The 54,232-nt window shown below is 59.6% G+C and carries 38 protein-coding genes and 1 pseudogene; 16 read left to right on the top strand and 23 right to left on the bottom strand.

Going from position 1 to position 54,232, the window contains the following annotated elements:
- From KGB23_RS24285 to cbiE, 7 genes are all read right to left on the bottom strand, one after another.
- Nucleotides 1-411, bottom strand: a 411-nt coding sequence (locus KGB23_RS24285; RefSeq protein WP_223432870.1) for a DUF2946 domain-containing protein, incomplete at its 3' end; no start/stop codon positions are given.
- A 20-nt stretch (nucleotides 412-431) separates the two neighbouring features.
- Nucleotides 432-911 (bottom strand): copper chaperone PCu(A)C, encoded by a 480-nt coding sequence (locus tag KGB23_RS24280; protein WP_223432869.1) that lies wholly within the window; start codon nucleotides 909-911, stop codon nucleotides 432-434.
- Nucleotides 912-959: 48 nt separating this feature from the next.
- Nucleotides 960-1,358, bottom strand: coding sequence for a DUF2946 domain-containing protein (locus tag KGB23_RS24275; protein WP_223432868.1), 399 nt, complete (start codon nucleotides 1,356-1,358; stop codon nucleotides 960-962).
- Between the two features lie 48 nt (nucleotides 1,359-1,406).
- Entirely contained in the window at nucleotides 1,407-1,718 is a 312-nt protein-coding gene (locus KGB23_RS24270) for a DNA-binding protein (RefSeq protein ID WP_223432867.1), read from the bottom strand.
- Between the two features lie 263 nt (nucleotides 1,719-1,981).
- On the bottom strand, nucleotides 1,982-2,710 hold the full coding sequence (locus KGB23_RS24265; protein WP_223432866.1) for a cobalt-precorrin-6A reductase: 729 nt from the start codon (nucleotides 2,708-2,710) through the stop codon (nucleotides 1,982-1,984).
- Nucleotides 2,707-3,804: a cobalt-precorrin-5B (C(1))-methyltransferase gene (locus tag KGB23_RS24260; RefSeq protein ID WP_223432865.1), complete on the bottom strand. Its 1,098-nt coding sequence runs from the start codon at nucleotides 3,802-3,804 to the stop codon at nucleotides 2,707-2,709. The genes KGB23_RS24265 and KGB23_RS24260 overlap by 4 nt, the downstream gene beginning before the upstream one ends.
- Complete coding sequence (gene cbiE, locus KGB23_RS24255; protein ID WP_223432864.1) at nucleotides 3,797-5,008, bottom strand: precorrin-6y C5,15-methyltransferase (decarboxylating) subunit CbiE; 1,212 nt, start codon at nucleotides 5,006-5,008, stop codon at nucleotides 3,797-3,799. Before cbiE ends, KGB23_RS24260 begins: the two co-directional genes overlap by 8 nt.
- A gap of 144 nt (nucleotides 5,009-5,152) precedes the next feature.
- Here cbiE and cobG point away from each other — a divergent pair, with 144 nt between their 5' ends.
- From cobG to KGB23_RS24225, 6 genes are all read left to right on the top strand, one after another.
- Nucleotides 5,153-6,460, top strand: a complete 1,308-nt coding sequence (cobG, locus tag KGB23_RS24250; RefSeq protein ID WP_317851631.1) for a precorrin-3B synthase — start codon at nucleotides 5,153-5,155, stop codon at nucleotides 6,458-6,460.
- A complete protein-coding gene (locus tag KGB23_RS24245) occupies nucleotides 6,453-7,079 on the top strand; it encodes a precorrin-8X methylmutase (RefSeq protein WP_123367583.1) in 627 nt (208 codons plus the stop codon). The genes cobG and KGB23_RS24245 overlap by 8 nt, the downstream gene beginning before the upstream one ends.
- Nucleotides 7,079-7,810, top strand: coding sequence for a precorrin-2 C(20)-methyltransferase (locus KGB23_RS24240; protein ID WP_223432872.1), 732 nt, complete (start codon nucleotides 7,079-7,081; stop codon nucleotides 7,808-7,810). Before KGB23_RS24245 ends, KGB23_RS24240 begins: the two co-directional genes overlap by 1 nt.
- The gene (gene cobJ, locus KGB23_RS24235) at nucleotides 7,810-9,513 is read left to right on the top strand and encodes a precorrin-3B C(17)-methyltransferase (protein ID WP_223432862.1); all 1,704 of its coding nucleotides are present in this window, start codon (nucleotides 7,810-7,812) and stop codon (nucleotides 9,511-9,513) included. The genes KGB23_RS24240 and cobJ overlap by 1 nt, the downstream gene beginning before the upstream one ends.
- 679 nt (nucleotides 9,514-10,192) lie before the next feature.
- The gene (locus KGB23_RS24230) at nucleotides 10,193-17,101 is read left to right on the top strand and encodes a TcdA/TcdB pore-forming domain-containing protein (RefSeq protein WP_223432871.1); all 6,909 of its coding nucleotides are present in this window, start codon (nucleotides 10,193-10,195) and stop codon (nucleotides 17,099-17,101) included.
- A 76-nt stretch (nucleotides 17,102-17,177) separates the two neighbouring features.
- On the top strand, nucleotides 17,178-24,263 hold the full coding sequence (locus tag KGB23_RS24225; protein WP_223432861.1) for a TcdA/TcdB pore-forming domain-containing protein: 7,086 nt from the start codon (nucleotides 17,178-17,180) through the stop codon (nucleotides 24,261-24,263).
- Here the strand turns inward: KGB23_RS24225 and KGB23_RS24220 are convergent.
- From KGB23_RS24220 to gcbA, 14 genes and pseudogenes are all read right to left on the bottom strand, one after another.
- Nucleotides 24,232-24,828, bottom strand: a complete 597-nt coding sequence (locus KGB23_RS24220; RefSeq protein ID WP_223432860.1) for a MarC family protein — start codon at nucleotides 24,826-24,828, stop codon at nucleotides 24,232-24,234. The genes KGB23_RS24225 and KGB23_RS24220 overlap by 32 nt on opposite strands.
- Before the next feature lie 64 nt (nucleotides 24,829-24,892).
- Nucleotides 24,893-27,670 (bottom strand): hybrid sensor histidine kinase/response regulator, encoded by a 2,778-nt coding sequence (locus KGB23_RS24215; RefSeq protein WP_223432859.1) that lies wholly within the window; start codon nucleotides 27,668-27,670, stop codon nucleotides 24,893-24,895.
- Nucleotides 27,671-27,769: 99 nt separating this feature from the next.
- Entirely contained in the window at nucleotides 27,770-29,065 is a 1,296-nt protein-coding gene (gene purD, locus KGB23_RS24210; protein WP_223432858.1) for a phosphoribosylamine--glycine ligase, read from the bottom strand.
- A gap of 189 nt (nucleotides 29,066-29,254) precedes the next feature.
- Nucleotides 29,255-30,862, bottom strand: coding sequence for a bifunctional phosphoribosylaminoimidazolecarboxamide formyltransferase/IMP cyclohydrolase (gene purH / locus KGB23_RS24205; RefSeq protein ID WP_223432857.1), 1,608 nt, complete (start codon nucleotides 30,860-30,862; stop codon nucleotides 29,255-29,257).
- A gap of 81 nt (nucleotides 30,863-30,943) precedes the next feature.
- Entirely contained in the window at nucleotides 30,944-31,264 is a 321-nt protein-coding gene (gene fis, locus KGB23_RS24200) for a DNA-binding transcriptional regulator Fis (RefSeq protein ID WP_007907419.1), read from the bottom strand.
- Entirely contained in the window at nucleotides 31,261-32,271 is a 1,011-nt protein-coding gene (gene dusB, locus KGB23_RS24195) for a tRNA dihydrouridine synthase DusB (protein ID WP_223432856.1), read from the bottom strand. Before dusB ends, fis begins: the two co-directional genes overlap by 4 nt.
- A gap of 185 nt (nucleotides 32,272-32,456) precedes the next feature.
- On the bottom strand, nucleotides 32,457-33,665 hold the full coding sequence (locus tag KGB23_RS24190) for a DUF3426 domain-containing protein (protein WP_223432855.1): 1,209 nt from the start codon (nucleotides 33,663-33,665) through the stop codon (nucleotides 32,457-32,459).
- 30 nt (nucleotides 33,666-33,695) lie between these two features.
- Nucleotides 33,696-34,574: a 50S ribosomal protein L11 methyltransferase gene (gene prmA, locus KGB23_RS24185; RefSeq protein WP_140683146.1), complete on the bottom strand. Its 879-nt coding sequence runs from the start codon at nucleotides 34,572-34,574 to the stop codon at nucleotides 33,696-33,698.
- Between the two features lie 169 nt (nucleotides 34,575-34,743).
- Nucleotides 34,744-36,102, bottom strand: coding sequence for an acetyl-CoA carboxylase biotin carboxylase subunit (accC, locus tag KGB23_RS24180; RefSeq protein WP_223432854.1), 1,359 nt, complete (start codon nucleotides 36,100-36,102; stop codon nucleotides 34,744-34,746).
- 17 nt (nucleotides 36,103-36,119) lie between these two features.
- Complete coding sequence (accB, locus tag KGB23_RS24175; RefSeq protein WP_046044753.1) at nucleotides 36,120-36,581, bottom strand: acetyl-CoA carboxylase biotin carboxyl carrier protein; 462 nt, start codon at nucleotides 36,579-36,581, stop codon at nucleotides 36,120-36,122.
- A 46-nt stretch (nucleotides 36,582-36,627) separates the two neighbouring features.
- Nucleotides 36,628-37,080 (bottom strand): type II 3-dehydroquinate dehydratase, encoded by a 453-nt coding sequence (gene aroQ, locus KGB23_RS24170; RefSeq protein WP_033059577.1) that lies wholly within the window; start codon nucleotides 37,078-37,080, stop codon nucleotides 36,628-36,630.
- Between the two features lie 131 nt (nucleotides 37,081-37,211).
- Nucleotides 37,212-38,951: a protein-disulfide reductase DsbD gene (locus tag KGB23_RS24165; RefSeq protein WP_223432853.1), complete on the bottom strand. Its 1,740-nt coding sequence runs from the start codon at nucleotides 38,949-38,951 to the stop codon at nucleotides 37,212-37,214.
- 181 nt (nucleotides 38,952-39,132) lie between these two features.
- Nucleotides 39,133-39,639: pseudogene (locus tag KGB23_RS30510) on the bottom strand (methyl-accepting chemotaxis protein); the annotation flags it as partial.
- A 1,492-nt stretch (nucleotides 39,640-41,131) separates the two neighbouring features.
- Entirely contained in the window at nucleotides 41,132-42,802 is a 1,671-nt protein-coding gene (gene gcbA, locus KGB23_RS24155; RefSeq protein WP_223432851.1) for a diguanylate cyclase GcbA, read from the bottom strand.
- A 286-nt stretch (nucleotides 42,803-43,088) separates the two neighbouring features.
- On the opposite strand from gcbA, the gene KGB23_RS24150 reads away from it, so the two are divergent.
- The 6 genes from KGB23_RS24150 to KGB23_RS24125 all read left to right on the top strand — a co-directional run bounded on the left by KGB23_RS24150 (nucleotide 43,089) and on the right by KGB23_RS24125 (nucleotide 49,756).
- Nucleotides 43,089-44,156 carry a DUF2333 family protein gene (locus KGB23_RS24150; RefSeq protein WP_111449180.1) on the top strand — a complete coding sequence of 356 codons (1,068 nt, stop codon included), beginning with the start codon at nucleotides 43,089-43,091 and terminating at the stop codon, nucleotides 44,154-44,156.
- Between the two features lie 3 nt (nucleotides 44,157-44,159).
- Entirely contained in the window at nucleotides 44,160-44,717 is a 558-nt protein-coding gene (locus KGB23_RS24145) for an NUDIX hydrolase (RefSeq protein ID WP_223432850.1), read from the top strand.
- A gap of 194 nt (nucleotides 44,718-44,911) precedes the next feature.
- Entirely contained in the window at nucleotides 44,912-45,283 is a 372-nt protein-coding gene (locus KGB23_RS24140) for a translation initiation factor Sui1 (RefSeq protein ID WP_223432849.1), read from the top strand.
- Nucleotides 45,284-45,501: 218 nt separating this feature from the next.
- A complete protein-coding gene (speA, locus tag KGB23_RS24135) occupies nucleotides 45,502-47,415 on the top strand; it encodes an arginine decarboxylase (protein WP_150656556.1) in 1,914 nt (637 codons plus the stop codon).
- A gap of 233 nt (nucleotides 47,416-47,648) precedes the next feature.
- On the top strand, nucleotides 47,649-48,977 hold the full coding sequence (locus tag KGB23_RS24130; protein WP_223432848.1) for a contractile injection system protein, VgrG/Pvc8 family: 1,329 nt from the start codon (nucleotides 47,649-47,651) through the stop codon (nucleotides 48,975-48,977).
- On the top strand, nucleotides 48,974-49,756 hold the full coding sequence (locus tag KGB23_RS24125; RefSeq protein ID WP_223432847.1) for a DUF4123 domain-containing protein: 783 nt from the start codon (nucleotides 48,974-48,976) through the stop codon (nucleotides 49,754-49,756). The genes KGB23_RS24130 and KGB23_RS24125 overlap by 4 nt, the downstream gene beginning before the upstream one ends.
- Before the next feature lie 39 nt (nucleotides 49,757-49,795).
- On the opposite strand, the gene KGB23_RS24120 is transcribed toward KGB23_RS24125, so the two are convergent.
- Together KGB23_RS24120 and KGB23_RS24115 are read right to left on the bottom strand one after the other, a co-directional pair.
- Complete coding sequence (locus KGB23_RS24120) at nucleotides 49,796-51,145, bottom strand: MATE family efflux transporter (RefSeq protein ID WP_223432846.1); 1,350 nt, start codon at nucleotides 51,143-51,145, stop codon at nucleotides 49,796-49,798.
- Between the two features lie 256 nt (nucleotides 51,146-51,401).
- Complete coding sequence (locus KGB23_RS24115; protein ID WP_150656924.1) at nucleotides 51,402-51,695, bottom strand: hypothetical protein; 294 nt, start codon at nucleotides 51,693-51,695, stop codon at nucleotides 51,402-51,404.
- 195 nt (nucleotides 51,696-51,890) lie between these two features.
- Here KGB23_RS24115 and KGB23_RS24110 point away from each other — a divergent pair, with 195 nt between their 5' ends.
- Genes KGB23_RS24110 through KGB23_RS24095 form a run of 4 tightly spaced genes read left to right on the top strand, consistent with a single transcriptional unit; the run spans nucleotide 51,891 to nucleotide 54,181 of the window.
- On the top strand, nucleotides 51,891-52,196 hold the full coding sequence (locus tag KGB23_RS24110) for a MazG-like family protein (protein WP_223432845.1): 306 nt from the start codon (nucleotides 51,891-51,893) through the stop codon (nucleotides 52,194-52,196).
- Nucleotides 52,193-52,942: a methyltransferase gene (locus KGB23_RS24105; protein ID WP_008153735.1), complete on the top strand. Its 750-nt coding sequence runs from the start codon at nucleotides 52,193-52,195 to the stop codon at nucleotides 52,940-52,942. The genes KGB23_RS24110 and KGB23_RS24105 overlap by 4 nt, the downstream gene beginning before the upstream one ends.
- Nucleotides 52,943-52,954: 12 nt before the next feature.
- Nucleotides 52,955-53,569 carry a DUF4136 domain-containing protein gene (locus KGB23_RS24100; protein WP_223432844.1) on the top strand — a complete coding sequence of 205 codons (615 nt, stop codon included), beginning with the start codon at nucleotides 52,955-52,957 and terminating at the stop codon, nucleotides 53,567-53,569.
- Between the two features lie 54 nt (nucleotides 53,570-53,623).
- Nucleotides 53,624-54,181 (top strand): DUF4136 domain-containing protein, encoded by a 558-nt coding sequence (locus KGB23_RS24095; RefSeq protein WP_223432843.1) that lies wholly within the window; start codon nucleotides 53,624-53,626, stop codon nucleotides 54,179-54,181.
- Nucleotides 54,182-54,232: the final 51 nt, after the last annotated feature.

The raw sequence follows: 54,232 nt of genomic DNA, 5'->3' as shown, positions 1-54,232 counted from the left end.
GGGGAAGAAGGTTTGCCGGGCGTGGCCCAGGCGAGGGGAGGGTGTGGTAAAGGTGTTGGCTGTTGGCGTATCGAAAGCGACGAAGGACTGGCCGCCGGTCAGCGCCGGGCAATTGAACAGCAGGCTGCAATAGCCGCATTTTTCCCAGAGTGCGTGATGTGAGGCTTTTGGCGGGCAGTGTTCGGCAGCGGGTTGTGCGTCGTGGTCGGCGTGATCCATCGCCGACATGTCCATGCTCATGTCCATCGACATAGTCATGGACATCGAGGCGCGTTGATCCATCGGCATCGACTGAGAAATCAGCGGGCCGATAAAGATCATCAACATGGCGAACAGGCTGATCCAGCTCCCGCGCGTCAGGCTTAACGGCTGACGACGGTGTGCGGATGACCTGGCGCTAAACGGGCGCATGGGCGTTTTTGCTCAGTCGCTTACTGGGCGTGGGCGTGCGTCTGCATGCCTTCCGGCGGCTTCTTCTGCACCGAGACGTCGACCGTCACGTCGCCGGATTTTTCGAAGTGCATCGTCAGCGGGAAGCGTTTTCCGTCGCTCAACAGACTGCGGTCTTTCAGTTCCAGCAGCATCACGTGGTAGGCCATTGGCGCAAAAGTGACTTCGCCACCGGCCGGGATTTCGACACTCGGCACGTGCTGCATCTTCATCAGATCGTTCTGCATTACATGCTCGTGCAGTTGGGCAACGCCTGCAATCGGCGAATCGACGCTGAGCAAGCGGTCGGCAGTGTTGCCCTTGTTGTCAATCACGAAGTAAGCCGCAACGGTCGGCGCGTTTGGCGGCAACTCTTGCGACCACGGATGAGCGATCTCCAGCTCCCCGGCTTTGTATTCGTGAGCATTGGCAAAACAGGCAGGCAGCAGCAACACAGCCAGGACGATGAGTTTGTTCAACATGGCAGTTCTCCAGAACGATTCAAAACGCAGGTCAATTGCGAGAAGGAATCACACCAGAGGGGAAGCGCGGGGATTGAGACTTGGCCATTGCTGGCGCGGTGTCGGTGTATCGAGAGAGGCGTGAGGCAGGCTTCGATTGGCTTCGAACTGCGCGAAGTACAGTTGCGGCATGTGCCCGGGCAACGCCACCAATGGCGCGGAACCTGAACAGCACCAGCAATGTTGCATGTTGGAGTGATCGTCACTCTGCGGAGTTTTCTGTTCGATATCGCCCAGGGAAATCGCCACCATCTTCGTGCCGCCGGACGAACAAAAACTTCCCCACAACAACTGCTCGGCGGGTGATTTCGCCGTCTGTGCCATCACTCCCGTCATCGGCATGGCGAGCATGTTGAACAGCACTGCGAAGCAGGCGATCCAGGCAAATGCGAGCCGTTGTCGGGACATGGGACAAATCCGGTTGGGAGGGGGATCAGGCGCGGCTATTTAGCCTGATCAGGGCCGATAAGTAAAAAAGCGGCGTGCGGTGTGGTGTCGCAGTCCCTGAGTTAATAGGTGCAACATCCTGTGAGCCATTTCTGGCTCGCCATTATGAAAGAGTGTAGCGACTTCGATTCGCAGTGCCTGCGCAAATTGTGGGTCACTCTGGATTCGTGCGCGGATGGTGTGTTTGACGTCCCTGAGCGCCACACGATTGAAACGACCGTCTCCCGAATCTTCCTCCTCACAAGCCTTTAGGTAATTCCACATGTCGGCAGGTGTCAGGAGAAACTCGGCGATATCGAAACGAGTGAATTTTTCGGTCATTCGGTACTCCGAGCGCTACATTCGTGGGACTCGGAAATATAAGGGTGGGGTTGCGACCCGACTAGTCAGCCGCGTTGGATGATGTTGTGTGTGAGGTCCGATAGATAGGTAGGGCGTTGCGCATTTCCTGTAGCAGCTGGCGAAGCCTGCGTTCGGCTGCGAAGCAGTCGTAAAATCGAACACCTCGATCTTTCAGGTTAATCGTGGATGCAGGATTGACGACTGCTACGCAGCCGAACGCAGGCTTCGCCAGCTGCTACAAGTTATGTGGTGGATTCTGCGGTTAGGGCTGCCAGCACGTCATTCACCGATCCAAACTCCCTATCAACCCCTGGCAACACTGGCCGCTGCAAAACAATCACCGGCACCCCGCGCTCCCGTGCCACTTCCAGCTTCGGCTCGGTCGCGGTGCTGCCGCTGTTCTTGCTGATCAGCACATCTATCTGCCGACGTTCAAACAGTTCACGTTCATCCTCGATCAGAAACGGTCCACGCGCGCCGATGACTTCGCAGCGTTCATTACCGGGGTAAACGTCCAGGGCACGCAGGGTCCAGAATTGCTCTGACGGTATTTCGTGCAGATGCTGCAACGGTTCACGGCCAAGGGTGAACAGCGGTCGCCGGAACGGTTCCAACGCCTCGATCAACTCGGCCCAGTCGCTGACATCTCGCCAGTCATCCCCGGCCTGTGGTTGCCAGGCCGGGCGCCTTAACGCCCAGCAGGCAATACCGCTCAACCGCGCAGCAGTGGCGGCGTTCTGACTGATTTGTGCGGCGTAGGGGTGGGTGGCGTCCAGCAGCAGGTCGATCCCTTCATCGCGAATGAACTGCGCCAGCCCTTCGGCACCGCCGTAACCGCCAACGCGAACGTGACAGGTCAGATCAGTCGGCACACGCCCGACGCCGGCCAGGCTATAGATGTGTTCCGGCCCGAGGGTCCGGGCGATGGCCAAGGCTTCCGTCACGCCACCGAGCAATAACACGCGCTTCATTGAAAAGCTCCCGCATGGCCAACAATCCCGCCCTGGCGATCGATGGCAAACACTTCGACCTGAACCTGCGCCGGCACCACGCTGCGGGCAAAGTCCAGCGCGTGCTGACACACCGCATCACCGAGGGCGATGCCCGCTGCACTGGCCATCGCCAAGGCTTGCTGACTGGTGTTGGCCTCGCGAATCCCTTGCTGCAATACCTCATCGGCGCCAATCGCCGCCGCCCACTCGGCCAGTTGCGGCAGGTCGATGCTCGAATGTCGACTGTGCAAATCCATGTGCCCGGCCGCCAGTTTGCTGATCTTGCCGAAACCACCGCAGAGGCTGAGTTTATCCACAGGCACTTTGCGCAGATGTTTGAGTACGGCGCCGACGAAGTCGCCCATTTCGATCAGGGCGATTTCCGGCAGGTCGTAGACCCGGCGCATGGTGTCTTCGCTGGCGTTGCCGGTGCAGGCGGCGATGTGCAGGTAACCGTTGGTTTTTGCGACGTCGATGCCCTGATGGATCGAGGCAATGTAGGCCGCGCAGGAAAATGGCCGGACGATGCCGCTGGTGCCGAGGATCGACAAACCGCCGAGAATCCCCAGGCGCGGGTTCATGGTTTTCAGTGCCAGTGCCTCGCCGTCCTCAACGTTGACGGTAACCTCAAAGCCACCGCTGTAGCCGAGTTCTTCCGCAAGCAGGGTCAAGTGATCGGTGATCATCCTGCGTGGCACCGGGTTGATCGCCGGTTCTCCGACGCTCAATACCAGCCCCGGCCGAGTCACTGTGCCGACGCCACGACCAGCGTTGAAGCGGATTCCCCGCTCGCTACGCAATCGCACTTGGGAAAAGAGCAAGGCGCCGTGGGTCACGTCAGGGTCGTCACCCGCGTCCTTGATCGTCCCAGCCTCGGCACCATCATCCATCAATCGACAGAACTCCAGACGCATCTGCACGTGCTTGCCCTTGGGCAGGACGATGTCCACCGCGTCCGAATGCGTGCCATCCAACAACAAACGTGCAGCCGCCAGACTGGTGGCGGTGGCGCAGCTGCCGGTGGTCAGACCACTGCGCAGCGGTGCGGGTTGTTCGGCGGTTTCGTCACGCATCGAAAGGCTTCGTCACTTCCAGCAAGGTAATCGGCAACGCCTGACGCCAGGTATCGAAGTCTCCCAACGGTTGGGCTTGAGCGATATGGATTCGCGTCAGCTCGCCGCCGTGCTGCTCGCGCCAGGCCATCAAAGTCATTTCACTTTGCAGCGTGACGGCGTTGGCGATCAGTCGGCCGCCGGGTTTGAGTTGTGCCCAGCAGGTGTCGAGTACGCCCTCGCGGGTGACGCCGCCGCCGATGAAAATCGCGTCCGGGCGCTCCAGTCCGTCCAGGGCGTGCGGTGCACAGCCGCGAATCAATTGCAGGCCGGGCACGCCGAGCGCATCGCGGTTGTGCTCGATCAACAACTGCCGACTTTCATCGGCTTCGATGGCCAGCGTTCGGCAACTTGGATGGGCGCGCATCCACTCGATGCCGATCGAACCGCTGCCGGCACCGACGTCCCACATCAACTCACCGGGCACCGGGGCCAGGCGAGCGAGAGTGATCGCGCGGACATCGCGCTTGGTCAGTTGGCCATCGTGCTTGAAGGCTGAGTCCGGCAGACCGGCCAATCGGGAGAGGCGCGGCGTATTGGGTTCGGCGATGCACTCGATGGCGATCAGGTTCAGATCGGCGATCAGAGGATCGTTCCAGTCATTGGCGACGCCATCGATGCGTCGTTCGGCGGCACCGCCCAGATGTTCCAGCACGGTGAGGCGACTCGCACCGAAACCGCGCTCACGCAATAACGTCGCGATCGCGGCCGGGCTCTGACCGTCGTTGCTCAACACCAGCAAGCGAACACCGCTGAACAACTGCGCATTGAGTGCGGCGATGGGACGAGCAACCACCGACAGCGTGACCACATCCTGCAATGGCCAGCCCATTCGCGCTGCCGCCAGCGAGCAGGAGGAGGGCGCCGGCAATATCAGCATTTCATCGTTGGGCAGTTTTCGGGCAAGGCTGGCGCCCACTCCAAAGAACATCGGATCGCCGCTGGCCAGTACGCAGACCGGCTCGCCGCGTAGCGCCAAAACCGGATCAAGGGAGAAAGGGCTGGGCCACAACTGTCGCTCGCCACGGATGCACACCGGCAGCAAATCCAATTGCCGCTGACCGCCAATGATCCGCGAAGCGCGCAGCAGAGTGTGCCGGGCGTTTTTGCCCAGACCCTTGAAGCCGTCTTCGCCGATTCCCACTACTGTCAGCCACGGTGACATCTATAGCCCTCAAATATTGTCCTCAAACGGACTGTTCCGACGGGCAGGCTTTTCATGCCGTCGAACAAAGCAGGCATAATACCGCGCCTTCGCCCGCGAAGCGCCTTTCCCACACAGCCGGTCGCCCCCTTGAACAAACGCCCGATGTCCTCAGCCTTACGCCCCTCGGCCTGCCCGGGGTTGCTGCGTATCGTCCAGGCGCTGGATGGCGGGATCTGCCGGATCAAGTTGAATGGCGGTTCGATCAGTGCGGCTCAGGCCGACGCAGTGGCCAGTGCGGCCGAAAGGTTCGCCGGCGGCGTGATCGAGGCGACCAACCGCGCCAATCTGCAGATTCGCGGGATCGGTAGTGAACATGACGCCTTGATCGACGGCCTGATGGCCGCAGGGTTGGGCCCAAGTACTGCCGCTGGCGACGATGTGCGCAATCTGATGCTCAGCCCCAGCGCCGGGATCGATCAGCAGATGCTGTTCGATACGCGTCCGTTGGCTGAACAGATCCTCGCCACCTTGCAAAGTCATGAACGCTTCCACGACCTCAGCGCCAAGTTTGCCGTGCAACTGGATGGCGGCGAAGGTCTGGCGATGCTCGAACATTCTCATGACCTGTGGTTGTCAGCCACTGAGCGAGACGGCGAGCTGGTTTTTGCATTTGGCCTGGCAGGTTGCCCTGTGGACTCGCCTGCGGGCGCGGTGTCACTGGAGCAGGGCCATGCGCTGGTGGTCGCGGTGCTTGAGTTGTTTCTTGACCTGGCACGTCCCGATCAGACACGCATGCGGCATTTGCTCGCTGAATGCTCGCTCGACGAATTTCTCTCCCGTCTGGCCGAGCGTGTGCCGCGGATGCCCATCAAGGGTCGGCAGCGCAAGGTAAGTCCGAGCGTCTTGCACATCGGCGCTCATCCACAGCGTGAGGCCGAGCGCGTGTATATCGGCGCGGTGCCGCCGCTGGGTCGCCTCAATCCCGCGATGCTCAGAGGCGTCGCACAACTGGCACGTGATCAGGGTGACGGCAGCCTGCGTTTCACACCTTGGCAAAGCCTGTTGTTACCCGGTGTCCATGTCGACGATGCATCTCAAGTTATCCACAGCCTCGAACAACTCGGTCTGCGTTGCTCGGCCGACGATGCCTTGGCGCACCTGATCGCCTGCACCGGCTCGACGGGTTGCGGCAAAGGCCTGGCCGACACCAAGGGCGATGCTCGACAACTGGCGGCGCTGCTGCAACGTCACGGCCAGACATTGAACGTGCACCTGTCCGGCTGCCAGCGTTCCTGCGCGGCCGCGCACACTGCGCCGGTCACGTTGCTGGCGGTTTCTCCCGGTCACTACGACCTCTATTTTCGCGATGCAGCGCAGCCGGGTTTCGGCGCCCTGCACGCACGCAACCTTACTATTGAAGCGGTCGCAGCCTTGCTCGACGCCCGCTCACGGAGCCCCCTTGATGCTTGATTACATCCGCGACGGTCAGGAGATCTATCGCAACTCCTTCGCGATCATCCGTGCCGAGGCCAACCTCGAGCGTATTCCGGCCGATTTGGAAAAGCTCGCGGTCCGTGTGATCCACGCCTGCGGCATGGTCGACGCCATCGATGGGCTGCAATTTTCCGAAGGCGCGGGCAAGGCCGGACGTGATGCGCTGGCCGCCGGTGCGCCGATTCTGTGTGATGCGAGGATGGTCAGCGAAGGCGTGACCCGCACGCGTTTGCCTGCGAACAACGAAGTCATCTGCACCCTGCGCGATGACAGCGTTCCGGAGCTTGCCCGCGAGCTGGGCAACACCCGTTCCGCCGCCGCGCTGGAACTGTGGCGCCCGCACCTGGAAGGCAGCGTGGTGGTGATCGGCAACGCGCCGACTGCACTGTTCTATCTGTTGGAAATGCTCGACGCCGGCGCGCCGAAACCGGCGCTGATCCTCGGCTTCCCGGTGGGCTTCGTCGGCGCCGCCGAATCCAAGGCAGCGCTCGCGGCGGACAGCCGTGGCGTGCCTTTCGTCATCATGCAAGGCCGGCTGGGCGGCAGCGCCATGGCCGCCGCCGCCGTCAATGCCCTCGCTACGGAGATCGAATGATGCAGCAACCTGGACGTTTGATCGGCCTGGGCGTCGGCCCCGGTGATCCGGAACTGATTACCGTCAAAGCCCTGCGCCTGCTGCGTGAGTCGCCGGTGGTCGCGTACTTCGTCGCCAAGGGAAAAAAGGGCAACGCGTTCGGTATCATCGAGGCGCATTTGCAGGACGCGCAAACGCTGCTGCCGCTGGTGTATCCGGTGACCACAGAAGCGTTGCCAGCGCCGCTGTCGTACGAACAAGTGATCAGCGATTTCTACGATGCGGCCGGCGAAGAACTCGCCGCGCACCTGGACGCTGGCCGTGACGTGGCGGTGATCTGCGAAGGCGATCCGTTCTTCTACGGCTCCTACATGTATCTGCACGATCGACTGGCCGAGCGTTATGAAGCCGAAGTCGTGCCGGGCGTTTGCTCAATGCTCGGCGGCGCTTCGGTGCTGGGCGCGCCGCTGGTGTATCGCAATCAGAGTTTGTCGGTCCTGTCGGGCGTATTGCCCGCCGACGATCTCAAGCGTCGTCTGGCCGATGCCGATGCTGCCGTGATCATGAAACTGGGGCGCAACTTCCCCAAGGTCCGTCAGGTACTCGAAGAACTCGGGCTGGCCGAACGCGCGCTGTACGTTGAGCGCGCGACCATGGCCAACCAGAAAATCGTCCCGCTGAATGAGGTTGAGCCGATGTCCTCGCCGTACTTCTCGCTGATCATTGTGCCCGGCGAACGGTGGCAAGGCTGATGGCCCGTCCAGTTCCGGCGATTGTCATTCTGGGCAATGGCAGCCTTGCGACCGCGCGCAAGATTGCGCAGCTATACCCTGGCGCATTGATCCATGGCCTGGCCGAACGGGTGGAAGGCGCGGACCGCGTTTATCACGAGTTCGGCGCCACCTTGCGTGAGTTCTATCAGCAGGACACGCCGATCATTGCCTTGTGCGCTGCGGGCATCGTGATCCGAACGCTGGCCCCGCTTCTGCTGGAAAAAGGCGCCGAGCCGCCAGTGCTGGCCGTGGCCGAAGACGGCAGCGCCGTGGTGCCGCTGCTCGGCGGCCTCGGTGGCGTGAACGTCATGGCGCGAGAGATTGCTGCCGGTCTTGAGGTCGCCGCCGCCATCACCACCAGTGGTGAGTTGCGCTTCGGCACCTGCCTGCTCAATCCACCCAGCGGTTACGCCCTCGGCGATCTGGAACTGGGCAAGCGCTTCGTCTCGGATTTGCTCGCCGGCCAAAGCGTACGCGTCGAAGGGGCTGCGCCTTGGCTGGCGCAGGCGCAGTTGCCGGAAGATCCTCAAGCGCAGCTGTCGATCCATGTCGGCCATGCCGAACGGACACCGGCAGCCAATGAATTGATGATCTACCCGCGCAATGTGTTGGTGGCGGTGAACGCCGAGGTCGCGGACCTGCCAGGCGCCATTCGCTCAGCCTTGCATCAGGTGAAGATCGCCGTGCAATCGGTGGCGTGCCTGTTGGCCAGCGATCTGAACATGGCCAGCACGGCATTGCGCGAAGCGGCACTTGAACTGGGTGTCCCTCTGCGGTTTGCGTCGGTCAGCGGCGGCGTTAGCGAATTGTCCCGCCACACCGTGCCGAACGCTACCATCGTGTCAACGGATACCGGCATTGCCATCGCGGTGGCCACTCAGCCGCTGGACGCTGCGCAAATCGGCCGTGCACGCGGTCGTCTGGCGGTAATCGGTCTGGGCCCTGGCGCCGCCGAACTGATGGTGCCAGCGGTCAAGGCCGAACTGGCCAGGGCCACCGACGTGCTCGGCTACGAAACCTACGTGCGCATGGCCGGGCCGTTCCGTGAAGATCAAGTGCTGCATTGCACCGACAACCGCGAAGAGATGCAGCGTGCCCGTCACGCCTTCGAGCTGGCGGCGCAAGGCCGTTCGGTGATTGTGGTGTCGTCCGGTGACCCCGGTGTGTTCGCCATGGCGGCGGCGGTGCTTGAGGCGTTGCATGAGTCGAGCGAGCCGAGCTGGCACAGCGTCGATCTGGAGATTCTTCCGGGTGTTTCCGCGTCACTGGCGACGGCTGCTCAAGCAGGCGCGCCCTTGGGCCATGACTTCTGCGTGATGTCGCTGTCGGACAACCTGAAACCCTGGTCGATCATCGAGAAGCGCCTGGACCTGGCCGCCGAAGCCGATCTGGCGCTGGCGTTCTACAACCCGATCTCCCGCGCGCGGCCATGGCAACTGGGCCAAGCCCTGGCAATCGTCGGCCGGCATCGCACACCAGAAACGGTGGTGGTGCTGGGCCGCGATATTGGCCGCCCTGGCCAGACGTTGCGGGTCACCACGCTCGGCGAGCTGACCCCCGACCAGGTGGACATGCGCACCATGGTGTTGATCGGCTCGTCCACCACCTGCGCATTTCCTCGTGCCGAGGGTGGTGAGTGGGTGTATACGCCGCGCTGGTACGGTATCAAGCCTGCCTCCTGAACCACAGCGGCCCCGTGTGGGCCGCTTTTCACTTGATACATTCCCTTCTGCTGGTTTGGCTCTTTCACTTTGGCGTTGATGCGTCATTTATTTCACCAGTCGTTGTGGGATTTATGACTCTCGCCACGACGAATCAATACTATTTTCTGTCGCTGCTTTCTTCCTTTGTGTAGTGCTTTTTTGCAGTCGAAAACGTCGGCGTTGCGCATGAGTCACAACGCCGCCTGTTTGCTGATGGCCTCAACGATTTTGTTTATCTAAGTGCGCTTATTTAAGTTGGCAATATAAGGTTTTATTTTTTTCAAATTTGATTGTATTGAAATTAATTGAATTTCTTCGGGTTTGAAGTGCCCGCTTTTACGATTTAGTTTTGTCTCGTGTGAAGTAATTGCTTCACGTGTTGATCTGGTCTCGTTCAAAAATACGAAATGGTTGACGTTGTCGTCGAGCGGTATTTGCGTGGCTGGCTTACAGAACTTAATTGCATGTATTGAAGCTGGAGAGTGTCTTGTCTAATAGTCATTTGGATGTTCCGTATATCGGTGGGGACGTGAGGTTTGCAAAGCTTTTTAATCTTGAAGATCTTGAACAGGCGTTAATTTCGCACAAAGGTACCGACGAGTATGACGACGTCTTCAGGTATTACTCAGGCTGCATCGACTTGCTCGATTCGCCCAGGATGCTGGAGCCGCTGGGCCTGTTGAAGCAGGCTTTGGCATCTTTTGGCGGGCCTGTGGGTCGACCACGACGAACGACTGAGTCGCTTCCTCCCAAGAGCGCGGCCCCCGACGTGACAGACATCTACGAACGGCTCGAAGGTTTCGAGGCTCGTTTGTCGAACGGTACGCAGCAGTTGCAAACGCCCAAAACAAACGTTCCTGACACTCTGCATTTTGTCTGGCTCGGCGGTGGTTTGGGCGGTATCCAGCGCGACTACATCAATATCTGGAAGCAGACACTGTCTGGGCAGGGTTACACCCTCAAACTCTGGTACGACAGCGATGCATTGCTGGCCTACGAAACCAATCGGATTATTGTCGAGGCAGCCAAGGCTGACGCCATGCTTGATGGCGGGCAGGCCAGTAGTACCGCTGTTGAACTGGGCGACAAGTATGAAGAGCGGGTCATTGCTCTCAAACAGCAGATGTTTGCGCACATTAATAAAGCGCTAGAGAGCGGTGAGAGTGCCGACGACGCCAGGATCGATCTGTTGGTTCGAGCCTATAGTCAAGATGAAGGGCAGTTGAAAGTACTCAGGGAAAAAAACCGCCAGAGTCTGTTGTCGTTGAGCGAGGACGCTATTGTTCTTCGCGATCTCGCCACTGAGGCGACACCGTTGTACTTGCAGGACATCTACGAGCGAGAAATCAGCTTGCGTGGCAACTTTGCTGCCGCCTCCGATATTGTCCGCGCCGAGGCACTGTTCGCCGACGGTGGCAGTTATGCAGACGTGGATAACCTGCCGCCGCTGTTAGAAAACCTGGGCGGGGTGGATATCAGCCGGTTTGGCTCGGATGCACGCCTGGGTGTTTTGCAGTTGATACTTGACCACCGTCCTGAGTGGATGCCGGGTCGGCAGGTTATACGCAGCAAGTACAAAAACTATTTCGAGCAAATTCCCCTGGAGCATCGTGAGGCGCTGGAGCATTTTGCCAAGAGCAGCCCTGATATCAGCGGTGTTTTCCGGCAGCCGGTAGAGCGTCAGGTGCAACCGGATGGACTGCGTGCTGTCGCCGTAAACAGCACGTTGAGTAACGCGTTCATGATGGCTCATCCCGGGTCAGCAATGCTCAAGGCTGTTCTTGACCGTTTCAGGCTTAACTATGAGGTGGTTGATGCCACCGCCCGGTTAGCCGTTGAAAGAAAGATCGCGCTTATCGATGCCCAGGCAGTCAGTGACGTTGCCGAGGAGGTGGTCGAGAAACGGTTCGGGCCCTTGCAGGAACTGCCGATGGAGGAAGAAATAGCGGTCAGGTTTTTGGTTGAAGCTGCCGCTGCTTACTACAGCGACGGTATCCGTCCACAGAGTGAAGTGACCATTTATCTGACCGGGCCTGCTGCGATGCGCGATGGATTGGCGGATTACGAAAAAATGCATTTTACCCCGCGGGGCGCTGCAGCTTCGAGAACTGAAGTTGCCATACCCGCCATCTCAACCGTCAACCTGGCGACCGAGGAGGAACTGGATCACTCCTGGAAGGAGAACGAGAGCGACACGACTCAATGGCTGAATAGAGAAAAGCAGCGTTGGGAAGCCGGGAAGTTCAATATCCGTTATGCCGGCGATGTCACGCAGCTGCTCAAGTACCAGCGTATTGATTTCGAAGAAGGCTGGCCGGTGATCGAAGATCGACATGTGTTGATCACTGATCTGTTGCAGCAGCTGGCCAATGATCTCGGTGAGCCATTTCGCCAGGCAATGAGTCAGCGCCACAACGGCAGCGTGACGTTTGAAAAGCCGTTGTCCCTGAGTTTCGATGACCGGCAAGCGATCATTGCTCAGGATGCCAGCATTCGCCCCCCGGCTTCCCTCCCGGATGCGGCGACACAAAACCTGTCGGTGGATGAACTGTTGAGCCGGGTCGCCAAAGACCCACTGCTCACCGTGAAACTAAACCCGCTGCAACGTCTGTTGCTGGGTGGGCTATTGGGGGTCAGTGCGCTGGATAACCAGCATTTTGAAGCCGCCAGTGCAACGCTTGAAAACCTTGCCAATACGATGTCGGAGTTGGGAGTCATCCACCGTTACGGGGCCATTGAGCGGGAGTTGTTCAAGCAACGTCATCCGGCTTTCCTTGCCGGGTTGACGCGTGCTTCCAACCCGCCCGTGGCCTTGTCCGAAACGAGTGTTGAACTCAAGAAACAGGCACTCGAACGTCCGCTGACCCTGGTGGAATGGGGGCGTTTGGTCGCCAGAATTCAGCACGTGGCGAAACTCGAGTACCGCGACCGGATTGGAGAACGAATCGGTGAAGTGCTGGAGAGCTTCGATCACGGCAGTTTCAAATTGGTGCCCCAGGACTTGTTGCTCGAAGGATCAGGCGATCGGGTTGCCGGACGCTGTTACCCACTGGTACTGGCCATGGCTGCTGCGCTCCATAAAGGCACCAACGCGGCAAATACCTTGCGGGAACGCTTTTACCTGGCGGTTACCGAGCCTGAAGCCGGCGACTCAAGGGGATTTGTGAGCATGATCGAGGAGCTGCGTGACGTCCCGGTCAGTGAATCAGGCAAGCCATTGATGCGCTCCGATCTGACTCGGATCGTAGCGATGCTGGAAGAAAAAACGGACACGACCACCCTGATGCTCAACTCGGACAACCACTCGATGCTGGTTGCGAAAACGCTTGAGGGGCCGCACAGCGCTTACCTGCTTTACGATCCGAATTTCGGGATCTTCGAGTTTGCGACTGCCTCGACGTTCAGTGAGGCGCTGAAGCACTTCTTCATCCGCAAGGAGATGGGCAGGCATTACGCCGCCTTTGGGGATGTGGCACGTCCGACTTTTGACTTGATCGAACTCAATGGCGCAGGGCTGAACGCCATAGTGCTTGCGTCCGGTGCTCAGGTCTCAAGCCTTTCGGAGTCGGGAGCGTTGCCTGAGCAGGCTCCTCGCGCAAGACAGCGACTGGCCAGTGCGCGGGGGCAGTCGTTGGTCAACAATGCAGCGTTGGGCAGTTCATTGCTGGAACTGGACGCTCACTGGTGGGGTGGGCAGATCGCGCAGGCGACACGGCAGTTGCAAGAGCAACACGGGCTGGCGTCGGATTCTGTTGTGTTGTTCGAGACACTGGAGATAACCCCGACAGGGGAATACACAATCAGTCTGGTCAACACCGATGCCGGGCAGACCATTGAGCGTGTCACCACCCGCGATCACCGGTTCCTGAGAATTAAAAACTTCCTCTCCGAAACCTTCCATTCATTGGCCGCTCGCCCGCGTGCGCCGGTCAATCCGCTTGATCCGACGGACGCCGGCAGCGTTCATACGCTCAATGCCGGTTTCACCATACAGGCCCTGATGAATGCGCTGCGACATCACGAGGGCGCGGCCAGCGGTGGTGACAAGGCCCTGACCACCGCCATTCGCCTGCATGCCTACGTGAACTATGCCCAACTGGCCCATGGCAACGTAGTGGACGTTATTGGTGTGATCAAACTGGTCCGCCAGGCACTGGACGATGAAAAGCTGATCGCCCGCACCAGTGCGCCGTTGGTGCAAAAGGCCTTGGGGCATATCGCCAATGAAGGCGTCGGTACTGTGCTGGGGATGGTGAATGTCGGGTTTGATATTTACCAGTTGAGCCATGCCACCAATGAGATTGAAAAGGCGCAGTTCGGGACGCAGTTGGCCTTCGACTCCGCGAGTACGGTGTTGGGCGCAGCGGGTCTGGGGGCAGCCCTGGCTGGCGCGGGTACGGTGGCCGCGGTGCTGGGGGGCGCCGGGGTGATTCTTGGCGGGTTGGCAGTGGGCGTTACGGCGCTGGCCGAAGGTTTTGCGACGATTGCGGAGGAAGCCAAGGAGGTCGCGCGGTTTTTTGATGGGCTTGAAAAGGCGTATGTACAAGGCGGCTATCACCTGGACAAGGCGTCAAATGTCTGGATTGCGCATCCCTTGCTGGTGTTTGCCGATTTGGATTTGCGCGCATCCACCGTCCATTTCGACAGCCCGAAACTGTTCTCGCTTCGGGACCATTTCGGGGTCCCGGATTACGATGTGGATTACACCCGCGCCATCGATATTCGCCAGGGCCTTGGGTTGCCGGACTCGGCGCATTTCTCACCACAGGCAGGACAAACCATCGTTCTGCCCTGCAGACCCAAGACCTTGTACGGCTACAGATACAAGTTGCTGCCGTTTGTCACGTTTCGTCATGCCGGCGGGTACGACACGGCACGTCGACTGGAGAAAAAGAACGAACAGGGGCAATGGCAGTTTCTGTTTTCGTTCTACTCGTTTCCCGGTGAGTACGTGGTCAACCGGCTGATCCCGGCCTACCAGCCAACGGTATTCAATGTTCGTCTCGATAACATCGAGCGTTCACTCGCGGTACCTGCGCTGCCGAAGATGTGGCACGGGCTGGTGTCCTACCGGGTAGAAGGCGCAGGTGCTCAATGTTCCCTGTTGCTCAATCCTGGAGTGAGCCTCGAACTCGCCGCGCCCGGTCACATTGCTATGCAATGGGTGCTGCGGACTCCATGGCTGGCGGAGACAGACATCCGGATAGAAGCCGGGGGACGCCTTGTTTCGGCGACGCTGGAGGTGACGTTCAGTGGCGGTGGCGTTCACCATGTGTTGCTTAAGCTGGCGGATAACAAAATCGTGCGTGTAGATCTTGCTGCCCGGCAGCTGGAGGTTGTCGAAGAAGAGGCCGATCCGGCCCTCGGGGAACAAGCGTTGCTGGATCACTTCAAGACACTGACCCATGAACATCGCCTGGCCACGTCTTACACCCCCGTTCGCAACTTCGTGGTGCCGTTCGAAAAGCCGGACGAACCCAGGCCGGTAACCGCGTATTACGACTCGGCGCAGGATCGTTTTCTGTACATCCGCGACCCGAATGTCCTGTTGTCCGATGAGGTGATATTGGGCGCGGTGGTGGAGGGCTCGGCTTACTTCTATCACCCCGAGACTTTCTATGTCTGGCAGGTCGATGCGATCACCGGCACGCTGGTTCAGCGCTATCGTTTGCTGATTAGAGATGGCCTGGCGATTGTCCGCTTCGAGGCCGTGACCCATGGCGGCATTCAGATCGTGCAGCAGCTCACTGGAAAGGACGGCCAGCGCGATGAACTGACTTATGTGATCCATGACCGGGCCGTGGTGCTCAGCTCGATCACCCGCGGTCAGGATCCTGCGTTGCAGGTCGTTTTGGAGGTTGACACGCTGAAGGACTGGAAGCAGGTGCTGGGCGACTATGTGTTGCTGGCAGAGTCCGCCACTACAGTGAACTGGCGTCCCGGTGCACTGGTTTCGATTTGTTGGCAGATCGATGACAAGTGGCGGGATCTGGTCTGGGTACGCAGCAGTGATGGGTTGATTATTCGTGCACCTGCCAGGCGTCACCATGCGCGGGGATGGGCAGACTCGATCAAGGCCTTGAATGAACTTCTGCTCATTGCTCCCGCCGGTGTCGAGGGCGAAGTGTTCATTACCTACGACAAACTTCGCCAAAGCCTTATGTGTCAGCAAAGGTCGATGGTGGAGGGGCGCGCACAATGGTCGTCCAGCAATATCTCCCCCCCTGGGCTGAAAAATGTTGTCGCCGTTGAGCGGGACTATCTCGTCCTGACCGACTCTGGTCTGTTCTTTGACATTACGCCGGACGGGAATCTGAGCTTTGGCGGGCTGACCGAGCACTGGTTCAAGGATCGAGCTCAGTGGTGGTCGGTGCTGGAAACGGTTGCGGTGCAATACCCGGTGCCGAGTTTTTCCATCCTGGGTTTGACCGGTTTCAAGGGCGATGCCTTGTGCGCCTGGTACCTGGGTGGTCGGCTGCTGCTCGCTGAAATGGGTCACGGCAAAGAAGTACGGTTGCTGAGTATTACTCCAGACAATCAGGCCACCTGGCTGTTTGATCTTTCAACCGGCAGGATTGTCCGTCAGGGTTTTATCGATCCAGACCGCTTGAGCACGGCATTTGCCCAGGGAACGAAACTGTTACCGGCTGAGGCATTGCCAGCCCCGACGCAGGAATGGGCGAGCTGGACCTTTAGCGACGTAACCGTGGAAGGCTCTGGCCTGAGGGCAACGACGCTTGAAGGTGTGGAGGTGGATTTACAGTACAACGAACCGGTACGGATTACGGGCGTTGACAGCCATTGGGTCGCTGCACTGGAAGGTGAGTTGAGTGAGGGCCTGGCGGCGCTGGCGAACGAACATCGATGCGCCGATTTTCTGTCCGTCAAAGACCCTGACTCCCAACAATGGTACGTGGTCCGGACCGGACGGTTGATCCGCATTCCGAAGACCGCTATTGCTGCGCCATTCACGCTCGTCGGCACCCAGCATCAAACCAATGTGATGCTGCATGATCGCAGGGATGGTTTTTTGCACACCTATCCGCAAAACAACAGGGTCGGGCCGCTCGACTATGTCCAGCGAAACGCCGAAGTACTGGTGGTCGAGGGGGCGGAAACGCGTACGGACCTGCTCCCGTTGATTGCCGATGATGTCAGCATCCTGGTGCTCAAACTGGGTCAAGGTTCAACGACCTGTCGGCTTACCAGAGCCGCATGGTTGAAGCTTGAGTCGGTCATTGTCGATTGCCGCCATTCACTCGACCACTCGCCTTCGGTTCCGGGAAAACTGATCTGGGATATCGTGGTTGCGGATCAGTTGTGGGCGAGCCAGGTCGATGAGCACTTGGTGATTGTGGATGCGGACAGCGGACACAGCTTGATCTTTCGCGACGTGTTCTCGACCGATGTCGTTTTGCAACGGAACGTATTTCTGACGATGAGCGGCTATCAGTCCTTCGCGGTGTCAACACTGGTAAGCACCCTGGTTGCCAGGAAGGACAGCACGAGCAGTGTGTTACTCAAAGACATTTTGCCCACCGCATTAGTTGAAAAAATAGAAGATTGAGTCCTGACAGCCACTGACACATTGAACCTGTTCGATGTGTGAGTGGCTGTCGGCTTTTATTCATAAGGATATGAAAGTGAAAAGTACAACGACGGGAGCGCTGAATCAGACTGACGCTTTTTCCACGCCGTTTGATCGCAGCGAGTTGGAGTTTGCGTTGAGCGGTTTCAAAGACATGCCGGAGCACGCAGCGGCCTTGCGTTACTTCGACGGTGCTAGCGAAGCGTCGAGTCTTGAGGCCCAACTGACGCCGATAAGTCTATTGAAGGAAACGCTCGAATCAAAAACCCCGAAAGGTTCGGCTGCCACACTGCAAAAAGTCCGGGATAAATTGACGGACTATTTACTGCGTTTGAGTACAACTGTCGAACTACTGAATACTGCCAAAGCCGTCCCCAAAAAGTTGCACTTTGTCTGGGTAGGCGGCGGCATTGGCGCTATTCAGGGAGACTACATCAATGTCTGGAGGCAAATGCTTGCCCCAAAGGGTTACAGCCTCAACCTGTGGTATGACAGCGATGCTTTACTGGCCCATGAAACCAATCGCATTATCGTCGAGTCAGCCAAAGCGCTGGGGACGATTTCTGCGCCACAAGGCGCAGTCGATACGCCTGCTGCGCTGGCTCGTCGTTACATCGAGCGAACTCGAGTGTTGCGACAGCAGATGTTCGAGCATATCCAGACTGTCACCCAGGCGGGCGGCAGCGCCGATCAGGCGCGGATTGATCTTTTAGTCAGTGCCTATGGCCAGGACGAAGGTGAGCTCAAGGCGCTCAAGGCCCGCAATCTTCAATCTCTGCAACGCGTGGAAATTGCCCATCGAGACATACACGTAGAGCTTATCGATCAACCGTTGTTCGATATCTATGAGCGCGAAATCTCGTTTCGCACCAACCTGGCGGCTGCATCCGATATCACACGTTTACAAGTTCTGAATGTCGAGAGTGGAACCTATCTTGACGCTGACTTGCTGCCGTCTCTGCATAAAGTGCTCGGTGGTGTGGACCTCGCCGCCTTCGGTGCCGAAGAACGTATAGGTGTGATGCAGGTATTGTTCAATCACAACCCGACACTACTTCCGAATCGGGGGCAGGCCTATGCGGATTTTCGCCCCCAGGTGCCTGAACAACACAGAGAGGCGATAACAGCATTTGCCAAAAACATGCCGTCCCTCAGTGATATTTTTGCGCCGTTCAATGACGTCATGGTTGCAGCGAACGGGCTGCGCGTCGGGAACAAAAACACGCGTGATTTGGTGCCGGATCAAGTCAAGACGCCGTTCAACGGATTATCCAATGCCCTGTTGAGTGGTCATGCGGGTTCTGTACAACTCGCTGCGGTTATGGAAAAAATTCGCAGCAACTATCAGTTCCTGGACCGGGTCGTTGCGCAGGCCTTGAGCAGCAATGTATCGCTTCAGGATCGCCAGGCATTTCCCGATCTGATTATCCGGGAGCTGGAAAAAAAACACGGTTCGATTTCAAGCTGGGAGGCGAATATCCACAGCCTCAACAGTTTTTTGCAGACGATCAATGACTATGATGCCGACGGCATCAAATTCGGTGCCCAATCGGCCATTGCGATGAGCGGGCCGACGGCGGTATCCAGCGGTTTGAGTGACTTTGTCGAAGACCATGCGGTGCTTGAAAGCCGCCAACTGATCAGCGACAAGGTTGACCTGTTCGACGGCTTTAACCTCGCCACCGAAGAAGAAACCCACCACAGCTGGAAAGACAATGCCAGGACTGAGGCGGCCTGGTTCGAGCTTGAAACAACCAAAGCGAGCCAGGGCGGCTATAAGGCCCATTTCAAAGGCAACATCACTGAGCTGCTTAAAGGTCAGCTGATGACGTTTGAAAAGGGTTGGCCTGTGATTGAAGGCCGACCGGTTTTACAGACCGACCTCTTGCAGCAACTGGTGGATGATCTGGGAGCCCCCTTCATCCGGGCCATGAACGAAAAACTCAGCGGCGACCTGAGCTTCGATAAGCCTTGGTCTCTGAGTTTCGATGAGCGTCAGCGGATCCTGGCGCAAGCCCGTGTCGAACTTCCGGTCTCACACGGTTTTGAGCCGATCGGTAACTTGAACGAAATGATTGCCCGTATTGGTCACGGCTCTCTGCCGCTTGATCAGTTGAGTCCGGTGCATCGAGTACTACTCGGTGGGCTGTTCGGCGCGCAGACGCTGGATAGTGCCGGATTCGACGATGCCTGGCAGCGCACCCGAACCCTCGCTCAGATCACCGCCGACCTGGGTTTTGCCCAGCGTTATCTGGCCATCGAACAGGCCTTGCTCGCACGCAGGCATCCTGCATTCGAAGCCGGGTTTGCAGCTGCCCGGGCAGCGGTTGAGCCGTCGAAGAACAGCGCTCAGGTGCTCAAGGCCCTCGCGTTCGAGAAGCCGTTGACCTTGCGCCAATGGGGCGAGCACATGGCCCGCATCAGGTTTCAGGCCCAATATGAACTGCGCCACCACATCTTCCAGCGCAGCGCCACGGTGCTGGAAACCTTCATCGAGCAAGGTGCTTCGACGGGGAGGTTGATGCCTCAGGGGTTACTGGTCAGGGGTGAAGGCGATCCCGGAAGGCGCTGTTATCCACTGGTGTTGGCCATGGCGGCCGCCATCGAAAAAGGCCCCTCGGCCGTGGACGCTTTGAGCGGCAGGTTGGCCAATGCCAACCTTGCGCCCGACGCCAATGAAACCCATGCTTTTCTGCGGACCCTCGATGAGCTGCGAACCGTGCCAATGGCGCGGTCGGGCACTTTATCAGGAGAGTCCGGGCTGAATCAGGTCATGCAGGCACTGGAAGCCAGGACTTCTACCAGTACCTTGATGCTCAACACCGAAAGCCATTCCCTGTTGGTGGCAAAAATCGTCAATGGCGAGTCGAGTGCCTACCACTTCTACGATCCGAATTTCGGTGTCTTCGGATTTGAACAGGCACAGGACCTGCACCGTGGTCTTGAGCAGTTTCTGAGCAGCCCTGAGCTGGCCAGGCTCTATGAGATCAGTCACGTGATGGACGCGACGTTCAACGTCGTCGATCTCAATGGCCCGCGTATCGCCGATCTGACACTGCCGTCGCAGATCAATGTGTCGGGTTTGCTGAGGCATGATCCGATCAGCGCCGGTGTGACGGTGACGCCATGGGAACACCACGCTGCGTTGCGGGCCCGTTCATTGGCGGAAAATGCCCGACTGGGGCGTGGGCTGAACGAACTGGACGCCCGTCACTGGGCGCAGCAGATTCAACACAGCGCTGATCGCCTCCACGCGGAAAGTAACCTTGGGCGAGACTTTGTTCCGGTATTCGACAGTGTGCGAGAGGTGTCGGGTGGACACTATGAAGTCAGCCTGGTCAATCTCAAGGACCCCACGCGCACCGTCAGGGTGTCAAGCACCGACGGAGTTCTGTCGCGGATCCGCTCCTACCTGACGGAGACCTTCCAGACACTGTCGGTCAAGCCGTCCGTACCGGGTTATGTCGACCCGACCGATGTCAGCGCCGTGCATACCTTGAATGCGGCTTTTACGGTTCAGGCGCTGCTGGTGGCGCTCCAGTCCCATGAGCAAATCAGCGACATCAATGAAGACCGTAGCCTGACGACTGCCGTGCGAATGCACGGTTACCTCAGTTACGCGCAACTGGCCCATGGCAATCTGCTCGACATCGTGGATCTGGTCAAACTGTTCAGGGTGGCGTTAAACGACGCACCGCTGGTGGCCCGGACCACCTCCTCGGTAGTGGTCAACGCGCTGGGACATATTGCCAGGGATGGTTTGGCCACGGTGATGCAACTGGCTACTCTGGGTTTCGATATCTACCTGCTGGCCAATGCCAAGGACGATCTGCAACGGGCGCAATATGGCACGCAGCTGGTGTTCGATTCCGCGGGGTTGGCACTGTCTGCGGCCGGCATAGGCGCCGGCCTGGCAGGTGCCAGTACGGCAGCTGCGTTTCTTGGCGGAGCCGGTGTGATTCTGGGCGGGCTGGCCATTGGCGTGAGCGCGCTGGTCGAAGGGTTCAACGGCACATTGGAGCGAGGGCGGCGGATCGGTCAGTACCTGAATCGTGTCGATAAGGCGTATCGTTCGGGCGGTCACTCGATCAGGGAGGGCGTGTTTTATCCGAATCCTTATGCGGCCATCCGCGAGATTGATTTGCGCAACCAGCGACTGACGTTTGGTAGTCAACAAATCTTATCGGCCAATACCTCCGTGCTGCACCCGCCGAATGACAATCGTGATCGTTCGAAAGCCATCAACATTCGACAACACCTCGGGTTGCCGGAGCAGGCGGCTATTGGCGATTTGACGACCTTTCAGGCCATTGTCCTGCCGTGTGTGGCCAACACCTGGTTCGGTTTCAATTACTCGGCCCTGCCGTTTTCGACCACGCGTTCCGAGCATTTTGAAACTGCGCTGAATCTGGAGTACGACACAGCAGGCAATCGCCAGTTCTGGTTTACCTTTTACAAGTTCCCCACCGAGTACATCTTGCACAACTTGTATCCGATAGAGGTCGAGACGACGATCAGTGTCTTGCTGGATGAGGAGCCGCGTTCGTTGCTGGTGCCCGAGCTGCCCAAGATGTTGCACGGCAAGCTGTCCTACAGTGTTGAAGGGGTGGGTGGTCATTGCGCGCTGACACTTGTTCCGGGCGTGCGTTCGGTCAATCTGTCACTGGCACAGAAGGCTCGCCCCATGGCCTGGACGCTGCGTGCGCTCTGGTTGAGAGAAGAGGATATCGTTGTCGGCGAAGGTTTTTTGAAGGTGGGGGCTGTCGACGTTCACGTCATGGGTACGCCTGAATTGGTTATCCAGACTTCGCATCACTCGTTTCGAGTCAACTGGGCGAAACAGCAGTTGCTGCTCGAAGAACTGGAGAACGACCCGACTGCCGACACTGCGATGATCCAGGCCCGAGTCAGGAAACTGGCCCGCACCAATCGTTTGGCCAGCCCGTTCACAGCGGTACAGAATTTCCCGGTTCCATTCGCAGACCCACAAGAACCACAACTCACCACGGCTTTTTATGAGCAGGCCCGTGATCGTTTTATCTACGCTCGCGACCTCCCATCGGCACTGGCGAACCAAGCCAGGCTGGGCGCGGTTATGGGTGGGCAGGCGTATTTCTATTGCTCCCGGGAAGCACTCATCTGGCGCTCTGACGTGGTCACCGGGCGGGTCAATCGATTCTATAGGCTGATGGATCCGGTGCCCGGTTCGAGCATTTCGGTATTCCAGGTCTTGGGGCACGGGATCATTCGGATTGTCCAGCAAGTGACCCAGCGCACTGGGCGTGAAGCCGAGGTGGTCTACCTGTTGGGTGAGGACGAAGTCTTGCTGCTGGCGATTGCAGGTCATCTGACCGACCGTCAGCAAGACGTGCTGCTCAAGGGCGCCATGCCAGGGTGGTCGAACTTCCTGTGGGATTACGAACTGTTGGTCAAGGATTCGAAACTTTGGCCTTTGACCCAAGTGAAAATCGTGGATTATCAGCCAGCGGCGTTTGTCTCGATAACACCTTTGACAGAAGGCAGAAAGGATCCGGTCAGCACGTGGGTCCGGGCTGCCGATGGCCTGCTGATTCGTCCCACTGTGCCGCAGATTGAGGGGGCGGGCGGCGTGGTCAGCCCGATGTTGCTGACACCCGCGACCAGCACGGGCGATACCGTCCTGTTCTTTGACAAGCGCAATCGGAGCCTCTATCGCCAGAAGATCGGGATGACCGTCACCGGTGTGGATGCCCAGGCTGAACTCATCGGGCCCTGGAGTGTGATTGAAGTCATCGCCAATGAAAAACGCTACGTTGCGTTGACCAAGGACGGGCTGTATTTCGATATCAACGAGCAAGGGCAGTCTCAGCTGGCCGGAGTCTCCGAAGACTGGCTGGAGGCTGCCAGAGGGCCGTTGGGCATTGGCTTTGAGTTTTGGACCGACGTTGAGGCGCTTGCGAAGGCGCATCAAGCGTCGAGCTTTTCGATTCTGGGTCTGGGCAACGGCGTACGGGATAAAAAATTGTGTGCCTGGTACGTCGACCATCGATTGCTGATTGCTGATGTGGGCCCCGGCAAGGTAGTGCAGTTGGTGGCAACGACGCCGGATGAGGAGGCGGGCTGGCTGCTGGATATTTCCGTTGGGCAACTTTACCGCCAAGCGTTCCTTGGGCCTGAAAAACTACCGACACTCTTTGATAATGGTCTGCAACTTCTGCAGCAGGACCTGTTGCCTGTGCCACAAAAGGTCTGGCCCGAATGGTCTTTTGCGCAGGTATGGACACATGGCTCCGGTCTGCGAGGGCGGACGCTTGAAGGGGTTGAACTCGAGATGATGTTCGGTGAACCGGCACGTATTGTCGGCGTCACGGGAGACTGGGTTTTGGCGCAACAGGGTGCGAATGACCCTTACGACGCAGGTGTGAGGCAAGCGTTGAAGGCGCTGGTGAGCAAGCATCCCCACGAAGCATTTGTATCGGTTGGCGGTTACTCGGGCTACCAATGGTACATCGAAGGCATCGATCGTGTGGTGGGTGAGGTCAATACGCGCCTGGAAACCCGACTACTGGGTGTTCGAAACAAAACGGTTGCCTTGTTACATGAAACGCCCAGCCAACTGACATACAGCGCTTCGAGGGATGTGTGGCTGGAGAACAGCGTTGCCCGTCGTGAAGCCGAGGTGTTGATGCTGGAATTTCAGGGGGAGCTCAATGACGTTATGCCGTTGATACCTGACGGTGTTACCCAGTTGATCTTGAGTTATGGGCCCAGAGCGATCAGCTGCAGCGTATCGAGCGATGTCTGGCAGCGGCTTGAATGTATTGTGGTTGATTGTCGTCGATCGTTGAGCGCTGAGTCACTGATGCCTGGCACATTGATTCTGGATACCGGGGCGCAGGATGTTTGGCGGGTCAGCCAGGTTGAAGGGCAGTTGCTGTTCACCGACCCGAATACCGGGCACAGCCTGATCTTGCGCGATCACCCCGACGATTTGACCGCACGCCGCGCCATGAACCTGAGTTTTCAGGTTCATGGCACCACAATGACCGTAACCCTTGATGAATTAGTGCGGGCACTGGCCATCGATGGCGAGGACAGGCAGCTTGCGGCGCTAATGGCGAAGGTGGGCGTCACGGAACCAGATAGCCCTTCACCCCGGTAAAGATGATCTGCGCCGCCAATGCGCAGACGAACAACCCCATCAACCGACTGACGATCTGCAAGCCCTGGTCACCGAGAATGCGCTCGATGCGGTTGGACAGATAAAGCACTACGCCGACCGTAAAACTGGCCAGGGCAATACTGAGAATGGCCATGAGTTTGTCGTCCCAATGAGGCTGGCTCACGCCCATCACCAGCAAGGCGCCGATGGTGCCGGGGCCGACCGTCAGGGGAATGGTCAGCGGGACGATGGTCACGTCCTGCTGCACGTTGTCGGTCTGCACCGCAGACTTGCCTTGGGCCATGCCCAGCGCCGAGATGAACAACACACTGCCGGCGCCGATGCGGAAGGCGTCCACGGTGATGCCAAAGACACTGAAAATCACTCGCCCGAACAGGTACAGCAAGACGCTGGAGACCAGGGTGGCAGTCGCCACTTTCCAGGCCAGTCGACGTTGTTCCTTGCGCGAATAACCACGGGTCAGACTGATGAAGCAGGACAATACGAAGAATGGGCTGTAGAGCACCAGCATCTTCAGGTAAACGCTGAACAACACGTGGAGCATGGTGCAAGCTCACTGGCGAGGGAAGTCGAGGGGGAGTCTATCAGGCGCTGCGGGGTCTGTCGGCTCAGGACGTTTGAGTCGCTGCCCGGATCTGCTGATCGCGCTGGGCCACCCAATGCTCGATCAGGTCACGCAGTTGCGACAGCTCGACCGGTTTGGCCATATGCCCGTCCATGCCGGCCTGGCGTGCACGTTCTTTGTGCTCGGCGAGGATGTGCGCGGTCAGCGCCACCACGGGGGTGCGAGTCCGCTGATTACCGACTTCCCAGGCACGCAATTGCTGAGTCGCGGAGAAGCCGTCGAGAATCGGCATTTCGCAGTCCATCAGGACCAGGTCATAACGCTGGGCTTTCATCGCCTGCAAGGCTTCTTCGCCATTGCTGGCGGTATCCGGTTGCAGGTTGAGTTTGCCTAGCATGCCGCGAATCACTTTGGTCGAGATGCTGTTGTCTTCGGCCACCAGGATGCGGAAATCGCTTGGCACCTTCACCGGTAAGGTCGGGCCGGTGGGCAGGTGATGCGAGATGGAAAGGCCCTTGTTTCGTTGGTTCAGCTCATCGGCCAGCGTCGTCTTGAGGGTATAGCCGGCCACCGGTTTGGCGAGGATGCGTTTGATCCCGGAGTTGCGCGCGATGATCTTGCTGGGCGCATTGCTGATGCCGGTGAGCATGATCAGCAGGATGTCGTGGTTCAGGCTCGGGTCTTCCTTGATCTTGGCCGCCAGTTGCATGCCGGTCATGCCGGGCATGTTCTGGTCCAGCAGGACCACGTCGAAGTAATCGCGCAAGTGAGCCTTGGTGCGCAGCAGCGCCAGCGCTTCCTTGCCGGACGCTACGGCGCTGACATTCAGGCCCCAGGCGGTGCACTGTTGCACCAGCACTTTGCGACACGTGTCGTTATCGTCCACCACCAATACCCGTGCACCCTGCAAGGGGCCATCAAGGTCAGACGTCGGGTGTTCGAGGCGGTCAGGGTCCAGCGGCAGGGTCAGCCACAAGGTGCTGCCCTGATTGGCGCCGCTCTTGATCCCGAACTCCCCGTGCATCAAGCGAATCAGCTGACGGGCGATCACCAGCCCCAGGTTGCCTCCCAGACGGGTGGCCGAGAGGAAGTGCTTGCTGTGCAGTTCTGCGTGCATCAATGCATCGCGCTCTTCGGCGTCCATCGGCTCACCGCTGTCCTGCACGGCAATGCGCAAGCGCGGTTTGACACTGCGCTCATCGAGCGCGACGACGATCAGGATTTCGCCTTCGTCGGTTTTCTTCAGGGCGTTTTCCAGCAGGCTCAGCAGAGTCTGGCGCAGGCGAGTCGGGTCACCGCTGATAACGCGGGGTACTTGCGGCTGGATAAAGCTGATCAGCTCGACGTTCTGCTGTTCGGCCTTGGCGCGGAAGATGCTCAGACAATCTTCGATCAGTGCGTTGAGGTCGAACTGCACATCATCCAGTTCGATCTGCCCGGATTCGAGCTTGGAGATGTCGAGAATTTCGTTGATCAGTGTCAGCAGTTCGTTGCCGGCACTGTGGATGGTTTGCACATAGTCGCGCTGCTTGACCGAGAGCGGCGTGCCCAGCAGCAGCTCGGTCATGCCCAGCACGCCATTCATCGGGGTGCGGATTTCGTGGCTGATTTTTGCCAGGAATTCGGCCTTGGCGTTGATCTCGGCGTTGCTGGCGGCCAGGTCGCGGCTGATACTGAAACGGTTTTCAGTGATGCTGCGCTGACGTTCGCTCAAGGCAATGCTCATCAACACGCCGCTGATGCAGATTAACCCCAGCAGCGTCATGATCAAGCCTTGCGGTGCGACCAGGGTCAATCCCAGCAGTGCCGGCAACATGATCAGAGTGCCAATGTTGAACACCACCATCGCCGCGACGAACAGGCGCGCCGGGCGATAACCTTTTTGCCAGTGATAGGCGCTGACGAACAACATGCTCAGACCTGCCAGAGCGACCAGGGCGTAGGTCATGATGTTCAGCGGCAGCGTGTTGACGAATAACAGCAGCAAGCCGCAGACCACGATGAACAGAATGTCCCCCAGCAGCAGCTTGTTCAGTGGGTGCGGGCCGAGCGGGGCGAAGAAGCGATAGGCGAACATCAGGCCGCACGGCGCCGTCAGCAGCAAGGCGAGGTAGGCTCCGGGTGTCTGCACCGCGTGCCAGTTCGGCAGCCAAGGTCCTGCCAGATTCAGTAACAGCAACAGGCTGAGCATCAACAATGCTTCGCATCCGGCCAGCCAGAAACTGCTGCGTGAGCGGGTATAGGCGTAGCGGACGAGGCTGTACAGGATCAGCATCGCGATACAGCCGAACAACAGTCCGTAGATCAGCGTCTGATTCTGATTGGCCGCGGTCATGACCGCCGACTGCAGGGTGATGTAAGGCCTCAACTGATGGTCGGAGACCAGTCGCAGGTAAACGTCGAGAGGTTTTTCGTTTTGCGGCAGCGGCAACATGAAGTCACTGCTGGGCAATGGTCGTTCAGCCTGGGGCTGGTTGGTTCCGGTGTTCAGTTGCTCGATCAGCGTGTCGCCGTCCAGCACATACAGATTGAGGTGCGACAGGTCGGGCGCGAATACCCGCAGCAACTGTTCATGCTTGCCGGGAGCGAGTCTGAAGCGCAGCCATAACGCACCATCGGGGTCGGCGGCGGTGAGGCGGTCGAGTTCGATGGGGCTGAATTGATTGGTGTAGCGAGCGGAACGGATGTCGCTGAGCTGCAGGTCACCCTGTTCGTCGAGCAATACCGCCCAGCCACTGCCTTGCGCGGCCTGGGCCGGGAGCATGCAGAGCAAGGTCAGCAGAGTGACGGTGAAACCTATGGCAATCCTGAGCCAGCGCACGGCGAAATCCCTTCGTAGGTTAATGCCAGAATATAACTATGCGCGGCGCCGGAATAGTCCGGCAAGGGCTCGAAGCCCTTGCCTGGCCGAATGACGTTCTTATTCCTGATTTTCGCCACGCTCGCGGGCAATGGCACGGTAGCCAATGTCCTTGCGATAGAAACAGCCTTCCCAGTCAATTTTGGCCGCCAGCTTGTAAGCCTGCTGCTGAGCGGCATCGACGCTGGTACCCATTGCCGTGGCGCAGAGCACCCGACCACCGGCCGTCACCACTTGACCGTCCTTGAGTGCAGTACCGGCGTGGAAGACTTTGCCTTCCAGTGCTGCAGCTGCATCGAGGCCGTTGATGGCAACGCCTTTAGCGTAGTCACCAGGATAGCCGCCAGCCGCCAGCACGATGCCGACGCTCGGACGCGGATCCCATTGTGCTTCGACCTTGTCCAGGGCTTGCGCCAGCGCCGCTTCGACCAGCAACACGAGGCTCGACTGCAAACGCAGCATTACCGGTTGGGTCTCAGGGTCGCCGAAACGGCAGTTGAATTCGATGACTTTTGGGTTACCAGCCTTGTCGATCATCAGGCCTGCGTACAGGAAACCCGTGTAGACGTTGCCTTCATCGGCCATGCCGCGCACGGTCGGCCAGATCACCAGGTCCATGACACGCTTGTGCACTTCAGCGGTCACGACCGGGGCAGGGGAGTAGGCACCCATGCCGCCAGTGTTCGGACCGGTGTCGCCGTCGCCGACGCGTTTGTGGTCCTGGCTGGTGGCCATCGGCAGCACATTCTTGCCGTCGACCATGACGATGAAGCTGGCTTCTTCGCCGTCCAGGAACTCTTCGATTACTACGCGCGAGCCTGCGTCGCCGAATGCGTTACCCGCCAGCATGTCGCGTACGGCGTCTTCGGCTTCGGTCAACGTCATGGCAACGATCACGCCTTTACCGGCGGCCAGGCCATCGGCCTTGATCACGATCGGTGCGCCTTTTTCACGCAGATAAGCCAGGGCAGGCTCGATCTCGGTGAAGTTCTGGTAGTCGGCCGTCGGGATCTTGTGGCGCGCCAGGAAATCCTTGGTGAAGGCTTTCGAACCTTCCAGCTGAGCAGCGCCAGCGGTCGGGCCGAAGCAATCCAGGCCACGGGAACGGAACAGATCGACGACGCCGGCGACCAGTGGCACTTCCGGGCCGACGATGGTCAGGGAAACATTCTTCTCGGCGAAGTCAGCAAGCTGTTCAAGGGCCAGCACGTCGATAGCGACGTTCTCGCACTTGGCTTCAATGGCGGTGCCGGCGTTGCCCGGGGCAACGAAAACCTTCTGCACGCGCGGATCCTGAGCCACTTTCCAGGCCAGGGCGTGTTCACGGCCACCGCTGCCAATGATCAAAACATTCATTTCAAAACCTCGGATGACGCTAATTCTGTTTTTAGAGCCTAAAGCGCTTCACGCTGTAGGAGGTCGCAATGAAGTCGGTAGATGCCAGGCGGAGTCGACCTCGATGAGCGGCGTTGCCTTTTGGCAATGAGCATCATCGAGGTCGGCTCCAACGCAGCAGATGCCGGCTTCAGTGCGGCCGTCGTCTAGTTAGTGACGGAAGTGGCGCATGCCGGTGAATACCATGGCGATGCCGGCCTCGTCGGCAGCAGCAATCACTTCGTTATCACGCATCGAGCCGCCTGGCTGGATCACCGCAGTAATCCCCACCTTGGCCGCGTTGTCGATGCCGTCGCGGAACGGGAAGAAGGCGTCCGAGGCCATGACCGCGCCCTGCACCTGCAAACCAGCGTGTTCAGCCTTGATCGCAGCAATACGCGCGGAGTTCACACGGCTCATCTGGCCAGCGCCGACACCGATGGTTTGACGGTTTTTAGCGTAGACGATGGCGTTGGACTTAACGTATTTGGCGACTTTCCAGGCGAAGATCAGGTCGTGGATTTCCTGTTCGGTCGGAGCGCGTTTGGTCACGACTTTCAGGTCGTCGGCGCCGATCATGCCGATGTCGCGGCTCTGTACCAGCAGGCCACCGTTGACGCGTTTGTAGTCCCAGGCAGCGGCGCGATCAGCCGACCACTCGCCGCAGGCCAGCAGTCGCACGTTGGCTTTGGCAGCCACGATGGCACGAGCTTCTTCGCTGACGGACGGGGCGATGATCACTTCGACGAACTGACGCTCGACGATGGCCTTGGCGGTTTCAGCATCCAGCTCGCGGTTGAAGGCGATGATGCCGCCGAACGCCGACTCGGTGTCGGTGGCGTAGGCCAGTTCATAGGCCTGACGGATACCGCCTTCGGCGTCCGGACTGACGGCAACGCCGCACGGGTTGGCGTGTTTGACGATCACGCAGGCCGGTTTGACGAAGCTCTTCACGCATTCCAGCGCGGCGTCGGTGTCGGCCACGTTGTTGTACGACAGCTCTTTGCCTTGCAGCTGGGTCGCGGTGGCGATGCCGACTTCGGCCGGTTTGGCTTCAACGTAGAACGCTGCGCTCTGGTGCGGGTTCTCGCCGTAGCGCATTTCCTGAGCCTTGACGAACTGGCTGTTGAAAGTGCGCGGGAACTCGCTGCGACCGGAGGTAGCGAGGGTGTCAGCCGCCTGGTTCACGGTGCCCATGTAGTTGGCGATCATGCCGTCATAGGCGGCGGTGTGTTCGAAGGCCTTGAGCATCAAGTCGAAACGCTGAGCGTAGGTCAGGCCGCCGGCCTTGAGGCTTTCAAGGACGTTGGCGTAGTCGCTGGCATTCACCACGATGGCCACGTCTTTGTGGTTTTTTGCAGCCGAACGGACCATGGTCGGGCCGCCGATATCGATGTTCTCGATCGCGGTCGGCAGGTCGCAGCCTGGCTTGTTGATAGTCGCTTCGAACGGGTACAGGTTGACCGCTACCAGGTCGATCGGCTTGATGCCGTGCTCGTTCATGATGGCGTCGTCGATACCGCGACGACCGAGGATCCCACCGTGGATTTTCGGGTGCAGGGTTTTTACCCGGCCGTCCATCATTTCTGCGAAACCGGTGTAATCCGCGACTTCCACTGCGGCAACACCGTTGTCGCGCAGCAGCTTGAACGTTCCGCCGGTGGAGAGGATCTCGACGCCCAGGGCTTCAAGTTCTTTGGCGAATTCAAGGATCCCGGTCTTGTCGGAAACGCTGATCAAGGCGCGGCGGATCGGCAGGCGGGTAGTCTGGTCGGTCATTTCAATTTCCATCAAAAGCAAAGGAGTCAGCAAAAAAGGCGACCGTTTTTACGCGGGCGCCTTTCTGGTTTGATTGAATGCTTACAGCAAATCGTACTGCTTGAGTTTTTTGCGCAGCGTGCCTCGGTTCAATCCGAGCAGCTCGCTGGCCTTGGTCTGGTTGCCCTTGACGTAGTTCATCACGCACTCGAGCAGGGGCGCCTCGACTTCGGAGAGCACCAGGTTGTACACATCCGTGACGGCAGCGCCCTCAAGGTGGGCGAAATAATTGTGCAGCGCCTTCTCGACACTCCCGCGAAGGGTCTGACCTTCTTCGCTCGGCGTATTGAGGTGCTGTTTCAAATTCACGTTGTCGCTCACGGGTGTTGTTCCACTCACTAAAGTCTCGGTCATCATCGTCATGCGGCCACCCCTTCTCCGTCCCCTGTCAGGCTCTTGTAACGTTCGGCGAAGAAGCCCTGAACGTTGGCGCATTGTGCTTCCGTATCTTCTAAACGATTGAAGTGGGCGCGAAATTCCCTGGCGCCCGGCAAGGTTGCGAGATACCAGCCCACATGCTTGCGAGCTATGCGCACGCCCATGACGTCGCCATAGAAGGCATGCAGCGCGGCCAGATGCTCAAGCAGAATACGTTCCACCTCGATCAGTTCCGGTGCCGGGAGTTTTTCGCCGGTACGCAGATAATGGTCGATTTCACGAAAAATCCATGGCTGCCCCTGGGCAGCCCGGCCTACCAGCAGGCCATCGGCACCGGTCGCATCGAGCACGTACCGGGCCTTCTCTGGCGAATCGATATCGCCATTGGCAAAGACCGGAATCGACACCGCCTGCTTGATCGCGGCAATGGTGTCGTACTCGGCTTCGCCGGTGTACAGATCGGCACGGGTGCGGCCATGGACTGCCAGCGCTGTAATGCCTGCCTGCTCGGCGATCTTCGCCACGGTCAGGCCGTTCTTGTTGTCCCGGTCCCAGCCGGTGCGGATCTTCAGGGTGACCGGCACATCGACTGCGGCCACCACGGCCTGCAGGATCTCGGTCACCAATGCTTCATCCTTCAACAGCGCGGAACCGGCGGCCTTGTTGCAGACCTTTTTCGCCGGACAGCCCATGTTGATATCAATAATCTGTGCGCCCAGTTCAACGTTGGCCCGGGCCGCATCCGCCAGCATCTGTGCATCACCACCGGCGATCTGTACCGAGCGGGGCTCGGGATCACCTTCGTGGATCATGCGCATCCGCGATTTGCGGGTGTTCCACAAGCTCATGTCGCTGGTGACCATTTCCGAGACTACAAGTCCTGCGCCCAGTCGCTTGCACAGCTGACGAAAGGGTTGGTCTGTGACCCCCGCCATCGGGGCGAGAATCAAGCCGTTGTGCAATGTGTAAGGACCGATGCGTACCGCCGACATAGGACTTCCCTGTTGTGGGGTCGGATCATGAGAGTTCGAAAAAGGGTTGGCATGATACCCGCTCTCGATGACTGGATAAAGGCTGAATTGAACAAAATCTGAACAGTTATTTTGTTATCGCCAGCGGTTTGGTATGAGCGGTCAAAGTCAGAAATATGCCGTCAAAGCCGAAAAACTGAACCGTTTCACTCGGGCGAATGGAAGCTCAGGCTGTAATTCACCGCTTTGGAGCCTGGATCGAGGATATCCAGTGCGATGTGGATCGGCGTTTGCGGAGGCATTTCCGCCATCCCTTCGAGATCGCCGTTGAGGTACTCGCCGGGCTTGAAGCGACGGCTGGCGATCAGGTGGCCGTTGAGGTCGGCAAAACGCAACTCCAGCAGCGGGAAAGGCTGGGAGAAGGGCGCGCGGTTGTAGATGATCGCGTCGACCACCAGTGCGCCGTTGAAGTCCGGGTGACTGCGGACCACCAGGTTGCTGCTTTTGATTTTGGCGATGTCGACTTTGGATGGCACGGTGCAGCCGATTTGCGGGCACAGTTGCTGGAACCACGGACGGTACTGGTCCTGACGTGCCAGTTCATCGAAATGGTAGGCGATGTACTGGCCGGCGAGCGCGGCAGCGCCGAGCAGGATCAACAGCAGCCAGAAAAATCGGCGACCCCAGGGTGAGCGGCGTTTTTGCCAGTCCAGTTGCAGTGGGTCATCGGTCAGGTCTTGCAGGGCTTCAGCGCGGACAGCCGGCTCACGCTTTTTGCGCTGAGGCTGGATCGAGGGCAGATCGTCGTCGATATCATCGGTCGCCGACAGGCGTTCGTGATGCATTGGGGCGTCGAGTGGGTCGTGCAGGCGCAGCTGTGGCGGCAGATGTTCGTCGTCCAGTTCCACCGGTTCCAGGGACAGCGAAGGTTCGGTGCGCGAGTATTTGCTCGGATCGAGTTCCAGCTCTGGCAAGTCGGCTTCAGTGGTCTGCGCACGATCGGCGGCCGATTCGCTGAACAGGCTGTCGGGCCACGGCGCTTCTTCGTGCTCGACGGTGTCCCGGCTGGCGCTCAGGTTGTCTTCGCGCTGACGGCCGAATTCCGTGGTCGGCTGGATCTCCCGTTGTTCGAGGCGGGCGAGCTCTTCGTCCAGGTCCAGGCTGTCCAGATCCAGCTCGGCGGCGGTCCATTGCTTTTGGCTGATGGCCCGCGGCTCCTGCGGTTCGGCGATGGCCGGGGCAGCCGGCGTGATCGCGTCCTTGCCGGATCGTTGCTCAAGTAGTTGCTTGGCGGCGTTGAACACCTGCAAACACGAGCCGCAACGAACCACCCCGCGGGCCACGCTCAATTGAGCATGGCTGACACGGAAGCTGGTTTGGCAATGCGGGCACTGGGTGACGAAGCTGTCGGTCATGCGGCGATCCGGTTTATGCAGGCACTCATTCTAGCGCCGACGGCCAGTAATGCGCACCCAGCCATCGCGATTGGCGATCGGGTCCAGATCGAAGTCCTGGGCGTAGGCTTTGGCGACTTCTTCACCTTGCTCGGCGAGGATGCCCGACAGCGCCAGACGACCACCGGATTTGACCAGGCTGGACAATTGCGGCGCCAGGGAAACCAGCGGGCCGGCCAGGATGTTGGCGACCAACACGTCGGCCTGAACCTGCGGCAGATCTTCCGGCAGGTACAGCGGGAAGAGAGCTTCGGCAATGTTGTTGCGCCCGGCGTTATCGCGGGAGGCTTCCAGGGCTTGCACATCGATATCGGTACCGACGGCTTCCTTGGCGCCCAGCAGCAGGGCGGCAATCGCCAGAATCCCCGAGCCGCAGCCGAAGTCCAGCACGTTGCAGTCTTTCAGATCCTGGCCGTCGAGCCATTCCAGGCACAGCGCGGTGGTCGGGTGTGTGCCGGTGCCGAACGCCAGGCCCGGGTCCAGCAGCAGATTGACCGCGTCAGGCTCGGGAGCTGCGTGCCAGCTCGGCACAATCCACAGGCGCTGGCCGAAACGCATTGGCTGGAAACCGTCCATCCAGCTGCGTTCCCAGTCCTGGTCTTCGATGACTTCGCTGTGATGCTCGGGCAGCGGGCTGCCGGTCAGCAATTCAAGGTGGGCCAATACGGTGGCGGCTTCGGTGCCGCCTTCGAACAGGGCCAGCAGGTGCGTGTGCGACCACAGCGGCGTGGTATTGAGTTCCGGCTCGAAGATCGGCTGATCTTCGGCGTCCATGAAGGTCACCGAAACGGCGCCGACTTCAAGGAACGCGTCTTCGTAGGTTTCGGCTTGTTCTGGGCTGATGGCGAGACGGACTTGCAGCCAAGGCATGGCGGGCACCTTTGAAAAATATTAATTGCAGCCTAGCGGGCTGCGAGAAGCGCGCAAGTTTACGCGAGCGCGGGGCTTTTGTGGGAGCGGCCTTGCTCGCGTGCACATTATGAAACCTTCAGAAACAACAAAGCCGCTCGAAAGCGGCTTTGTTGGTCTGGATCACAGCTTAATGCTTTTCGCCAGCCAGCTTGTGCTCGAGGTAGTGAATGTTCACGCCCCCTTCGCAGAAGCCTGCATCACGGACCAGGTCGCGGTGCAGCGGGATGTTGGTCTTGATCCCGTCGACAACGATTTCGTCCAGCGCATTGCGCATGCGCGCCATGGCTTCGTCACGGGTTGCGCCGTAGGTGATCAGCTTGCCGATCAACGAATCGTAGTTCGGCGGAACGGCATAGCCACTGTACAGGTGCGAATCGACGCGAACGCCGTTGCCGCCTGGTGCGTGGAAATGCTTGACCGTGCCTGGGCTTGGCATGAAGGTTTTCGGGTCTTCGGCGTTGATCCGGCATTCCAGCGCGTGACCGCGGATAACGACGTCTTCCTGGGTGAACGACAGCTTGTTGCCGGCGGCGATGCTGAGCATCTCCTTGACGATGTCGATGCCAGTGACCATTTCCGATACCGGGTGCTCTACCTGGACACGAGTGTTCATCTCGATGAAGTAGAAGTGGCCGTTTTCGTAAAGGAACTCGAAGGTGCCAGCGCCACGGTAGCCGATGTCGATGCAAGCCTTGACGCAGCGTGCGAGGACTTCAGCCCGTGCCTGCTCGTCGATGCCCGGTGCCGGCGCTTCTTCGAGAACCTTCTGGTGACGACGTTGCAGCGAGCAATCGCGGTCGCCCAGATGGATGGCGTGGCCCTGGCCATCGGAAAGTACCTGAACTTCCACGTGACGTGGGTTGGTCAGGAATTTTTCCAGATAGACCATCGGGTTGCCGAACGCTGCGCCCGCTTCGGTGCGGGTCAGTTTTGCGAAGGAGATCAGGTCTTCTTCTTTATGCACAACGCGCATGCCGCGACCACCACCGCCGCCAGCGGCTTTGATGATCACCGGGTAACCGACTTCGCGACCGATGCGCAGAGCGGTTTCTTCGTCTTCAGGCAACGGGCCGTCGGAACCCGGAACAGTTGGAACGCCAGCCGCGATCATGGCGTGCTTGGCCGATACCTTGTCGCCCATCAGGCGAATGGTATCGGCTTTCGGGCCGATGAAGGCGAAGCCGGAGTTTTCGACCTGTTCAGCGAAATCAGCGTTTTCCGCAAGGAAACCGTAGCCTGGGTGAATGGCGGTAGCGCCGGTCACTTCGGCCGCGGCGATGATTGCCGGGATGTGCAGATAAGAGTGCGCGGCCGAGGCCGGGCCGATGCAGACGGATTCGTCTGCCAGACCCAGGTGCATCAGTTCTTTGTCGGCCTTGGAGTAAACGGCGACAGTCTTGATGCCCATCTCTTTGCAGGCACGCAGGATCCGCAGGGCGATCTCACCGCGGTTGGCGATCAGAACTTTTTCCAACTTCGCAGTCATCAAAGTCTCTCCGCGGTTCAAACGATGGTGAACAGCGGTTGGTCGTACTCAACCGGCTGGCCGTCTTCGACGAGGATAGATTCGATCACACCGCTGGATTCAGCTTCGATGTGGTTCATCATCTTCATGGCTTCGACGATGCACAGGGTGTCGCCTTTCTTCACGGTCTGGCCGACTTCAACGAAGGACGGCGAAGCTGGCGAAGACTTGCGATAGAAGGTACCGACCATAGGCGAACGGGCAACGTTGCCGTTCAGAACTGGCGCGGCCGGAGCAGCAGGTGCGGCGGCAGCAACCGGGGCAGCAGCCACAGGCGCAGGCGCCGGAGCATGCATTGGAGCCGGTGCGTAGTACTGCTGAGCCGGGGTCTTGCTGTGACGGCTGATGCGTACGGACTCTTCGCCTTCCTTGATCTCGAGCTCGTCGATGCCGGACTCTTCCAGCAGTTCGATCAGTTTCTTAACTTTACGGATATCCATGAATCATCAACTCCCAAGGGTCGGTCAGGGGCGTTACGCTTGTCGTTCAAGCTGTTGCCGGTCTTTCAAGCTGCTCCAGGGCAGCCTCCAGGGCCAGTCGATAACCGCTGGCGCCAAGGCCGCAGATCACTCCCACCGCTACGTCGGAGAAGTAAGAGTGATGGCGGAAAGGTTCGCGTTTGTGCACGTTAGACAAATGCACTTCGATGAATGGGATGCTCACCGCCAGCAGCGCGTCACGTAATGCGACACTTGTGTGCGTAAAAGCTGCTGGGTTGATCAGAATGAAGTCCACACCTTCGCTGCGGGCAGCGTGGATGCGGTCGATCAATTCGTACTCGGCGTTGCTTTGCAGGTGCAGCAAATGGTGGCCGGCTTCACGGGCACGGCGTTCCAGGTCCTGGTTGATCTGCGCCAGTGTCGTAGCGCCGTAGGTGCCCGGTTCACGGGTGCCGAGCATGTTCAGGTTGGGTCCGTGCAGAACCAGTAGCGTCGCCATCTGCTGTTCCTTGTTATCTGTGTGCAATTGTCAGAACCCGGCGACTATGCCGCAAAGCCTTTGTGACTGTCCAGTTCTATGCAATAGCCAGCACGATGGCCGATGTTTGCGCGAAATATGTGACCGGGTTATTAAATCCGGTCATTTGCTTTCGCAACACGTTCGGCGAAGTCGGTGGCGTTGATCTCGCCGATCACTCGCACATCGGCGTGTTCGACGCCGTCCTTGCCGAAAAACATCAGCGCTGGCGGGCCGAACAGTTTGTAGCGGTCGAGCAGGGCGCGCTGCTCGGCGTTGCTGGCGGTGATGTCGAAGCGGATCAGTCGATAGCCTTTGAGGTGTTCGACGACCGTGGCGTCGTTGAGCACCTTATGTTCGATGACTTTGCAACTGATGCACCAGTCGGCGTACCAGTCGAGCAGCAGCGGGGTGCCCGATGATTTGGCTTCGGCGAGAACGCGGTCCAGGTCTGCCGGGGTGCTGACGGTTTGCCAGGCGCTGGTGTTTTGCGGTTGCTCATTGCCGGCAACCGTGCGCGGCTGGCCAATCGGATTGAGCGGATCGGTCTGGCCGCTGAACGCTCCGTACCAACACGCCAGCGCGTAAAACAGCAGGAACATCCCAAGCAATTGGCCCAGGCGTTTTCTCGGCGGTTTGTAGACGAACTCCAGCGCACCCATGAACAACCCGGCGCCACCGGCCAGCAAACCGATCAGCAGCAACGTGATCTGGCCCGGCAGTACTCGACTGAGCAGACCGATCGCCAACCCCAGCAACAAAACGCCAATCGCGTTTTTCACATAGATCAGCCAAGGTCCGCTTTTCGGCAACCAGGCGGCACCACCGGTCGCGACCAGCAACAGCGGGGCGCCCATGCCCAGGCCGAGCATGAACAATTTCAGGCCGCCGCCCACTGCATCGCCGCTGGCGCTGATGTACAGCAGCGCGCCGGCCAGCGGTGCCGAGACGCAGGGCGACACCAGCAGGCTGGAAACCACGCCCAGCACGGCGGCGCCCCACAACGAACCACCCTCGGTGCGACCGGCGATCCGATCCAGCCGACTGCTGATGGCGTGAGGCAGCTTGAGTTCGAAGACGCCAAACATCGCCAAGGCAAACAGCGCAAAAAACATCGCGAACGGCACCAGCACCCACGCCGATTGCAACCGCGCCTGAAGATTGAGCTGCGCGCCGAACATCCCCATCAACGCGCCAAGCAGGGCGAAGCAGGCGGCCATTGGCAGCACATAAGCGAGGGACAGATTGAAACCGCGCAAACCACCCACCTGACCGCGCAACACCACGCCGGACAGGATCGGCAGCATCGGCAGCACGCACGGTGTGAACGTCAGGCCTATGCCTGCGAGGAAGAACAGTGCCAGTTCGCGCCAGCTCCAGGCAGGAGTCGTACCTGCGCTGCCATCAATACTCAGGCGCTCGGTTTCGGGTGGATAGCACAAGCCTTTGTCGGCGCAACCCTGATATGTAATCACCAGGGTGAAGGCGCGTTGATCGGTGCGCGGCAGTTCGACTTCGAGAATGCCGTGGTAGACCTCGACATCGCCGAAATACTCATCGTGCTTTTGTTCGCCCTTGGGCAGTAGCGCGGCGCCCAGACCTACATCGGCCGGGTCGGCGCGAAACTGAAAGCGGTGCCGGTAGAGGTAGTAGCCCTCGGTGGCGACGAAACGCAGTTTGATCGATTGCGGCGTGCTTTCTACCAGGCTCAGTTGAAAGGCTTCACGTACCGGCAGAAAGTCGGCGCTGTTGTTGATCGAGCCCAACGTCGAACTGGGCCGACTGTCCAGCAACCCGGCGGCGGTGGCCGGCAGGGCTAGCACTAAAAACAACAGGCAGAGCAAACGGCGCATGACAATCTCGCGTATCGAAAGTGAGGGCATGATAGCGGACAGCGGTCGGGTGTGCAGGGGCGGGAGTCTTGCGGTGACTGTTCTGGCGCCTTCGCGAGCAAGCCCGCTCCCACATTCGACCGAGTTCATCCATGGACACGCGGTTGAATGTGGGAGCGGGTTTGCTCGCGAAAGCGGTCTGTCAGACGCGGAAGGCCTGGACGGCTGTGTGCAATCGTCCACCCAACACCAGCAAATTCTCACCCTGTACGCGCCCTTCACCGATACGCAGCAAGTTATCCCCACCCAATTGGTGAATCCGCTCACTGTGATCGCGGATTTCGCTGACGGCGCCACTCTGCTGGGCGGTGACATCGGCGATGCGCACGGCAGTGTCGGAAATGGTCTGGATTGCGCCGACGATTTTATCCAGCGCACCGTCGGCGGCCTGGGCCTGATTGGCAGTGGCTTCTGCGTGTTCGACTTGGGCGCGCATGCCTTCCACCGATTGTCGCGCCGCGGTTTGCAAACCGGCGATGAGTGTCTGGATCTCTGCTGTGGCGCCGGCGGTGCGTTGTGCCAGTGAACGAACTTCTTCGGCCACCACCGCAAACCCTCGACCCATTTCCCCGGCACGGGCCGCTTCGATGGCGGCGTTCAGGGCCAGCAGATTGGTCTGGTCGGCAATCGAGCGGATGACCGTCAGCACGCCGCCAATGGTCGCCGACTCCTCGGCCAGGTGTTCGATCATCTGCGCGTTGCCTTGCACTTCACCGACCAGCGCGTGCAGCCCGGTGAGACTCAAACCGATGACTTTCTGGCCGTGCTCCACCGCCAGCCCGGCATGGCGGCTGGCGTCGGCCGCCTGGCTGGCATCGCCGGCAACCTGTTGAATGGTCGCTTCCAGCTCGCCGAGAGAATCACGGATCAGCGCCGTGTCGCCGGCCTGATGTTCGGCGCCGCTGTGCAGGTCATTGCTCAACTCGGCCAAGGTTCGGCTGCTGCCGGCGACCTGTTCGGCGTTGAGGCGAATGGTCCCGACCAGGTCGACCAGATAGGCGCGCAAGCGATTGAGCGAAGCTTGAATGTCATGCAGTTCGCGATTGGTCGCGCCCAATTCAATGTCCCGGCTGAAGTCGCCCTCGGCCCAGGTCGAAAGGGCAGGGGCGAGGTTGGTCAGCGTCCGGGCCAGTTTCCGTTGCAAGGTGTCGATCAGCAACGCAATCAGCAGAATCAGGCCAATCATCACCCCTTGCATCAGCCGCACTTCGCCCTGGATCTGCCCGTGCTGGGCGCGAACCACCGGCTCCAGTCCGGCGATGGCCTGCTGCACGGCGGCGATTTTCAGGTGAGTGGCGGCGCTGAGGTCGGTGCGTTTCTGGATCTGGTCACGTGTGCGCGCCAGTTCGGCCGGGTAGCGAGTGAGGAGGCTGTTCAGTTCACGCTTGAGGCCCACGCCCGCATCTTCGGCAACAGCTTTTTCGGTGTTCTCCAAGCCCATCATCGCGGCGAAATCATCGGTGCCGGATTCGCTGCTGCTGGCTACACCGAGCAGCGGCAAGGTGCCCAGCAACTCAGCCTGAGTGCGAATGTTGGCGACTTCACGCTCGACATCGGCGGCCAATTCGCTGCGGCCGCTGCTGACCAGTTTATCCCGGGCCAGAGACAACTTGCCCAAGTGCTGGGAGGCGGCGAGCAACGGCGTCAGATACGCCACGTTAGCGCTGGCGTATTGGCTGAGCTGATCGAGGCTGGCGCCGAGTTCGCGTTCGGCCTGAAGCAGCAACGCTTGCGGATCACCGGCCAGTTTGCCGGCGGCCAGCAGGTCGGTTTTGCTGAATTCTTCGAGGTTCGACAGGCTCGGGCGCAAGGTGTGGGCCAACGCCGGCGGCAACTCGCCGAGTTCCTTTTGCACCCCGTCTATGGCCTGGCCGGCGCTGCTCAGGCGCAGGGCATCGCCGCTGGCGAGGTAGTCGTCGATGTTACGTGCGACTTCATTTTGAAATTGCTGGGACAAGCCCAAGTAACGCTCCATCAATAGATAGGGGCGTTCCAGGGCCTTTTGCGACCACCAAAGCGTGGCGCCAAGGGCCACGCACACGGCGACTAAAAGGAGGGTATTGAGATTGGTCAGCAGCTTCAGGCGCATCGAGGGTCTACCAGCGGCAGAATGGTAAGCGCCTGAATTTATTGCGTTTGTGTTACAGGGTTATGACCGAATGGGTCGATTCCGATGAAAAAGTGGCACTTTGCTTTGACGTCCGCGCGGCCTGCACGCGGTTGCGTCCGGCGTCCTTCGCGCGGTACAGCGCTTCGTCTGCCTGGCTGGCCATCATCAGGCTGTCGGAGTGTTCACACAGTTCCACCACCCCGGCGCTGAACGTGCACCAGAGATCCTGCGGTTGAGCCGGGTAGTGAATCTCGGCAAAACGTCGACGGATTTCGTCGAGCACTTTGTGGGCCGATTCGAGATCGGTGTCTGGCATGACGATCGCGAACTCTTCACCGCCGTAACGGCCGATGAAGTCGGTCTTGCGCAAGCGTTGCTTGAGAAACAGCGCCAGGCTCTTGATTACTCGATCGCCCATAGGGTGGCCATGGCTGTCGTTGACCCGTTTGAAGTGGTCGATGTCGAGCATCGCAAAGCTCAGCGGCTTGTTCTCGCGACGGGCGCGAAACGAACAGTCTTCCAGCAATTGCAGAATGTGCGTGTGGTTGTACAACCCGGTCAGGCTGTCGCGCACCATCCGCGCCTTGAGATTGCGCGCCCGCGCCGCGCGGTTGCGCACGGTGGTGATCAGGTGTCGTGGCTTGATCGGTTTGGTCAGGAAGTCATCGCCGCCCTCGCTCATGGCGTCGAGCTGCTTGTCCAGATCGTCTTCGGCCGACAGGTAAATGATCGGTACGCTGACATAGCGGTCGTTGTGGCGGATCACTTTGGCCAGTTCGGTACCAGTGCAGGCCGGCATGTACATGTCGAGGATGATCAGGTCTGGCTGGAAATCCGCGAGCTCGGCCATGGCCTGGATCGGCTCGATCAAGGTCCGTGTGACGATCCCGGCGCTATTGAGCAGGCGTTCGGTGTGCAAGGCCTGGGCGCGAGAATCGTCGATGATCAGCACTTTATAAGGTTCGTACTGGGCGACGCAGGTCAGGACTTCGATTTTCTCCAGCAGGCTCGAGGCTTCGAGGGTACCGGTCAGGAATTCCTGGCCACCGGCACGCACGGCGGCGAGACGGGTCGGGGTGTCGGTTTCGTGCAGGCTGAAGAACAACAGCGGCAATTGATGATCGAGGCCTTCCTGGGCTTCGGCAGCCAGTTTCAGGCCGATGCCGGTACCACTGAAATCCACGTCCATGACGATCGCCGCAGGCAAGCGCTCGACCATCGAAGAGCGGAACGCCGCAACGCTGTCGAGGGCTTGAGCGCTGAGCCCAAAAAATTCCAGCTGTTTGGCCAGCCGCTCGGCGCGGTCGTGATCCTGCAGCATCACGTAAATCGGCTTGCGCAGCGGCGGCAGAAAGGTCTGGTCCAACTGATCGCCATGGCGCAAACCGGTGCGTGACAGGCGCTGCATCAAACGATTGAGGTCAGTGATCAGTCCGCTGCTCAGGCGTCCGCGATTGGCGTCGACAGCCTCCAGCGACTGACCGATGTGGTGTGCGAGCTGCGTGTGTTCAGGTTGTTCGAAGCGTTCGGCGAAACGCAGCAGGCGCAGGTTGGCCTCGCTCAGTTCCGATAAGTCGGTGGTGGACCACTCGCTGCGTTGCAGGCGCTGCCATATCTCAAGAATTTGACGTGCCTGATGAATTACCCGCTGGGCAAAGTGGTGCTTGAGGCGCTCACGGCTGGGGTCTTCTGGCTCGGTCATATCCTGACTACTAGTTAGGGTGCATGCTGAGATCGACTGGTGGCTCTATGCTAGCACCTCTTTTCGATCGCATGAGTGTCGTACGTCAATTAACTGCAAAGCGACCTTATTCAGTTCCTGACCGACTGGTCGCATAGGATCAACGCTGTGCTTCATTTATAGTGGCCGTCGATCGTGGTCATTGTGCTGGTAGTGTTTGTGCAGGATTTAATGCGCGGCAAACGAGGCACGATGAGATAGGGTTGTGGTCGAACCGATGAACTCAAGTGATTGAAAGGATATCGCCATGCTGGACTGGAAGAACCGCGCGGGCAGCGCGCCTGAACGTGCCGCTGAACCGAAATCGGCCACCCGCAGTTACTTGGGTGGCCTGTTGTTCAGTCGGGCGCTGGCCACTCTGATTGGCCTTTACTTGCTGGTGGCTATTGCGCTGGGCTGGTACTGGAGCCAGGAACCTGCGCTGTTCCCGGTTCAGCAGAATGCCCAGATGGCTGCCGAGAAAGAAGGCAAGCAAATGGTCATCGGCTACACCACGGTCGAAACCCTCAAGACCGTCGCCGGTACTTTGCTGACCAAACCGGGTGGCTATATTTCCAACGACCGTTTCCCGCCGGGCCTGTGGATGGACAACACGCCGAGCTGGGAATATGGCGTGCTGGTCCAGGTCCGTGACCTGAGTCGTGCACTGCGTAAAGACTTCGCTCGTTCCCAGTCGCAGTCCACCGAAGACGCTGACCTGGCCAAGGCCGAGCCGCGCTTCAACTTCGACAACAAGAGCTGGGTGCTGCCCTCCAGTGAGTCCGAATACCAGGAAGGCATCAACTCCCTGAGCCGTTATCAGGCGCGCCTGTCCGACCCAAGTCAGAAAAGCGCGCTGTTCTATGCCCGCGCCGACAACCTGAACAACTGGCTGGGCGATGTCGGCACCCGTTTGGGTTCGCTGTCGCAACGACTGTCGGCCAGCGTTGGCCGGGTCAAACTCAACACTGCGCTGAAAACCGAAGTCGTCGCACCGGGTCAGGTGCCACAGGTTGACGAAGAAATCGTCGAGACCCCGTGGATGCAGATCGACAACGTGTTCTACGAAGCCCGCGGTCAGGCCTGGGCCTTGTCCCATCTGCTGCGTGCCATCGAAGTCGACTTCGCCGATGTGCTGGCCAAGAAGAACGCCACGGTCAGCGTGCGTCAGATCATTCGTGAACTGGAAGCCTCGCAGGAACCGGTCTGGAGTCCTATGATCCTTAATGGCAGCGGCTTCGGGGTGCTGGCCAACCACTCGCTGGTCATGGCCAACTACATCTCCCGGGCCAACGCCGCAGTGATCGATTTGCGTCAATTGCTCAATCAGGGCTGAGTCATGGTCGATAGCGCCAGAGAGGTCGCGCACCGCGCGGCCTCGGATGCCGAACAGATCGCCTGGGTCGACGAGCAGGACAACCTGCTCGGCGCCCTGGTCCGCTCCGACCTGCGTGAGCGCGGGCTGATCGGACGCGGCACTTACATCATGCTGTTCAATTCCGCCGGTGAACTCTGCGTGCATCGACGCACGCTGAGCAAAGCTATTTATCCAGGTTTCTGGGACGTGGCGGCGGGGGGCATGGTGCTCGCGACCGAAACCTACGCAGAATCGGCTGCCCGCGAGCTGGAAGAAGAGCTGGGTGTGAGCGGCGTGGAACTGACCGCCCATGATCACTTTTTCTTCGAAGACACCGGCAATCGGCTCTGGTGTTCGGCGTTTTCGGCGGTGTGGGACGGTCCGTTGATCCTGCAACCGGAAGAGGTGCTGGAAGCGCGCTTCATCCCCATCGATCAGGTCCTGCTGGAAATCCAGCAAAAGCCTTATTGCCCGGACTCTCTGGCTGCGTTGAAGCGGTATCTTCGGGCCCGTGGGTCGGACGTCGCAAAAGAGGCATAAATTGGCGCCGATTGGCTCTTAGCAAGTCGGCTTTTTGCCGTTACACTGCGCGACCTTTTCAAACTGAACCGGCACTCCTTTTTTATAAGTGCGTCTGGCTCAGTAGCGCTGCCCCTGCCTGAGTGGGGCTTCGCGGTCGATGGCACTTGCCCAAGTTGCCGCGACCAGTCTTTGTCCTCCCAAGAGGATTGCCGGTGGCCAAAAAAGCCGCATCCTTCGCCGCCCTTGGTGGCCTGGTATTTTCCACCGACGCAGGTCGTCATTGCCCGGATTGCAGTAAGCCGGTGGATGCCTGCATCTGCAAACAGACCGTTACCCCGACCGGCGACGGCATCGCTCGCGTGCGTCGCGAAAGCAAGGGGCGTGGCGGCAAGACGGTGACCACCATCACCGGCGTGCCGTTGGCCGAAGACGCGCTCAAGGACCTGGCGACCACGTTGAAGAAACGTTGCGGGACCGGTGGTGCGTTGAAAGACGGAATCATTGAAATCCAGGGCGATCATGTCGAGCTACTCTTGGCCGAGCTGATCAAACACGGTTTCAAAGCGAAGAAGTCCGGCGGCTAGCAGCCTCTGTGAAAACCACCCTCGGCTTGATCCAGCCCTGATCCGATTCAGGTCTGGCGTCGTCTACATGGTTTTCACAGAGCCTGTTCTGACCGGTTTCTAAACTCACTGCGGTCAGCGAGGTCTATCCCCTCGTTGACGAACCGTCATTTTCATTCTTTAGACTGCGCCGGCCTGAACCCAGGCGACGCTCTATGACTTTTTTATAGGGGACTTCAATGTCCGTACGACGCACACGCAAAGACGATGGCAGCCAATGGACAGTTGCGGACAGCCGCAGTGTTTACGGGATTCGCCATTGGGGGGCCGGGTACTTCGCGATCAATGACGCCGGTCGCGTCGAAGTTCGTCCGAACGGTCCGACCAGTTCGCCTATCGACCTCTTCGAGCAAGTCGACCAGCTGCGTAAAAGCGGCCTGTCCTTGCCGTTGCTGGTGCGTTTCCCTGACATTCTGCAAGACCGCGTGCGTCAGCTGACCGGCGCCTTCGACGCCAACATCGAGCGCCTGGAATACCAGAGCAAGTACACCGCGCTGTACCCGATCAAGGTTAACCAGCAAGAAGCGGTGATCGAGAACATCATCGCCACCCAAGACGTGTCCATCGGTCTTGAGGCCGGCTCCAAGCCTGAGCTGCTGGCCGTGCTGGCCCTGGCGCCGAAGGGCGGCACCATCGTTTGCAACGGCTACAAGGACCGCGAGTTCATTCGTCTGGCGCTGATGGGTCAGAAGCTCGGCCACAACGTGTTCATCGTGATCGAGAAAGAATCCGAAGTCGGGCTGGTGATCGAAGAAGCCGCCTCGCTCAAGGTCAAACCTCAGGTTGGCCTGCGCGTGCGTCTGTCGTCCCTGGCGTCGAGCAAGTGGGCCGACACCGGTGGCGAGAAATCCAAGTTCGGTCTGTCGGCGGCGCAACTGCTGTCGGTGGTCGAGCGTTTCCGCGCGGCGGGCCTGGATCAGGGCATTCGCCTGTTGCACTTCCACATGGGTTCGCAGATCGCCAACCTGGCGGACTACCAGCACGGCTTCAAGGAAGCGATTCGTTACTACGGCGAACTGCGCAACCTCGGCCTGCCGGTAGATCACATCGACGTCGGTGGCGGTTTGGGCGTGGACTACGACGGTACGCACTCGCGTAACGCCAGCTCGATCAACTACGACATGGACGATTACGCCGGTGTTGTGGTCGGGATGCTCAAGGAATTCTGCGACGCGCAGAACCTGCCGCACCCGAACATCTTCTCCGAAAGCGGTCGTTCCCTGACCGCTCACCACGCCATGCTGGTGGTGCAAGTGACCGACGTCGAGAAGCACAACGACGACGTACCGAAGATCGACAACAAGGAAGAACTGCCGGAAACCGTGCAGTGGCTGGTTGACCTGTTGGGCCCGACCGACATCGAGATGGTCACCGAAACCTACTGGCGCGCCACTCACTACATGAGTGACATCGCGACCCAGTACGCCGATGGCAAGCTGACCCTGGCCGAGAAAGCCCTGGCCGAGCAATGCTACTTCGCCGTGTGCCGTCGCCTGCACAACTCGTTGAAGGCTCGTCAGCGTTCGCACCGTCAGGTGCTCGACGAACTCAACGACAAGCTGGCCGACAAGTACATCTGCAATTTCTCGGTATTCCAGAGCCTGCCGGACACTTGGGCCATCGGCCAGGTCCTGCCGATCCTGCCGCTGCACCGTCTCGACGAAGAGCCGCTGCGCCGTGCCGTACTGCAAGATCTGACCTGCGACTCCGACGGCAAGATCAAGCAATACGTCGACGAGCAGAGCATCGAAACCAGCCTGCCGGTTCACGGTTTGAACGACGGTGAAGACTACCTGCTGGGTATCTTCCTGGTCGGCGCCTACCAGGAAATTCTCGGCGACATGCACAACCTGTTCGGTGACACCGACTCGGTGAACATCTATCAGAACGCTGACGGCAGCGTGTACCACGCGGGTATCGAAACCCACGACACCATCGAAGACATGCTGCGTTACGTGCACTTGTCGCCGGAAGAGTTGATGACCCACTACCGCGATAAATGCGCCAGTGCCCGCATCACCGCCGCCGAGCGTACCCAGTTCCTCGACGCGCTGCGTCTGGGTCTGACCCGTTCCTCTTACCTGTCTTCTTGAGGTAAGGCACCGCTCTCATCAAGTTGTCTGAAAATGTTCCGCACGAAGCGGAAATTTCAGATGACTTGGTGGGATGCCTCTCTGATTTCAAGCGAAATGACTTACATTCTTGGCCATCCAAGCGATGTGGTCTTCTTTTCGCGTAGGTCATTTCCTAAGTTGTACTTCGGCACTCTACTCGGCCAACTCTCTCGGAGAGAATCCCCGGCCGCCCCTCCTGTAGAGAATCGCCGATGTTCGATCCAGTCAACGAGCCGTCATTTCGTCTGGATGTAGAGGGTCTGCCCGACCCCTTTGAGGTCTTGGCCTTTACCGGTAGAGAAGCCATCAGCGAGCCTTTTGTGTTCGAGGTGGATCTGCTGATCGATGACCCGACACTCGACCTTGCAAGCCTGCTGTACCGTCCGGCCTTTCTGCATGTCGGGCCTGCGGGAAACGGCTTTCACGGACAATTGCATGAACTCGTCCAGCGTGATCATGACCCGGCTGTCAGGCTCTGCCGCGTCCGTCTGGGGCCGAAGCTGGCGTGCCTTTCCCTGCGCTTCAGTCAGCGAATTTTCAGCGCGCGCTCGGTGCCACAAATCCTCGCTCAGGTGCTCAAGGAGCACGGTATCGTCGGCAAGAATCGGCGCTTTGAGCTGGGCGGCAATTACCCGGCCCGTGAATTCTGTACGCAGTACCAGGAATCGGATCTGCAATTTATCCAGCGTCTATGTGCTCAGGAACGGCTTCACTACCATTTCGAACACGGCGAGCGCGGGCATTGCGTGGTTTTCAGTGATGGTCAGGGGCACTTTCGTTTCGGCGAGAGCGCGGCCTTCCAGGTCGAGAGCGAGCAATCGGCGGTGCGTCAGTTCAAGCTTCTGGGCTGCGCTGGGCAACGAACCGCGCCGATTGCCGAAGGTCGTACGGACCTGACAACGCTGCGAAGTGGTCAGCTGATGCGGCTGTCCGGCCATCCGATTGCCGACTGGAACCATCTCTGGCTGCTGACCCACGTCGAGCATCAGGGCAGCCAGGATTTAACGGCGCCCTACAGCAACCAGATCCGCGCGATTCACTGGCAGGTGCCTTTTGTCTCACCTCATTGCGCAGTGAAACCCAGGATGCACAGCCTGCAACGGGCCTGGGTGGTCGACATTGATGAGTCATGCCCCGATCCGTCCAGACCGGTTGCCGTGCAATTTGACTGGCTCTATCAGGGCGAGGGCGCGGCGCCCAGCCACTGTTGGCTGCCGTTGGCCGCTGAACTGGGCGACGCGGCAGTCACGCAGTTGAGTGAGGGGGTCGAGGTGGTGGTGAGCTTTATCGAGGGGGATCCGGATCAGCCGCTGATTACCGGGTTTCTTCACGTCCCTTCGTCCGTTGAAGAGGTTGAGGAGGTCGGCTCGCCGCGCATATCCGCGACAGATGATGTCGAGGGTTTGCTGGCGCTTCTGCAATCGAGCGAACCATTGATGTTGCTATGTCTGCTGCCCGGTGGCGGCAGTTTCAACCATTGCACGCAGGCCCTCTGCACCTGCCGGGCGGCGAAGCGGTTTGGCCAGAGCGGTGCGGCATGATCGTCCCGACCCCGCAATGGCTATTGCTGGATGTGCCAGGTGCGCCACAGGCGGGGGCGATGCTGCAACAGCAATTTGCGCATGCCCGGTGGTTCTGGTTGTTCGAAGGCACTGAGTGGCATGCGTTGCGGGAACGCGGCCCGGCCCTGATCGATCTTCGAACATGCCCTGTGCTGGCCGGGTTGTGCCACAGCGAAGTGCCCCTCTGGTGTGGCTTGCTGATCGCCAGTGAAGCGTCGTCGTCGCAGTTGCTGGAGCATTTGCGCCGCATGCTCACGGTCACTGTCGGTGTGCATCACCGGGCCTTGTTGAGTTACTACAACCCGCAAACGGCCAGTTACTTGTTCGATGCCTGCGATGCGCAGGAGCTGAGTCGCTGGCTGGGTCCTATCAGCCATTTGCGCTGGTTCGGCGGGACGTGGGCCGACCGCGCGATCGGCAGTCAGGGCTGGCAGCAGTTGGTCAATCCAGGGCTTGCCGTCAGCCCTTTGGCGATTGAAGAAAACCTCAGTCCCCGTCAGCAGGAAAAACTGCAAACCTGCCTGCTGGAGCAACATGCCTGGCACTGGAGTCGGTCCACCGGGACTGACTACAACACGCTGTGGTCCCATGTGCAGGAAGGGCTGGCGCTGGATTTTACCGAGCGTCCGGTACTCGATGACTGGTTATGGCTACGCTTGCAGTACCCCGGCGCTTTGACTGGGCAAGCGTTGCCGGGACTCACCCAGCAGGAGCGTCTCGATAGCCTGCGCAACCGGTGGCAGAACGATCAGCCCTGAACACGGTGATCTGCCGCTGCGCTTCAAAGCAGCGCCGACTCAGTGAGCTTTGCCTGCGAACCAGCCGTCGCTTTTGTGCAGGTACCAGGCAAACGCGCCGAGGGTCAGGCTGCGCAGTAACATGAACAGCAGAAAGGTTATCCACAGTCCATGGTTGCCAAAGCCTTGCAGCGCCCAAGCGAACGGCAGCAACAAAACCACCGTCAGCAGCATGCCGTTGCGCATTTCCCGGGCACGGGTGGCGCCGATAAACAGCCCGTCGAGCAGGTAACTCCCGACCGCGATCAGCGGCAGCGCGGCGAGGTAGGGCAGGTAGATGAACGCCGTGTCGCGCACGCTCTGAATGTTGGTCTGCATCTCGATAAACAGATGCCCGGCGAACAGAAACAGCACGGCAAAACCCAGGCTCGCCAGCAACGACCAACCGCAGGCCACTACCAGCGAGCGGCGCAGGGCCTCTCGATCACGAGCACCAATGGCATGTCCACAAAGGGCTTCCACGGCGTGGGCCAGGCCGTCCAGCGCATGGGCGGTCAGCAGCAAACCGTTGAGCAACAGCGCGTTGGCGGCGACGGTGGCATCACCCAGTCGTGCGCCTTGCACGGTGATCAGGAAAAACACCGATTGCAGCGCCAGGCTGCGGATGAAGATGTCGCGGTTGACTGCCAATAGCGGTCGCCAGCTCTGCCACAGCACCAGCGCGGCCCAGGCGATGTGGCCGGGATAGGCGCGCAGGGCGTTGCGGGTCATCAGCAGGCCGATCAGCGCGCCGGTCCATTCGGCGATCACCGACGCTCGGGCGGCACCGACCACGCCCCATTCCAGCCCGAGGACGAACCACAGGTTCAGCGCGATGTTCACCAGGTTGGTGCTCAGCAGAATGGCCAGCGGCGCCCGGGCGTTTTGAGTACCGAGGAACCAGCCGACCAGCGCATAACTGGCCAGCGCCGCCGGCAGACCGAACAGGCGCGTGTGGAAAAACTCGCGGGTCAGCTGATCCAGCTCCGCCGACGGCTGCATGAAATGCAGCGCGACCCCGCTCAACGGCACCCCCAGTGTTCCCAGGACAATGGCCAGGCCCATGGCCAGCAACAGGCCCTGCAGCAAGATCTGCCGCAATGCCGCGCCGTCCCCACGCCCGGCGGCCTGTGCGGCGAACCCGGTGGTGCCCATGCGCAGAAAACCCATGGCCCAGGCGAGAAAGGTATACAGGCTGGCCCCGACCGCGACGGCGCCCAACTGATGGGCGTGGGGCAAGTGACCGATGACGGTACTGTCGACCAGCGCCACCAGCGGTACGGAAATGTTCGAGAGAATCATCGGCGCGGCGAGCGCCCACACTCGACGATGGGTAGGGCGGTCGCGCCAGTCGGCGATCAGGTTGGACATGCAGGCTCCTTGGGGGAGCGGGCATTGTAGCGGTTGATTCGGGATTTGCTGTGAATCAGAAATCGACCCCTCACCCCAGCCCTCTCCCCACGAGGGAGAGGGGGAAAGGGAGCCGATCTTCAGGCTTTTCAAAACCTGAGTTCGACGCGGAATTTCAGGTCGATGTAGCTCGAGAGAACAACTCAGTCAGTCCCCTCTCCCTACGGGCGGTCCGACGTTTCGGGAGGGCTAGGGTGAGGGCTGGATCTTAAGCCGATCAATGGATTATCCAGCTCAACAACCACAACCCCAGCAGCAACCAGATAATCCCCATGATGATCGACGCATTCATGAACGCCCGAATCGCCGACCACAGCAGCATCAACCCCAAAATCAGCGCAACGATGCTGATGATCGACGCGTCCATGCCCAGCGCACCGGACAGCCCTTCGACAAAGTTGCTGCCGGCGTGGCTCAGCAGATTGAACAAGCCGCTGAGGCCGTCAACGATGAAGCGGATAACCGAACCGAGTGCCTGGCCGAGCCATTCGAAAAAACTTTCTACCTGCATGTCGTGAGCGTCCTTGATGAAAGTGGAGGCGTGGTTGCCGGACTTGAGCCTTGGGCTATCGAGCAGGGTGCCGAGTTCCCGTAGGAGCTGCCGCAGGCTGCGATCTTTTGATTATGGTGTAAAGATCCGCGTCACACCGAGACGCTTGCCTTCCCCCGTCATCCCCCCGAAGCTATACGCCTTCAGGAGAGCCCGATGAACCTTGTTGAACTGACCGAACGCCTGCACGCCATCCGTGACCGCAATGACTGGCAGCAATTTCACAGCCCGAAAAACCTGGCCATGGCCGCGAGCGTGGAAATGTCCGAGCTGGTGGAGATTTTCCAGTGGCTGACCGAAGACCAGTCGCGCCAGTTGCCGGCGGACACACTCGCCCATGCCGGGCAGGAAATCGGTGACATCGTGCTCTATCTACTGCTGCTGTGCAGCGAGTTGGGGTTGGACATGAATGAAGTGGTGCGCAGCAAACTCGCGGACAGCGAACGGAGGTTCAGCAGATGAGCGACCGTCATTTCGATCAACTGGCGACCCGCTTTGCCGAAAAAATCTACGGCGGTGCCAAAGGCGCGATCCGTCTGGCGGTGCTTCAGGCCGACCTGGCCGAAACCCTGCCGGATCGACCTTTGCGCGTACTGGATATCGGTGCTGGTCTGGGCCACATGTCGTTATGGCTGGCCCAGCGCGGTCATGAGGTCACGCTGGCCGAGCCCGCCGAGCCGATGCTCGAAGGCGCCCGCCAACGCTTTGCCGACGCCGGGCAAACAGCAACGTTCATTCAGGCGCCGTGGCAGGATCTGCTCGGCCAACTCACCGAACCCTACGACCTGGTGCTGTGCCATGCGGTGCTGGAATGGCTGGCCGAACCTCACGCGATCCTGCCGGTGCTGCATCAATTGACCAAACCAGATGGCTGGTTGTCCCTGGCCTTCTACAACCGCGATGCGTTGATCTATCGCAACCTGCTCAAAGGCCATTTCCGCAAGATGCGCAAGAACGACATGGCCGGCGAGAAACAGAGCCTGACGCCGCAGCAGCCTCTTGATCCACGGGAACTGGCGGCGCAACTTGAGGGCATGTGGCAAGTCGAAACCCAGAGCGGGGTGCGGGTTTTTCACGATTACATGCCGGTGGAATTCCAGGCCCGGGCCGAACTGGTGGACTTGCTGGAAATGGAGCTGGCCCACCGTCGTCACCCAAGCTTTGCCGGGCTTGGGCGCTACTTGCACTGGATCTGTCGGCCGGTCTGATCGGAGCGCGAAATGAACAGTCGTTCGGGGTTATTGGTGATCTGTCTCGGGTTGGCGGCCTGTCAGGGCAGCAACCCTTATGTGGCGTCATCCAACCCCTTGCCACCCGCGCCGCCTCAGGCGGCCAACACCTTCGACCGCAGCGCCTACCCGGCCGCGCCGCGCGACTACGGGCGTTACCGCAGCTGGGCCTGGCTCAACGGGCAGCTGCCGCCGGGCAGCGCCTGGGCGGATTCGGCGCAGGTCGCCGAAGCCGTCAGCAATGCGCTCGATCAACGTGGTTTGCGTCCGCTGCACGATAACCGCCCGGCCGACCTGTTTGTCAGCGCCGACCTGCACCTGGAAACCCGCCTGCGTCAGGTTCGGGACGACTATGGTTATTACGGCGGCGGTTATGGCGGTTACAACCGCTACGGCAGCGGTTACGGCATGTACAACACCGTGCCGATCGTGCGGACTTATCAGGAACAGGTCGTGGTGGTGCGGGTTGATTTGTTTGACGCTCAGAGCGGTCAACCGGTGTGGAGTGCCAGTGCCGAAACCAGCAATCGCGGCAGCCAGAGCGAGCGTGCCGATGCCATACGGGAAGCTGTAGAAAAGGCGATGTCGGCGTATCCTCCTAGTTAGCTTCTGTAGGTAAGAAGCATTGCGCAGGTTCATGTCTTCAACCGGAGAAATATCATGTTCCGCCGTCTCGCTTTACTGGCTGTGGCCGTGCTGCTCACTGCCTGCGCCGGCAGCCAGGTCAATCATGACTTCGATGCCAGTCGCGACTTCGCCGCCTATCGCAGCTGGAGCTGGAAAGAACCCGCCCTGCAATATCGGCCCGATGATCCACGGATCAAGAGCGACCTGACTGAACAACGCATCCGCCAATCGGTGACCGATCAGCTGGATCAGCGTGGCCTGCGTCCGGCTGCGGGTGGCCAAAAGGGCGATTTGAGCGTGCAGACCTATCTGATCGTCGAGCAGCGCCAGCAACAAGTGACCACCAACTACGGCGGCGGTTGGGGTAATCCATGGAACGGCTACTGGGGCGGGCCGATGTACAACGAAACCCGCAACGTCAGCTACAAAGTGGCGATCATCCAGATCGACCTGCTCGACGGCAAGGACGGCAAGCTGGTGTGGCGCGGCAGTGACGAGCAGATACTCAGCCGCACACCGAACCCGTCGGATCGCAGCACGGCGATACGCGAAACGGTGGGGCGAATTCTCGCCAACTACCCACCCAAATAAACACCACCCAACCCTGTAGGAGCACGGCTTGCCGGCGATGGCGTCCTTGAG

The organism is Pseudomonas sp. GL-B-26 (genome assembly GCF_019947405.1).
GTDB lineage: Bacteria > Pseudomonadota > Gammaproteobacteria > Pseudomonadales > Pseudomonadaceae > Aquipseudomonas.
Note: the sequence above shows the minus strand (reverse complement) of the source record. Positions and strands in the feature narration are given on the sequence as shown.

Bases quoted from the DNA above. Each gene is read 5' to 3' on its own strand.
- KGB23_RS24190 (WP_223432855.1), bottom strand. From the start codon at position 33,665: ATGACCGACAGCTTCGTCACCCAGTGCCCGCATTGCCAAACCAGCTTC.
- KGB23_RS24125 (WP_223432847.1), top strand. From the start codon at position 48,974: ATGATCGTCCCGACCCCGCAATGGCTATTGCTGGATGTGCCAGGTGCG.
- KGB23_RS24265 (WP_223432866.1), bottom strand. From the start codon at position 2,710: ATGAAGCGCGTGTTATTGCTCGGTGGCGTGACGGAAGCCTTGGCCATC.
- KGB23_RS24105 (WP_008153735.1), top strand. From the start codon at position 52,193: ATGAGCGACCGTCATTTCGATCAACTGGCGACCCGCTTTGCCGAAAAA.
- KGB23_RS24120 (WP_223432846.1), bottom strand. From the start codon at position 51,145: ATGTCCAACCTGATCGCCGACTGGCGCGACCGCCCTACCCATCGTCGA.
- KGB23_RS24100 (WP_223432844.1), top strand. From the start codon at position 52,955: ATGAACAGTCGTTCGGGGTTATTGGTGATCTGTCTCGGGTTGGCGGCC.
- speA (WP_150656556.1), top strand. From the start codon at position 45,502: ATGTCCGTACGACGCACACGCAAAGACGATGGCAGCCAATGGACAGTT.
- purH (WP_223432857.1), bottom strand. From the start codon at position 30,862: ATGACCGACCAGACTACCCGCCTGCCGATCCGCCGCGCCTTGATCAGC.
- KGB23_RS24230 (WP_223432871.1), top strand. From the start codon at position 10,193: ATGCTGGAGCCGCTGGGCCTGTTGAAGCAGGCTTTGGCATCTTTTGGC.
- KGB23_RS24165 (WP_223432853.1), bottom strand. From the start codon at position 38,951: ATGCGCCGTTTGCTCTGCCTGTTGTTTTTAGTGCTAGCCCTGCCGGCC.
- gcbA (WP_223432851.1), bottom strand. From the start codon at position 42,802: ATGACCGAGCCAGAAGACCCCAGCCGTGAGCGCCTCAAGCACCACTTT.
- KGB23_RS24240 (WP_223432872.1), top strand. From the start codon at position 7,079: ATGCAGCAACCTGGACGTTTGATCGGCCTGGGCGTCGGCCCCGGTGAT.
- aroQ (WP_033059577.1), bottom strand. From the start codon at position 37,080: ATGGCGACGCTACTGGTTCTGCACGGACCCAACCTGAACATGCTCGGC.
- KGB23_RS24280 (WP_223432869.1), bottom strand. From the start codon at position 911: ATGTTGAACAAACTCATCGTCCTGGCTGTGTTGCTGCTGCCTGCCTGT.
- fis (WP_007907419.1), bottom strand. From the start codon at position 31,264: ATGACGATGATGACCGAGACTTTAGTGAGTGGAACAACACCCGTGAGC.
- prmA (WP_140683146.1), bottom strand. From the start codon at position 34,574: ATGCCTTGGCTGCAAGTCCGTCTCGCCATCAGCCCAGAACAAGCCGAA.
- KGB23_RS24245 (WP_123367583.1), top strand. From the start codon at position 6,453: ATGCTTGATTACATCCGCGACGGTCAGGAGATCTATCGCAACTCCTTC.
- dusB (WP_223432856.1), bottom strand. From the start codon at position 32,271: ATGTCGGCGGTACGCATCGGTCCTTACACATTGCACAACGGCTTGATT.
- KGB23_RS24095 (WP_223432843.1), top strand. From the start codon at position 53,624: ATGTTCCGCCGTCTCGCTTTACTGGCTGTGGCCGTGCTGCTCACTGCC.
- cobJ (WP_223432862.1), top strand. From the start codon at position 7,810: ATGGCCCGTCCAGTTCCGGCGATTGTCATTCTGGGCAATGGCAGCCTT.
- KGB23_RS24115 (WP_150656924.1), bottom strand. From the start codon at position 51,695: ATGCAGGTAGAAAGTTTTTTCGAATGGCTCGGCCAGGCACTCGGTTCG.
- accB (WP_046044753.1), bottom strand. From the start codon at position 36,581: ATGGATATCCGTAAAGTTAAGAAACTGATCGAACTGCTGGAAGAGTCC.
- KGB23_RS24130 (WP_223432848.1), top strand. From the start codon at position 47,649: ATGTTCGATCCAGTCAACGAGCCGTCATTTCGTCTGGATGTAGAGGGT.
- purD (WP_223432858.1), bottom strand. From the start codon at position 29,065: ATGAATGTTTTGATCATTGGCAGCGGTGGCCGTGAACACGCCCTGGCC.
- KGB23_RS24220 (WP_223432860.1), bottom strand. From the start codon at position 24,828: ATGCTCCACGTGTTGTTCAGCGTTTACCTGAAGATGCTGGTGCTCTAC.
- cobG (WP_317851631.1), top strand. From the start codon at position 5,153: ATGTCCTCAGCCTTACGCCCCTCGGCCTGCCCGGGGTTGCTGCGTATC.
- KGB23_RS24145 (WP_223432850.1), top strand. From the start codon at position 44,160: ATGGTCGATAGCGCCAGAGAGGTCGCGCACCGCGCGGCCTCGGATGCC.
- cbiE (WP_223432864.1), bottom strand. From the start codon at position 5,008: ATGTCACCGTGGCTGACAGTAGTGGGAATCGGCGAAGACGGCTTCAAG.
- KGB23_RS24260 (WP_223432865.1), bottom strand. From the start codon at position 3,804: ATGCGTGACGAAACCGCCGAACAACCCGCACCGCTGCGCAGTGGTCTG.
- KGB23_RS24150 (WP_111449180.1), top strand. From the start codon at position 43,089: ATGCTGGACTGGAAGAACCGCGCGGGCAGCGCGCCTGAACGTGCCGCT.
- KGB23_RS24270 (WP_223432867.1), bottom strand. From the start codon at position 1,718: ATGACCGAAAAATTCACTCGTTTCGATATCGCCGAGTTTCTCCTGACA.
- KGB23_RS24275 (WP_223432868.1), bottom strand. From the start codon at position 1,358: ATGTCCCGACAACGGCTCGCATTTGCCTGGATCGCCTGCTTCGCAGTG.
- KGB23_RS24110 (WP_223432845.1), top strand. From the start codon at position 51,891: ATGAACCTTGTTGAACTGACCGAACGCCTGCACGCCATCCGTGACCGC.
- accC (WP_223432854.1), bottom strand. From the start codon at position 36,102: ATGACTGCGAAGTTGGAAAAAGTTCTGATCGCCAACCGCGGTGAGATC.